Origin of the sequence: Fictibacillus sp. NRS-1165, assembly GCF_050468105.1 — a bacterium.
GTDB classification, from domain to species: domain Bacteria; phylum Bacillota; class Bacilli; order Bacillales; family Fictibacillaceae; genus Fictibacillus_C; species Fictibacillus_C terrinigri.
This window is the reverse complement of record NZ_JBDPNU010000021.1, coordinates 1-57,671: the sequence shown is the minus strand read 5'-3', so window position 1 is coordinate 57,671 and position 57,671 is coordinate 1. Positions and strand designations below refer to the sequence as shown.

The window sequence follows — 57,671 nt, the reverse complement described above, 5'->3', positions numbered from 1 at the left end:
TAGCATTTCTGAAATACTTCCCCTGACCGTCTCTAAATCATTATAATGCATTTCCGGCATTGCAGAGAACATAGACCTTAATTCAGGATTTAATCTTTCTTCCATAACGATTTCCCCCTGGAATCATTCTTGCTTTACAAAGGATAAGGTAGTCATGAACTATGGTAAACGAGTAACACAGAATTGCTCATCATGACCAAGAATTTCTGCTTTGACTTGTTTTCCAGAAGCAACCTCCAAAATTTCTCGGTAGATTTCATTTCCCATTTGTTCAAATGATTTTTCTCCACTTAACACTTGTCCTGCATTTATATCAATATTCTCTTTCATTTTTATATAGGTTTTTGGATTTCCAGTCAATTTTATCACTGGAATCCCTGGAAAACCTGTCGGGGTTCCTCTTCCAGTAGGAAACAGGATGATTTGTGCACCTGCTGCAACTTGTCCAGTTGAAACCTCACCGTCATGTCCAGGAGAATCTAGCAAAAACAATCCTTTTTTATTTTTATCTGGTTGATGGCCATATTGAATTACACCACTAAATGGAGCATTTCCTGATTTTTTCATACTACCCAAAGACTTTTCGACTACACTCGATAATCCGCCTGCATAATTGCCTGTAGAAATTAAATGTGTTCTCTCTTTATTGCTAGAATTTTGTGTTTGTCTTCTAAGTTTTTCTTCCGTTCGATAAATGGTTTCACGAATCTCACTTGCTACTTTTTCATTTACGGCTCTTCTGGCTAATATATCTTCTGTGCCAATCAATTCAGTGATTTCACTTAAAATCGAAGAACCTCCTTGATGTACTAGAATATCTGAAGCAATGCCGAGTGAAGGATTTGCAATTAATCCTGATGTCATATCCGATCCGCCACAGTTTAATCCAATCATAAGCTCACTTACTGAGGCCTCCTCTCTAACCTGCCTTGAAGCCATTTGCTGCATTTCTCTAGCAACCTTTGTACCTTTATGAATGGCTGCCAATGAATCTCCCTCTGTTTGAATAACAACAGTTTCTAGCATTTTATTAGTTGGAGCAATTCCATCTGCTAATTCATAAGGCGAAAATCTTTCACAGCCCAAGCCCACAACGACAACACCTGCAAAATTAGGATTTTTCCCAATCGCAATCAATGTTTTAGCTGTGACTTCAAGGTCTTCACCTACCTGGCTGCATCCAACAGGGTGTCTAAAAAAAACACTACCTGGTACCTGATAGGCAATTCTTTCAGCTACTTTTGCAGAACAAAACACAGAGGGAATAATTGCGATTAGGTTACGAACACCTACATATCCGTCTTTCCTTCTAAACCCCATAAATGTATTAGTCATTTATTTCATCCCCCTTTCACAATACATATTATGGTTATGAATATATTCACCCTTTTTAACAAACAAACTCATTCTTCCGATTTCTTCACCGTATTTTAAAACGCTTTCATCTTTTCCGATGTCAATGAGCGCGAATTTATGACCAAATGTGATATCTTCCATTACCTTGACTGATTCCTCACGATCTTTATACCGTACTAGACAAGCGTCTCCTTTTTTAAGATCCGTGAGAGCGATAGCTACATTATCAGAATCATCGATAACCAGTGCGGCCTTTTGTTGAATCATAATGTTCTCCATTCTTCTTGCTCCTTTCATTAGCAATGTGATTTAACCGTAAATTTATTTTTGCAAGATTCCCATCCTGATTAAACGTTAGTTCATGAGGATCTTTTACAATAATTTCTCTGTTAGTTTTCTCAAGTTCATTTAAAACCGATAAAGAAACTCGAATACGTTTTAAATGAAGAGTATTGGGTATTTGCACTATTTTTATAGATTCTTTTTTAATCTTTGGTCCTAAGCTTTGGATAGCTGTTTCCACAGACTCCTTATCCGTAGCGTATATCATTGGGAGCATTGCTCTTCTTAAAAAAGTAGCTGTAAGAGCATTCGTATAAGTAGATTTTCTATCCATTTTATCTACTAATCTTTGAGTTGTGAAATCTGCTAGTCCTATTCCTTGAGCATTTCCAAATGATTGGTCAGCTATATCTAATACAACTATTTTACTTACGAAAGGACGTTCTGGTTCGGGTACACCATCAATTCTCCATCTGCCGATAATATTTGGATCCATGCCAGTTCCGCTATAACATTTGCCCATTTCCTCAATGATTAAAATATCTATGTTATCTATGGGAAGACTAGGCATCATCGATTTTGAATACTGGAGAAGCTCCGATTCCTTTTCATGCCAATTATCTTTAGAAACACCTACAATATCTGCAGTTTCATCGTAACCATTTTCAATGATCGCCAGCCCCATTAAAATGGGGCTGTTTTGTAAGGCAAATAAAGAAACCTCTTCAATATTTAAAGGCATTTGCAATGCACCATCACTATGGACAAAGGAAGCACCTTTGATCTTTCCAAGTCCAATTGTCACCATTTTACTTAATCCGCTTTCCACTTTTCCTCTAAAAGCTGTATGGGCCTTAATGCGGTTGATTACTAAAATTCCATCGGCATGATAGGCATTTTTATCCATATAGACAGGTTGCCCTTTTTCAGTGTGCCCTAGAAGCTCAACCTCCATTGACGAACGGATTTCTGCCCCCACACTTTCTTCAGTAATTCCCAGATGGTAGAGTACCTCGATTTGTCCTTGTGCTGTCCCAGCTCCATGACTCCCCATTGCAGGCACTAAGAATGGCTTATATCCTGCATCTTTTAAATAACGCACACATTCGTGTAATATTTCAACGATATTAGAAATACCTCTGCTTCCTGCAGTTATGGCTATTTCAGAACCTTTCGGCAAATCGTTTACTGGAAGGTTTTCTTTCATCTCCCTGAATATCTTATTTGGAATATCCACTAACTGGTTAGCGGGGAACTTTTGCTCAATCTCAAACATTTTAAACATTTTTTTCATCCCTCATTTATTGAAAATATCCCAGACACACTCAGTGAATTTTATCCTTATTATTTAATAAATCCATTTTTAGTTAACCACTCTCTAGCAACTTTATTAACATCTTCATGTTTAACATCCACTCTGTAATTCAGTTCAGTCATGGTTGCCTCATTTAATTTTTCACCCATTTTGTTTAAAAGCCCTTTTAATTCAGGATTTTTTTCTAATACTTTTTGGTTAATGACAGGTGCAAGGTTATACGGTGGGAAGAATTGTTTGTTATCTTTTAACACGACTAAATTAAACCCTTTGTTACGTCCGTCTGTGACAGTACCCATTGATACTTGAACTTGTTTCTCTTTTAACGCATTCAAAACAAGACCATTGTCCATTTTCACGATATTTTTCTTCGGAAACTTGAATCCATACTTTTTCTGAAGTCCAATTAGACCATCATTGCGAGAAAAGAATTCAGCGTTAGAAGCAAATTTCAGCTTGCTTGAATCTTTATTTACATAATTGGCAAGGTCTTCAAGAGATGTAATACCTAATTCATTTGCAAGGTCTTTACGCATTAAAACCGCATAAGTGTTATTAACATCCGATTTATTTAACCAGATAAGTCCCTTCTTCCTATCAATTTCTTTTACTGTTTCATAAGCTTTTTCTGGATCTGTTACAACATCCTGCTTTAAATACACCACAAGAGCTGTTCCTGTATATTCCCAATATAAGTCAACTTGGCCATTTTCAAGCGCTTTGCGGACAACTGTACTTCCCATACCGCTAGCCTCTTCGACATCATATCCCTTTTCTTTTAAATAGAGTGAAGTCATTTTTGAGATAATATGCTGTTCTGTAAAATCCTTACCGCCAACAGTAATCTTACCTTTACTGCCACCTGAACCATTTGTAGAATCAGCGCCGCATGCGGCTAGTGTTGTGACAAGAATCGTCGTAAAAATAATTGATAAAAGTTTTTTCATCTCATTTCCCCCTAATTAATTAAATAGTTTCCGTTTGACGTTGCAATCCTTTGGGTATAATTACTTTTTCAAAGATACCAATTACAAAATCTATTAATATAGCTAATAAAATGACAGGTAAAGCACCTGCAAGCATAAGTCCGGTGTCATAAAGGGAAATACCTGAGAAAATAAGATCTCCCAGTCCTCCACCCCCAATTAAAAAGGCAAGAGCAGCTGTCCCAACATTAATTACGATTGCCGTTCGAATTCCCGCTAGAATGGCATAGGATGCATTTGGAAGTTCAAGCTTCCACAGAATATGATTTTGTGTCATCCCCATTCCTTTACCCGCATCAATAATCGCTGGATGAACAGAATCAATACCCGCCATCGTATTTCGTAACATTGGAAGCAAAGAAGTAAACCATAAGCCAAAAACCGCTGTTTGCCAGCCTATTCCCAGGTAGCTCATTACAAGTGCTAAAATAGCAATACTTGGAACCGTTTGCCCGATATTTGCAAAGTTCATCACAATAAATTCAAACTTTCTAAATTGAGGTCTTGTAATAAAAATCCCAAGAGGAAGCGCACAACAGATTGCCGCTAACGAGGAAATGGCAACCAGGGTTAAATGTTGACCAAGTAAGTACATTACAGCATTTTTGTTCTCCGCAATGTAAGTAAAGGACCCGCTTTTTATTGCATATACCAATAGTGCAATTATGACTACATACAGCACGATGCGAATCATCAATTCTGCTTTATTTTTCCCTTTCATTTAACCACCCCCTTAACGAACAATTGTTTGTAACTTCGAAGGATGTACACCTGTTAATGTTTGAAAGTCAGAGAAGCTTAATATTCCATATGGATCATTATTTTGGTCTACCACGAGTGCTTCCCCCGTTGGCGAAGATAATAAAACGGATAGTGCGGTCCGTAAGTCCGTTTCAAGCATTACGACATCCCCAGAATATTCCTGAGTGTTCCCTTTTACTCGTCCTAATTTCGCCACTTTTTTTAATAAATCTTTGACAGTTAAGAGAGAGAGTCGTTTAATTTCGCGGTCACTTCCTATAAAGTCCCGTATAAAATCATTTTTGGGGTTGGATAATATATCGTCGGGTGTTCCAAACTGCATTAAATGCCCTCTATTGAAAATTGCGATCTTGTCACCTAAGCGAATCGCTTCATCAATATCATGGCTCACGAAAAGAACTGTTTTCTTCATATCTTTCTGAATACGTAAAAATTCATTTTGTAAGTGTTCACGAATGACCGGATCAAGTGCACCAAATGGTTCATCCATTAACATGACTGGAGGATCTGCTGCCATGGCACGTGCGACACCAATTCTTTGCTGTTGTCCACCCGATAATTCCCAGGGAAAGCGCTTACGATATTCTTCATGGTTAAGACCCATCATTTCCATTAATTCCTTATATCGGCTCTTCATTTTTTCGGCATCCCAGCCAATCATTTTAGGAACGACATTAATATTTTCTTCTATAGTCATATTTGGAAACAATCCGTTTTGCTGGATCACATATCCAATTGATCTCCGTAATTTAATTGAATCTAACGAATTAATCTCTGTTCCCCCAATTTCAATTGTTCCATCTGTAATTTGAACAAGACGGTTGACCATACGCAGAAGAGTGGTTTTCCCACAACCAGAGGGACCTATTAATACACAAATTTCTCCCTTTTCCACTGTCATATTAACATTATCCACTGCTTTCACTTTTTCCCCTTGTCTTTCATAAACCTTTGTAACACCCTTGAAAGTAATCATTGGACAACATCCCCTTTCCTATTTTGAATGAGCTGTCTTTGGCGCAACCTGCTTTTGTAATAGTCCAAGTAAAAAATCAGCCACAATTGCTAACACAGAAACTGAAACAGCACCAACCTGTACCATCGCCGTGTAGCTCGTTGAGATACCCGTTTGGATGTATTCTCCAAGCCCACCTGCACCTATATAAGCTGCAATAGCCCCAATTCCAATCGTTAACACAACCGCAGTGCGAATACCCGCCATGATTACTGGAAGGGTTATCGGAATTTCAACTTTTATAAGACGCTGCCATGTCGTCATTCCCATTCCAATTGCTGCATCACGCATGTTTGGATCGACATTTTTTACAGCAATAAAGGTATTTCGGATGATTGGAAGTTGCGAATACAAGACAAGGGCAATAAACGCAGGTAAAAATCCTATTCCCTGGTTGATGATAGAAAAGATTGGAATCATAATACCAAAGAGCGCAATACTAGGAATCGTCATCAAAATACCTGCAACAGATAACACTAAATTCGAAAGTGTTTCGTGCTGACTGATATAGATTCCAAACGGTACGCCAATTAGTATGGAAACGCTCACGGAAAGCCCAACTAGTTGAATGTGTTCCCATGCCATTATTAGAATTTCATTCCAATTTGATGAAATAAAGTTAATAAAATCCACTTTATATTTTCCTCCCCTCATTTTCTAAAATTCAAAACATACGATTCATGCTATTAATTACTCTTGCAAGAGTTGTGCCAATTCTAAGAACATTTGGATTATGCATTCTTCAATAAATTTCACGAAGAATAATAGTAAATAAAATGTTTTTGTGTTAAATTTTTTTTACATTTTATAAAATTCTATTTTATCTCGCACGCATCCGCTAGTAGTCGCATTTGTAATAAGCAACCTGGATTTGTCGTCTCAATTCTTCTTGCATTTTTTGTTATGCCTTTTTACGGAATAATCGTTTGAATTTGCTTAATTAGCTGTTCATGTATCATTTTGTGCCCCGCTTTATAAACCAAGAAGTTTCTTTGGATTGTCAACAATCATCTTTTGAATCTCTTGGTTTGTTATTCCTTGTTCTAGCATTTCATTGACAAAATTGCTCAGAGCCTCGATTGGCGGAATGTTATGGTCTTGACCATAATCAGTTACAAGCACGCAGGATTCCACACCAATTTCTCTAATGGTTTCTGCCATCTGAGTAACAGAAAGATCTTTGAAATCTTCACTACAGGCCATATAACATTTCTCAATTATTGCGCCTTTTTTGGCAAACACTTTCTGTAATGCGAGAGGTACCGGTGCAATGCCTAAATCTGCATGCTGGATCAAGATTTTTTCAATATGATGTTCTTTTGCTGCATCAATCAACGCAGAAACCTCTTCTACGGATAAATGGCCTGTTGCCAGGGTTATGTTTGCTTCGCCTATTAATGCTAAGATTTCGTGTACACTCTGTTTTATTTTTTTGTCCTCATCCAGAATGGTTAAACCCTCTTCCACATTCGGCAAAGGACGTTCACTATTAAATAACCGAGTTTTCTTTTTACCGAAATGACAGCAGTGCTCATTTGATGAAATGGTTGGCATCCAGATGATCTTTGCTCCTAACCTGATCGCCATATCCACAGCCTTTGGGGAAAGTCCACCAGTAAACTCATTTAACACAAGTCCACCATACACATGAAGACTAGGCTCTTTTAGCCGTAATACTGTAGCCCGGTCAACTGTCGATGCCTCATGTGCTTTTAGAACAACCCCTGCCATTTTCGCCTTTTTCACATCCTCTATTAGTTCCCAATCGGTTTGCTTTCTTGGAAAAATGCTGGGATAGCTGTGGCAATGAAGTTCAATTGCTCCTTCAAGTAACGAATGATAATCCATCTCTCCATCTCCTCTTCCAGTTTTGCGTTCACATTGATAACTCTTGCAAGAATGATGCCAACCCTAAAGAGCGTCAATTCACCTTACTTTGTTACCATTAATAAAATTTTGTAAAAATTTTTTCACGCCTACCACGTTCATTGATAACAACAACCAGAAATCTATATTTTTCTATACATCATAAAAATGCCATTCGACTAAGCGAATGGCATTTTTAGTGTTCAAGGTATTTATTCATTTTATAAAAAAGCCGTTGCCTAGAAACCCCCAGCTCTCTTGCTGCAGAAGCAATTTGTCCATGATTTTCCTCTATAGCATTTAAGATTAATTGTTTCTCCATATCCTCTAGCTGTTCTGGCAGCGTTTTCGATTTATCGAATGTGGATATGGTTGATGAAACTGGTTGAGTTTGCCTGAACCCCTGAATTTCACGAGGGAAATCCTGGATCGATAAATTTTCTCCATTACATAAAACTACCGCTCTCTCTACTGCATTTTGAAGTTCTCGAACATTACCCGGCCAATCATATCCAATCAATATTTTCATCAATTGGGCGGAAACATGGTAATTTCTCTTCATCTTTTCTCGATGCTTTTCTAAAAACTCCTCAATTAGAAAAGGAATATCCTCGCTGCGGTTACGCAGTGGAGGGATGTGCATATCGACGATATTTAAACGGTAATACAAGTCTTCACGAAAGCTTCCATCTTGGACCATTTGTTTTAAATTCCGGTTTGTTGCTGAAATAATTCGAACATCTACTTGTTTTACCTCGTTGCTCCCAAGGCGCATAAATGATTTATCTTGCACAGCTTGGAGTAGCTTGGCTTGAAGTGATAATGGCACTTCTCCGATTTCATCCAAAAAAATAGTACCGTTTTGTGCTGCTTCAAATTTCCCTCTACGACTCGCTGTAGCACCAGTAAATGCACCCTTTTCATAACCGAAGAGTTCACTTTCCAATAATTGTTCAGGTATCGCAGCACAGTTTACAGCAATAAAAGGACCTAAATTCCGTTCACTTAGGTTATGAACCATCCGGGCAATTAAACTTTTTCCCGTTCCACTCTCGCCATGAAGTAGAATAGTAGCATCTGTGGTAGAAACACGCTCGATTAATTCATAGATCTGCTTCATTTCTACACTTGTACTAATAAAGCCATTTCCGACTTCAAGGTGTTTGAGTCGCTCTTTTAAGTTAATATTTTCTAATTTCATCCCAATAAAGTTGTATGCTTTATTTATGATCAGTTCGATTTCATCCAATTTTGCGGGCTTTACAATATAATCGAATGCACCTGCCTTCATGGCTGAAACGGCACTTTCCACTTCACCATAGGCAGTCATAATAATAAATATCTTTTGGGGATAAAGTGAACTAAATTCCTCCAAAAGCTCTAAACCATTGACATCTGGAAGATTTAAGTCAAGAAAAACCACATCCACGTTATTTTCTTGTATTCTCTTTCTTGCCTCATTTCCATTAGCAGCAATCGTTATTTGATATCCCTTTTTACGAAAAGATAATGACAATGCCCGTAAAAGCCTAATTTCATCATCTACAAACAAGAGGCTCTTTTTCATGTTCATCCTCCCTTTGGTAATTGAAAGTGAAAGGTTGTCCCTTTATTGATTTCACTATCAACCCAAATTTTTCCACCATGTTGCATAATGATTTCATGTACGATGGATAGACCAAGACCCGTCCCTTCAGGTTTTGTTGAATAGAATGGGTTAAAAATCCATTTTAACTTATCAGCTGGTATACCTTCCCCTGTATCGGAAACCGATAGCTGCCAGCAATCAGACTTGTCTGTTATTTTAATAGAGATGATACCACCGTTTTTCATGGCATGAAGGCTGTTTAACAAGAGATTTAATAACAACTGACTAAGTTTATACTTATCACCTACAACGGGTGCATGACTCATTTGATAATCAGTACTCACTTTTACGTTAAAGTCATTAAACTTGTTCCTTAAAAGATTAAGTAACTCATTTACAATGGGAATTAAATCAATTAGTACTGTTTCATTATGGGAATCACCTTTGGTGAGTTTCAAGAAATCTGTTAACAATTTATTCATTCGATTGGAAGATACCAAAATATCATCTGTCAATTCAACAATGATTTCTTTATCTACATGACTATCATCAATTTGTAGTATTAGGGTTTCAGCTGCAACCTGAATGATGCTTAAGGGATTTTTAATCTCATGGGCAATCCCTGCAGTCAGCTGACCAAGCGAGGCCAAACGTTCACTTTGCTTTACATATTCTTCAAGTTTCTTTATCTCACTTACATCTCTAATTACTAGAAGTGAGCCAATGTATTGATCCTGTTCCCCTTTAAATAGTGAAGTATACATCCGAACATCATGTAACTGCTCTTGTTTATCCACAATCTGGCTTTCTACTTCTTGAAATGCTTTACCTTCCTTTAATGTTTTCAAAAGAACGAATTCTTGAACGTCTTGTTTGATTGGCAGATTAAAAATATGCTTACCTAATACTTCATCACGATGATATTGCATCAACTCTTCTGCACCTTTATTAAAGGTCATAATTCGACCATCCTGATCCGTCGTGATAACACAATAAGGAATGGATTCTAATATATAAAACATGCTTTGTTCCTTTTCTCGAAGCTCCGTTGCCATTTCTGATAAAATCAGTGAGAGATCCCCTATTTCATCCTTTGTATGCAGGGGAATAAACTTTGCTCTCATCCCTTCCCTATATTCTTGGACTTGTTTAATAAGTGATATCACAGGGCGAACTACTCTTGATGCACTGAACACTGCTAAGACAAGAGCAATAAAAGTAACAAACATAAATCCTTTTATAAGTAATACAGTAACCGATCTAGCGGGGGTCATGGCCTGTTTTACCGGCTCACCAACTAAGAGACTCGTATTTCCCAATAGAAGCGGCCTAAACGAGATCACCATATTCTTATTAAAAAGAGTTCCATTCCAAATGCCATAACGTTCTTTTTCTATGTTGTTGATGACTTCCTTATTTTTAATTTTTTTCCCAATATAGTGTTTATTTGTATGAGCAATAATGGTACCGTTACGATCAGTAATGGTATTAATACCTTCATTTCCAATTGCGAATTTTTGTAAGTGATCTGAAAGAATGTTTAAATTTAAATAGGCGATTACTGTACCCTGAAAATCTCCCTGGTCATTGAGCGATGGATAGGCAACTGCAATTGTCTTACGGCCATCTGGAAGCTTTATCATATTAGAAACATACCTTGTTTTGCTCCATGACATTCGCTTTAAAATAGAATGAACATAGACAGGACTTGTAAACGGAACATCAGGAATCCTATATTGAAGTTTATTTCCTTGGTAAGCCTCGAATAATAAATAAAGCGAATCCTCGCCCAGAATTGTTTCCACTTCTCGCTCATAGGCGCTTTTATTGTTGTTATCGTCTGATATCTCCACAATTGGTGAAACATGTCTCATATTTCCGATTACGTCCTGAATAATGATTTCAACCTGTGTCCCTAATGTTTTTGCAATAAGTTCATCACGGTATTCCATTTGTGAACGAATCGAGGTATTCAGGGCATTAACTGTAACAAAATATAGCGATGTCAATACAAATAAGATCACAATTATAACGGTAATGACATAACTTTTCGTAAACCTTGAATGGATTAATTTCATTAACAATACCTCAAATTGCTTAATGGTAAATATATGAAATTAGTGGTACTATAAAAACTGTTGTATTCCTATATTTTTTTATTCGCTAAACCAGTAACATTCCCTCTAAATAACAACATTTTCCTCAGTTATTGTCGACTTGTAAATGGTGGGTGTGTTAACGTTACTTGAAATAAGTGGTCGATAGTTATGAATTCGCCGTGTTAATAAAAGTTTTCGTTGATCAAACCACCAATTATGATTGGTCATAGTTAGAGGCACGATAAGGACTTCTTCCTTATTAGAGGAAGCAACAATCGGCGTGTCCCCCCCATATATCGGATCAAGAGTATACAGAGCACTCCCTCCTTTATAGCCAAGGCTTGTTCCTGTAAAGTTAGCAATAAGGGTTTTTGCTTGCGAAAATCTTGCAATCGCATCCCATGTGGTCATGGTGTTTACAGGGAATTTATTTTCCATTATTTTTTCATGAAGGGACATCGTTTGCCCAAATTCACCGGACCAGCTTGAAGGAATGATAATGTAATCTGCTTTATTCACAGCCATAATTCCTGCAATTTCAGGAAATGCGGCATCGTAGCCTACCATTAGACCGACACGTCCAATTCCATTTATGTACCTAACAACAATTTCTTTACCTGACGATGCCCAGCGTTCGTCTGCCTTTGTCAAATGTATATTCCGAGCTTTTGCAACGATTTCACCATTTGGCGCTATGGCATAGACAGTGTTATAAAAAAGATCCTGATCACTCTCAATCATGCCAAAAACAAGATGTATCTGATGCATTACGGCAAGTCTCTTCATTTCGTTTACCGTTTCATCTTGATCGGTTTCTCCAAGCTGTCGAATCGTTAGCATATCAAGTGAATGAACGGTTCCAATTAATGAGAGTTCCGGACAAACTGCCAATGATAACGGGCTTTTCTCACCTTGGCTACTCGAAACTGCTTCAGCGAGAAGTTTCTTTATTTTCTTTAGGTTTGCACCTTTATTTCCAATTTCAGGAGTGTATTGTAAGAGAGCTGCAATTTTTTTTAGACTACTACCCTTTCTATCTAGTAAATCTGATTCTTTGTCGTGTTTACTATCGTTCCAGGGTCCAGAAAATAACATTAATTCACTGTATAGCTCTGGTTTTCGTTCATTAAGCCTACTTTTTGCTGGGTTGTTATATCCCGTAGGATCAATATCTGCGTATAAAATCGTTGATTTATCATTTGCTTGTTCCTCATTTACGTAAGATGTTTCCGCAAGCTTTTCACCAAGTGGTGACCAAATCGTGCTTGCACCAATCATATGATAACCTTTTTCTGTATTCGAACGGTTAGCTCCCAATATGTATATACCATTCATCTCGGCCCAAGACTGAAGCATAGAAAGCGCTCCACCTGTAGAATTTGTAGGATAACAGAGAATATCAGCCCCGTTTAAGGTAGCTATTCTTGCAGATTCAAAAAAATTGGCATCAAAACAAATGATCATCGAAATTTTACCGATTTCTGTTTCAAAAACCGGAACGCCCATTTCACCCCAACTGGACCAGCTATCTTCTGTTGCCCATTGATGTATTTTACGATATTTCCCGATATAGCCCGCAGGACCTATAAGTGTAGCAGAATTATAAAAAAGCCCATCATCCTCATCTACTTCTGCCATTCCAATCACGATATGTGTATGGTAGCGTTTTGTAACTTCTTCAAAAACGGCAGTCGTTTTTCCTGGAATCGAATCCACGAAGGGACTGATTGCCCGGCGATTTTCATAATGATAACCGGTAGTGGACATTTCAGGTGTAACAATTAATTTTGCACCATTTTCTGCAGCTTTTATCACCACTTCTAATAAATTCTTTATATTATCTTCCAAATTGTTTAGGCATGGATTAAATTCGATAACTGCGGCTTTGAATGGTTGTATGTTCTCCACAGTAATCCCCTCCTATTTATTATGTTGAAAAAACAGATGGCAAGCATTTGCCATCTGTTTTCATTAAGCATGCACTTGTACTACTTTTTCTACTTCTTTCTTTCCAGCTAGATTTTCATTAAAAAACGTTTTTAACTGGTCAATCAATTCCTGGAAAACTTCATGCTCGTGGTACATAAAGTCATTGTGTTTACCATCAATTATATAAAGCTGCTTTGGTTCATTCGCTGCCTCATATAAGCTATACGCTTCGTCAACTGGATGCAATAAATTTTCTTTTCCGTGTGCGATAAATAACGGCACCTTAACGTCTTTTGCTGCTGCTTCTGCTTTTAAACTAATCATCGAATCGGTAAACTGAAGAACTACTTGATGTCCGAATGCTGAAAAGACCCTAAGCTCTTTATCTACATAATCAGCGGTTGCCGGGTCAAGCGGATAATGAGCAAACGCATCTACAAGCTTTGATTTTCCAGTTAGGACACGATGATTACGATCTTCCTCAACCACTTTTAATATTTCATTCCACTCAACATAAGAATGAATCGATCGTAACCATCTTTCACCATCATAAAAACCATTTAATGCGGCAACAGCCTTAACCCGCTTGTCGATTGCAGTGACACGGACTACATTGGAAGCACCCATTGCCCATCCAATTAATCCGATTCTTTCAGGGTCCACTTCGTCTTGAAGGGAAAGGAACGTAATGGCATTTTGAATGTCTTCTACCTGCTCATCTAAAATAACACGTCCTTCTTCACCTTCACTTTTTGCAAAACTACGGTAATCGAAGCCCAAGCACACATAACCGGCCTCTGTTAAATTCCGCGCAAATAGCTTCGGATAAAATTCATTAATCCCTTGATAACCAGAGTTTGGGATAATAGCCGGGCGCTTTTCTCCAGGTTTGTAGTCATCTGGAAGATACAGTGTGCCATCAAGTTTAAATCCTTCACTATAAAAATGAATTTGACGCTCAATCATGTCTTATTACCTCCAATTAATTGTTTATACAGAACTCACTAAATAGTTATTGCAAGTTGTGTGCCAATTCTACAATTGTTTAAAAAGAGACGTAGAATTATCTTAATGAGGTAAAAAACAAATAGTAAGGCTTACTAAAATGTAAAAATAACAGAAAATTCGTAAAATAATCTTTACACTCTGCATCATTTTTATGACAACACAAGATTTAAAGTCTTAAGAAAGACTCGTTTCTTTAAAACTTTATAATGATCTCCATATGCTAGTAGATACATATCAAAGAGAATTAATGTTAGTGGATTATCATGAGCATTATTGGTTGCCAGGCTGTCGAGAAACCGACGACAGCCCATTATTTTACATAATAAAGGGACCACTCCACTTTTATGTCCGGAGACTTTTCAAAAGGACTTATTTGGTATGTTAATGACATATGATTTTGCCCGGTAATTGACGGATCCCGTTGTCCTGAACCTGCCGGTTTTTTTTGTCCCTTCGAAAAGGAAAAAGAGAGAACTACGCCAGTTCTCCCTCAATTACTTTTCACCATGCGGTCATCGATGATGCGATGGCTGTTCTGTGCCGCAAACAAAAGACAATGCGTCGCTAATTTATTGATCAGGCGGGCGGCGCCACTCGCATACTGATAAATCTCATCAATGGCTGCTTCTGAGAAAATATCTCGATTCCCCCTGAATATGTAAGATGGCGATCGATGTACTCCGCAGCTTCCGCTCGGTCCAGGTGACCCAATTTATGGCACGTTTCTTTATTTCACAGGAAGATTGTATTAAGTCCACAAGGCGCTGAAAGAGGGATAAAAGAAAGCGAAGCAAAATAGAAAATGATACCGAATTCAAATACCATTTAGCATAGGAAAAGAGCATTCATCTTCAGAAAAAATCTGAACCGAATGCTCTCATTTTTACATTCTTTTGGAATGGGTGTCAGGTATTTATTTTATACCCATTTGTGTTTAAACTTAACAACAACTTTTTATCACTTAAGCTATCCTCCATGCAATGGACGGGTAGTATTTTTTGAAAAATACACAAAAAATATCCACCCTTTCCCATTGCATTACGGATTTTGGCAGGTGCTGGATTGTCGCCAAGCCGACGTACCAAAAACGAGCATTCACATAATCGGCTTGCTCACTCCAATTATACCTGCCAAATCGCCAGTGTTTTCGATCTCCAACATGCTCTTATTCTTAATGTAACAACGCAAAAAAACGCCAAATACCCTCCACCCAAAAACACATGAAAATACCTATTGGAACCTAACTCCACTTATTGAAAGACTTAAATAGAAAATACTACCCTGAAAAACTTTTACTCTCTGACCAATTTTAAGTTTGATTTTTTTAGTTACTTTTTAAGCAAATATAAAATAATTCTGAAAATAATGGATTTCACCTTGAACCTTACGTGACGTAATGATGTATATTGAAGTTACCGGTAAAGAGCTAGCGCCAAAAAAGGGGATGATTATGAAACGACAATGGAAAGTTGGAGAACTTGCAAAGCTAACTGGATTAACCATTCGAAAATTGGGTTTATCGCTAGAAGAGATTAAATCTGTACTAGATGATACCGACTACAATCCATTAGAAGTATTATCCCTTCAAATTGATCGTCTTAAAGAAAATATCAGGATTCAACAAAAGATAAAGAAAGAATTGGAAAATGTATCAAATCTTATGCAAATGGAAGAAACAGTGACTGTTGAAGATGTTACAAAGCTATTAACCATGATGAAAGTGAGTCATGAAAAATATTTTACTGAACGGCAGATGAATATGATGCGCCTCCTGGACCGGCTTGGCCATTTCCTTGCCGGCAAAACAGATGAACCAAATCAAGGGAGGAAGGAATAAATGATGAAAAAGCGATTCGTAACGCACGATACCTTTGTTATTGAACAGACCTATGACGCCTCACCCGCACAGGCCTTTGCGGCGTGGGCGGACCCTGCCGCCAAAGCACGTTGGTTTGCAAAGCCTGATGAATTCGACTTCCGAGTGGGCGGACGAGAGACCAATCAAGGCGGCCCGAACGGGGGACCAGTCTACACCTTTGATGCCCTCTATCAGGACATCGTTCCTGACCAGCGCATTGTCTATTCCTACACCATGGATCTTAATGAAAACCGGATATCAGCTTCAGTAGTAACAGTGGAGTTTAAGCCCACGGACTCTGGTACTCAGCTGACCTTCACCGAGCAGGGCGCCTTCCTCGACGGCCATGATTCCGCAGCCCATCGTGAGCACGGGACGAAAATCATACTGGATAAGCTGGGCGAGCAGCTGCGGAATGAGCCTGCAAACAATAAAGAAGAATCGAACATGTCCTCAGAGGTTTCGGCCAATAATAACTCTGCTGAGGCGATCTCGGGCCGCGAAATCGTCAACACGCGTATATTCAATGCGTCGCGTGAACTCGTGTTCAAAGCGTTCAGCGACCCGGATCATTTGGTACATTGGTGGGGGCCTAAGGACTTTACAAATACATTTCATGAGTTCGATATGCGGCCGAATGGTACCTGGCGCTACGTCATGCACGGACCCAATGGCGTCGATTATGAGAACAAGAGGGTCTTTGTCGAGGTCGTGCAACCCGAAAGAATCGTCCTCCGTAATCTGGATCCGACCCATGCGTTTTTTCTAACCATGACATTTACCGAGCAAGAAGGCAAGACCGAGCTGACCTGGCGTATGCTCTTCGATTCAGCTATCGAATGCGAAAAGGTAAGAAAATTCCTCGTCGAGGCCAACGAACAGAACTTCGATCGCCTTGAGGCGCAGCTGGCTGAAATGGTCAGTTACAGGTGACCCCTCACCGAATTGCCTCCTCTGACAAAGAGTATGCCGTATCTTGGATTTGCGAAAGACTACCATAGGTTACAGTGGGGTTCTGCGCTCGGATTACATTGATTTATGATTAGCGCATAGGAAAGGAGCGGATCTAATGACAAATTATCCAAAAATTGTGTCTCAAGACGAATGGCTTGTTGCTCGCAAGGAGCTTCTAACTTGAGAGAAGGAAGCCACCCGGGCGAGAGATGCATTGAACGCAGAGCGACGCCGGCTCCCAATGGTTAAGATTGATAAGGATTACGTCTTCCAGGGTCCGGACGGCAATGCCAGTCTGCTTGACCTGTTCGACGGTCGTTCTCAGCTCATCGTCGGCCACTTCATGTTCGATCCAAGCTGGGAAAATGGCTGCTCCAGTTGCTCGGCCGGTGCCGACGAATTTTCAGACGGCCATCTTAAGCATCTGCATGCCCGTGACACTTCTTTCGTTTACATCTCCCGTGCTCCAGTGACAAAGATAGAGGCGTACAAGACTCGGAAGGGTTGGAGCTTCCCTTGGTACTCCTCGTACGGCAGTGACTTTAACTATGATTTCCACGTTACACTGGACGAGTCTGTCTCCCCTATCGAATACAACTACCGGACCAAGGCCGAGTACGAGCAATTAGGTACGCCATTACACGTCGAGGTGGGGCAGTCGATCGAGTTGCCTGGACGAAGTTGTTTCCTCCGGGATGGGGACATGTCTTTCACACATATTCTGTATACGCCCGTGGTCTCGAACAAGCTGGCGGAGCATACTACTTCCTCGATGAGACTGCGCTCGGCCGACAAGAGGACTGGGAGGAACCAAAAGGTCGTGCGAGCGCCCCACGCGGTTCGAAACCAAACTTCTCGGAATGAACCGTATTATTCAACACTTTCAAATATAAAATGCCGCCCTGTTGGAAAAGCTTCAAAACAAGTAATATATACTGGGAGTAGGAAAAGCCGTGTTGGCGGCTTTTTCTGTTAACAAGCTCTCCCGACGATTCAGGGTGTTTAGACTGAATCCCGGACGGTGCAAATACTTTAACTTCCAAATCCTATCGAATATACTGGTTCAAAATGATTGGCTGAATGCCGATTCATCCTCATTGTAAAAATCCTGTTGGAGGTGAATCATGGCAATTATTCGAATGGAAGAAGTAAAGTTAAACGACATTGGTTATGATTACAAAATTACCCCTTCCAAATCTACCATGGTTAAAAATACAGGTTAATGACCAATGGACTTACTGGCCCCTTATTAAGTTAGAAAAAGCGAATAACTGCTACTATGTGGTGGGTCATTTTGAATACTTTTTTAGTGGCCTGTACATGGATGCTAACGGGGTATTTACATGCAAAGTATCACACTACGAAAGCACTGATAAAATTGATCGTTTTATTCGAACGCTTAATAACCTGTTAGTAGAAGGAAGCCGATATTGGAGTTTGAAAAATTTCTATTTGAAGAGCATTCTAGCAGCTCCCAACTGGGGAATTTCTTCCTTATCCCATAGGTTAAAGGTGGATCAGGCAGATCTTGAAAAATTAATATTACACCCAACCCTAGGAAAGAATGAAAAGTTAGCCAACTCATTAGGCGAACAGCCGTTATTTAACTACATAAAAAACTCTACTTTAAGCGCGGAAAATAAACATTTCCTTTTTTCTATCGCCAGTAAGAACACGGTAAAACTAACTCAAAAGGATGTTTCTACATTTGTTGATTATCACATGAAACAAGGGAATACCTTTAATTGTTTTCACCCTGGTGCGGAGAACATCTTCTGGGAAATTGTTAAATATATGGACCATGTCAAGAACGTGCATTGGGAAATATTGAGCAACGTTACTTTACGAATCCATTTGTAAAAAAGAGGGATCTCTCAACTGACTTAAAAATAAATACCTATGTTAAATGACAAACTTAAAAATTTGCTTATTTGTTTTTACCATTCAAGTAGGTGGATAACCCGATATAGAGAGTATATGGCTTTGGGATAGAGCGCTTATGAACACCAGAAGGCTTTGGTAAAGGCGAATAAATCTCTAGAATGTGCTTGGCACGTTTTAAAGGCATACTTACTTTGGGATTACGATGATTAGGATCCTCTTCTATAACCTTTAATGTTTTTCGATCTTCTTTCGTGGAGGGGAGATGAAATAAGAAATCATCAATTTTGATTGATACAACCAATTGTTGCAACGTATTTCCCGGGTTTAGCGAATAGGTTAGACCCAATTTCTCAGCCCGGCCTTCTTTCAGCAGTTGCTGGATCGCCCTGTGCTTAATGGAATAGAGTGAAGGTGCATTTTTCGCATGTTTGTTTATAATATGAATCGCTATAGCTATTACTTGGGTTTTCGTTTTCATCAGGCTGCCCTACCTTAGATAATGAAAGCATCAATTCATAGGGAATCGATGCTTTCTCACTATTGTTTAGTCTTTAGGCCATTCATTAACTTTTTAATGGGCTTGTTGCTTTTGTTAAATCGATGACTCATGACTTTGCGTTTTAATTTGCCTCAACAATACATAGACCATAATAATCCCCATGGAATCAATAATGACATCATACAACCTGCCATCCCGTCCGAAATACAGCTGAGCAATTTCTGTAAAGATGGCAAAGCCTATAGAAATTACCAGAGATCGGCTGTGCTTTTTCAACAAGGAAAACAGTAGCAGATCTATAATAGCAAAGCCAGCAAAATGGCCAAACTTCACTAGATAGAAGTATTGATGAATCAAAGTAAGATCCGAGAGATTAAAAAAGGAAAGAAAGTCAGGCGACGGATCCCAAGTAAAATTAACCGTTTGATAGTAAAGCAAGGCTTCCAGGTTGTCTGTGAAGGTGTGTAAGCCTAGAAATAGGGCCCAGACTATGACAACTATTAATTTAATAATATTCATACATTAATTATTGCCTGCCTAACATCACTTAATAACTTCTTCTTTGAAACCATTAATATTATTCTTTTGCCAATTCCACGCATCTCTGCACATATCATCTAAACTCTTTTCTGCTTCCCAATTCAGTTCTCTTTTAGCTTTTAATGGATCTGCATAACTGACCGCCACATCTCCATGTCGTCGATCAACAATTTTATAAGGAATTGTTTTTCCGATTGCCCTTTCAAAAGCACTAAGTACTTCAAGTACACTATACCCTTTACCGGTGCCCAAATTATAAGCTTCAACTCCTGTATTATTCATGACCTTATCTAACGCTTTTAAGTGTCCTTTTGCCAGATCAACCACGTGGATATAGTCTCTAACCCCTGTTCCGTCAATAGTATCATAATCATTTCCAAACACTTTTAATTCAGGCAGTTTTCCTACTGCAACTTGTGTGATATACGGTGTTAAGTTATTGGGGATCCCGTTTGGATCCTCACCTATTAGTCCACTAGAGTGGGCTCCTACAGGATTAAAATACCGAAGAAGAGCAATACTCCACTCATTATCGGAGATATAAAGATCTCGCAGAATTTCTTCAATCATTAGTTTAGTCCGGCCATAAGGATTAGTTGCTACAAGATTTGTTTCTTCTTTGATAGGTACCTGATTCGTTTGACCATAAACTGTTGCAGATGAGCTAAACACCAAGTTCTTTATTCCATATTCCCCCATAACTTCGCATAGAACTATGGTACTAGCTAAATTATTGTGATAATAATACAATGGCTTCCCCACAGATTCAGCAACCGCCTTTAATCCGGCGAAATGAATTACGGCATCAATATTTTGTTCTGCAAATACGATCCTTAATTTGTCCCTATCTAATAAATTAGCATGTTCAAAATCAAAAGAAACATCTGTAATTTCCCGTACTCTGTTCAATGACTCAGTATGACTGTTTAAGAGGTTATCGATTACCACAATATCATGTCCTGCATTTAAAAGTTCCACACATGTATGGCTGCCGATAAAACCAGCCCCCCCTGTAACTAATATCCTCATAATTCTCCTCCACCAATTTTATATTTAGTTTAGATAAAATTATAAAATGCTACTTATTTATCGAAGTTAATAACTTTCTTTAATGGGTTTAAAACTAAAATTTTCTCATAATTATTCATACTTAGTCTCCATACCAATGAAATATAAATAATTAGGTATATTGATATTTTAATTATTAATGATAAAATCTGACTTTCAATAGGAATTTTATCTATAAAAATGCCGATCCCAGTTGCAATAATAATCGGAATACTTATTTTTCCAATTTCATACCAAAATAAAAATATATCAAGCTTTGCTTTTTGATAATAATAAAAGTTCATTATAAAGCCATTGCCTATTAAATAAGCAATACCTGTGGCAAAAGCAGTTCCTATCCCACCATATTTTATGGCTAATGGAATTGAAGCAATTATATTTATTACTGACATTCCTAAAAATACTATTGCTCTAAACGAATGAAGATTTTTGGCTTGGAGTATAGTTAAACCAATATTTTGAATTAAATCAATTGTGAATGGAATTATTAATATTAAAATAATATAGTATGCTTGACTAAAACTGTGTCCAACCCATATGAAAATAAATTCTTTTCCGAATAATATAAAGCCACTTAGAACAGCCCCTAATAAAATAAATTGCAACCGTCCTACTTTAATAAAAGTATTTGTTAACTCCTTATTAGAGTCCTCTTTTGTAACGCTTTTAGTTATGCTTGGAAGAAACACTCCAGACATGGCAGTAGATAGAGTCATATAATACATAACTATTTGAGACCCTATTGAATAAACCGCTACTGAAGAGGTCCCTACTAGAATTCCTAAAATTACTTGATCTGAATTCCAAAATATCTGATCCATTAAAGCTGTTATAAACACAAAAAAAGAATACCGAAGCATTTCTTTAAAAAGATTTTTGTCCCAATGGTGATATCGTATCTTCACATTAAGTTTTCTAAATGAATAGTATATTTTTAAGATAACACCAGAAATATTTATTATAGCTTGTATGATAACTACAATTAAAGCACTTGCTTCAATAGAAAACACAGCATATACAACAAGAGGGCGCATTATTGTTTGTACTATTGATAATCCTTTTAAAAAAACAAATCTTTCATTCGCATTAATAATTGCATTAAAAACAGAAGTTGCAATAGTTACTGCAGCTGTTATTAATATTATTATATACATCTTTTTAGCTGTTAAAATTTCTAATTTCGTTAAGGAGTCATTAAAAATTTGTTCTAAGAAGAAGTAAAAAATAATTCCTACAATGATAAGTACTATAGTTAAGCTTAAGTAAATTACAATCGATAAAGCCAGGAGATTTTCTTTGCCCTTTTCATTATTTAAAGCTAAATACTTTGAATAGTATCTGGTTACAGTATTAGAAAGCCCAAAATCGAATAAACTTAAATAGATCAAAAAAGAACCCATTAATTGGTATAATCCGTATTCGCTTTTCCCCAAAAAATGAATTAAAAGTGGAATGTACACAAATCCGACCAGAGCGTTAATTACAGTTAACGTATATGAAAGCAGTATACCTGCTTTTCTTTGATTGATGTTCAAACTTAAGTACCTCTATTTCTGAATTCTGCTTACCAAGAAATTAGCAGGCCGCTAATCAATTAATTTAAATTGTTTCTTTCTTCTTGTAAGAAGAAAAAGCCCACAAGGAATAGCTAATGGTAATAAATATTTTCTAGGAGCAGAGAATATCCAATTATATTCTTGTTCATACATTTTTAATGAAACATATTGACTTAAATTTATTACTTGCTCTTTTAGTCTTTTAGAATTCTTTGCACGTTGAAAATAATACAATGCAAAGCCGCTAGGGTTATTTTTTAATAGTGAGGTAAAATTGTTTGAGTAACCATCATCCCGATATTCGCATATTGTCAAAATTTGAGGATGAATAATATATTGATATTTTTCATCAATTTGATCGTAAACGTAATTTTCTGGGATGAATTTAACTCCTTTAATGTAGGGGAACATAAAATCTCTAATGATAGATGTTTTAAATACAATAGTTGTATCACCTTTAAATCCATATTTACTATATAATTTATTAAGGCTTGAGAGTTTAACACTAATAGGAAGTTTTTTTCCCGACAGTGGAGTTAAATCATGCTTGCCTTTTTCAGCAATAATCCCAGCTAAATTAAGACTTTGAAGTTTATCATATAGTTTTTTAATTTCGTATACAGCCTCTTTAATCAAATAATCATCTGAGTCTACACATAAAAATAAATCTCCCTCTGCCTCTCTAACACCTCTATTATGAGCCATCATTTTTCCAGAGTTTTCTTGATAAAAATATCGAACCCTAATTTTTTTTTCATTAATCCAATTTTGACATAAACTTCTAGTTCCATCAGTCGATCCATCATCAACAATGACCCATTCAAAGTCCATTATGGTTTGAATACATAAACTTTCGTATAATCTTGATAATAAATGTTCTCGATTAAATGTTGGTGTAAAAACAGTTAGTAACATCTAATTTTGGCTCCTAACATTTTTATTACTAGTTGAATAAATGTATACAAACAGTACTAAAATAAATATATAGTATCTAGGATTTGACAAGGTCTCTATCGTTTGACTTACTATTAGCAACATTAAAAATGGTAAAAAATTCACGACCCCCTGTTTACATCTACCCCTGAATTTTGCAGCAAAACATATTAATACAATAAAGTCTAACGTACCAATTAAACCCCAACTCACTATTGCTTCTAGTGTTATATTGTGTGCTAATATCCCTAGTTGAGTCTGATAATTGTTTATACCTACACCAAACAAAAAATTTTTTGCATTATCTGTCCATATTTTTACTATATCTAAATATATACCTATCCGGCCGTTAGATAGTTCATTAAAATTTGATACATCTTCAAAACGACTAAAGCCATTAGAAACAAAATTCAAAAACTGTTCATTTATTCCACATAGAATTATTACGCAAATCAAACCTATATCTAATAAATTTAGCTTACCGGCATGCTTATATTTAACAAGTCGATATACTATATAGATAATTAAAACTAACAAAAGACAAATTAAAAATGCTCTCGTTTTTGTAAGCAGTCCTAATAAGCAGATTAAAGTAAAGTAAATTATATACTTAAACTTACCTTCTCCATTTTTTCCGAAGGAAAACTTAGTCGTAATTAAGGATAATGCAATTGCACAGCTAAATCCTAATCCATCTGATCCGCCAACCTCTCTATAAGCCTCTCCAAGTCGATAAGTACCTGAAAATAAATATGTAGAAATATAACCAGTGCCATACTCATTTACACCGGCCAAAATACCCATGAGACCAACAATAACAACTGTTATTGTTGTGAAGTCAATTAGCGTAGCTTGATTTTCTCTACTTATTTTTAATTGCTGATTATATATACCTAGAAATAACAACAAAATTGTTAAGTCAAATCGTAGTAGATTTAAAAATGAAAACTTATCGGAATTAAAAAAGTGCACAGTGTCTATCATAAGAAATATAATTACGCCTAGTAACATACTCGTACTATATTTGGATTTCAAACCATGCCCAAAGAAATATTTAGTAAAAAGAAATAAGATTAAAATTCCTTCAAACATTAGTCCACTGTTTAATGCATAGGTTTGACTTTGGAAGCAAAAAGCAAATACTATAATAAGCGAAGTTTCAAACTTAGTAATAGCTATTATAAGTAGGAAGCCAATAAGAATTATTAATGCATAACCATCATAACCATTATTAATATAATTATAATGGTGAATAAAACTCAACAATATATATGTTATATACACCAACGGAGTCATAAAGTTCCTTTTCATCTAATCCCACTCTTACGAACGATAGTATGTTGATAAAAATTTAATTAAACTTGTAATGTCGTAGCCTTTTTCCTTAAAATCATTTATATTGCTTCCCGTTCTTTTATATTGTCTAATGTATCCAACTATGTCTGTTGCCCATTTTTCCGCATCATCATTTAATGAGATTTTTTTTATTAAATTTGTTATTTCAACTTCCTTAGGTAAAGTATCTGAAACTATTGTTAACAATCCAGAGGCCTGAGCTTCTACAGCCACTATACCTAACCCTTCATATTTTGATGGGAATAAGAAAAGGTCCATTGCTTGCAATAACCTGTTGACATCTTTTCTTAATCCTAATAACTCAACGAAAGATTCTAACTGATATTTATTTATGCGACTAATAATATCACTTTTCAATTCGCCATCGCCTACTATATATAATTTAACATTTGGATCTATTTTAATGATCTCTTTAAAAACATCTATTAAAAATAACTGATTCTTTTGTTCGCTAAATCTTCCAATATTGCATATAGCAACCTTATTCCCTACCCCAATCTCTTCTCTCATTTTATTTCTTATTTCCATGTCAAAATCGTAATTTTTTACATCAATTGCATTTGGAATAACCCTAAACCTCGCTTTTTTTCCAAATAACCAGTAACCCGCTTGCTTAGAACATGCAAACAGATCAGTAGCAAATAATAAACTTACTTTTTTTAAAATATTAAATAAAATTTTGCTTCGCACTAAAGTGCTGTTATTATGTGAATGGATTACTCTTTTCGGTATACCTGATTTCCAAGCAAAATATAATTCAATTAAATTCCCAACTCCACAGGTATGTAAATGTATACAATCATAATCCCTGTGATTTTCAAAAAAATTTTTTGATGCCCTAATTCTCTTTACCACTCTTTTAATTCGGTTTTCCTTAGGTTTAGGAGAGATTCTATGAATTTTGCCTCCTAAATTAATTATTTCATCTTCGTAGTATGTTTTTTCCGGAGCACTCAATAAGAATTCAAATTTGAATTTTTTTCTATCAATATTTCTAAAAACATTCATAATAAAGGTCTCTTGACCAGCCATATTCATTGAGCCTGTTATGTGTAATATCTTTGTCATTTTTTTATTCTTCCTATTTAATATAAATACTTTGTAATCTTAGAGTTGTTGTCTTAATATCGTAACCAGAATTTTTAATTTGATCACTAGTATCATCCCTATTAAAATTCTTATATCTTAATATAATATTTGCCCAATTAGCAGCATTTTCATTTAATGAAAAAGAAGTTACAAGGTTTGTAATAGCAACCTCATTTGTTATGTTATCAGAGATAACACATGGTAAACCTGATGCTTGTGCTTCTATTAATGAAACAGGAAGACCTTCAAATAAAGAAGGATACACAAAAACATCAATAGATTGTAATAATTCATTAACATTGTCTCTTTTACCAAGAAATAATACATTATCATTAAGGTCTAATTTATTTACTTTTTCTTTTATACCTTCTTGTTCCTCTCCTACTCCAATTAATAACAGTTTGGAATCTTTCTCTTTTTTTATTACATGTTGAAATATGTCTAATAAGAAATTATGATTTTTAACTTTAGAAAATCTTCCGACATGACCAATTACAAATGAACTATTAATTTTTTCTGCTTTTAAGATTTTATTTTTTATACTTTCGTTATATTTATATAAGTCAGTATCCACTCCGTTATTTATTACTTCAAAATTTGAAGTTCCAAATAACCACTTTCCAGCGGCTGTTGAACAAGCATATTTGTAATCGACTAATTTATTAAGGAATACTTTACTTATGTTATGCAGTACTATATTGCTAGTATCATTTGTATTATGAGAATGAGCTATTAAAATTTGGGCCCCGCCTTGTTTAGCAGCATATAATTCAAGAAATGATGAAGCATTACATGTATGCCTATGGACAATGCTGTAATTATTAACCGTCACTAACTTTTTAATTTCACTAAAGTATTTAAGAGGATTTTTCTTTTTAGGTGGTAACCTATGTAATTTCCCCCCTAATTTATTTATTTCTTCTTCATAGTCGTACTTGCTATTAGAATGTACTACAAAATCAAATTGTATTTTTGAACGGTCAATATTCCTATAGACATTCATTATAAATGTTTCTTGTCCCCCCCTATTCATACCTCCAGTTATATGTAATATCCTTATCATTAAAGTGCCTCCAAATAAAAGTTTTCTAACCAATTAGCATTCTCTTTAACATCGTATCCAGATTCACGAATTTCGTTAGATGTATTTTGCCGTTGCATGTTATTTGCGTTATGAAGAGCTTGATCTGCCCAGTAGCCTGGCGGTTTTTCCAATGAAATAAATTCTATCAACTTAGTGATTTCCACTTCTGTAGTGATATTTTTAGAAACCAAACATGGTAACCCGCTCGCTTGTGCTTCTACTAATGTAACCGGTAAACCTTCATATAAAGATGGAAAAATAAAAACATCCATTGCCTGTAGAAGATCTGAAATATCTGTACGTATTCCAGTAAAAATGACGTTTTTCTCTAACCCTAATTCGTTAACCTTTTTTTCAATATTCCCACGCAAATATCCATCACCAATAATTAATAAGATTGAATTTTTATTTTTTTTATTTATCTCCTTAAAAATATCAATTAATAGATCATGGTTTTTCGGAGGTCCCATACTACCAATGTGACCAACTACTAAATTATCCTCAAGTTTAAGTTCTTTCCTTTTTTCAATCCTTATTTCCGTGTTATATATAAACTTCTTACTATCAATACAGTTATTCAAAATATAAAAATTTTCTTTCTTACAAGCACTTTCCCCATACAGCCATCTACCCGCACGATTAGAGCATGCAAATAAAAAATCCGTATTGTATTTAATTGGAAAGTGCAATAGATTTTTTATAGCAGCTTTTATGCCTGTCCCAGAAGATGTACTATGGCTATGTGAAATAGTTAAAAAGTCATACCTTTTAGCAATATTCAAATAGATAGTAGCAGTAGAATCCATATGACCATGTATAATTTTCCATTCGCCTATATGAGTTTGGAATAATGTATGCCATGACTTTATATAGGAAAAGTGATTTTTTACATTGTACCTAGGGACTCTGAATATTCTCCCACCCAGATTATAAATTTCTTTATCATAATCACATTCCTTCTCGGTATGGACTACAAAATCAAATTGTATTTTATTTCTATCAATATTGCGATAGATATTCATTATAAAAGTTTCTGCGCCGCCTATACCCATACGCCCAAAACAGTGTAGAATACGTATTGGTGAATCCATTCTTAATCCTCCAATTAAATAGTTTGCGTCGTATTCAATTTATAGTATGAATTGAATGGACATTTGGATTAATATTCAACTTCATATTGAAACTAGCAAGAAAAAAATCAAAAGTCATTTACTCTACTCATTTTGCAAATATATGAGAATAAATATCTCTAACTTCATTAAGTACATGGTTAATTGAATAATCCTTTGCTTTTTCAATATTTTTTTTACTGTACTCCTCTTTTAAGTCTTTAAATATAAAAAGGTTTTTAATTGCTTTCGCAAAAGCTTCGTAATCTAAAACATCAATTACAAAACCATTTTCTTCATTTGTTACTAAATCTCTTTGCCCCCTGCAATCAGTTACAACTAGAGGCAATCCAGTCGCCATTGCTTCCATAAGATTAACAGGTAGTCCTTCTCGTCTTGATGACGCAACGGCAACATCGGATAACTTTAATAATTGAGCAATATCATTACGAAACCCTAAAAATTCTACCTTCTCCTGTAAACCTAATTTTTTGACTTCTTCCTCATATTGCTCTTTCATACTTCCAGTTCCAGCAAGCAATAACTTTATATTAGGTATTTCAGATTTTAATAAATTAACTGCGTTTATCAGTAAATCTTGATGTTTATTCCTATTTAGTTCAGCAGCATAGAATAATATAAAATCATTATTTTTATATCTGTACTTCTTTCGTAAGTCGACTTTCTCATTAGAATTTCCTTGTGAAAATTTATCCAAGTCAATTCCAACTCCATGTGTTTTATAAACAGAGTCTTTCATGTTCAATTTAAATTTTTTTGCAGATATAAAGTCCTCTTCATTTATAGTGATTATTGCATCCGTATACCTGGCAAGCACTCTTTCTAATGGATAATATAATAATATATTTATAAGAGGAGCTCCTTTATAAAAATGAAAACCATGTGCAGTATACAATACTTTCGTATTATTTAATTTTCTACAAGCCAATCTGGTCAAAAACGATGCCACTGGTGTATGAGTATGAACTAAATCATAATTTTCCTGGTTTATTATATTCTTAAGATAGTTATACGCAATATAGTTTTTCCTTTTGAAAGGAGATCGTTGGAATTCAATATTATGAACATTGCAACCGAGTTCTAACAGCTTTTCATCTATTGGACGAGTAATATTACATGCAATGTCAACACTATGTCCCTGGTTTATTAACATTTGAATGTGGGGAATCAAAAAAGCGTTAACCGTATTAGATATTGTCGTAACGTATAAAATTTTCATATTTTCATCTCTTTAAAGTTTTTTTACAGGAACTTCAACATAAATCCCCGGGTCAGTTATAACAGCTCCATAACCGAAACTACATTTTCTCCATCCTTATACTATCTTTGCTCCTATACCAATAACCAAATTAGTTTCTAACATCTCTAAACTTCCTTAGTAAGCTGTATATAAGTCTCTATCTTCTATAATTTTTATTCTACCTATAGACATAAACAAAATATTCATTTCAAGTCACACTTCCATTACTCAAGTATGTTAACCTTATATACTTCTAATTTTTTTTGCTGGTATACCAGCATATACACTATTCTCATCGGTATTTTTAAGAACTACCGCACCTGCCCCAATAATTGAGTTGCCACCTATATTCGATAAGCCCGTAACAACGGTAGAACCCATTCCTACAAAAACTTTTTCATTAATATTTATTGATGCTCCAATTGTTGAATTTGAAGAAATAAGACAAGCCTCACCTATCTTTGAATGATGAGCGATTACCACTCCAGGGCTTATAATACAGAAGTTCCCTATAGAGACTTTAGTCCAAAGATAAGCATTTGCTTGTACATAGACTCCAATCCCTATCTTTACTGAAGGACTTATTATTGCTGTAGGATGAATTAAAGTTGGCGTTTCACCCTCTAATTTATTTATTTTTCGCATAATTTCAAACCTTATTTCATTGTTACCAATAGCTACTATAAAATTTTTATTTTTTATTTTATTAGTTGGCAGTTCAGAAAACTTACCTAACACTTTGGTATCCATAATAAAGGTATCGATTTTACTTTTATCTTCATCATAGAAACCCTTAACATTGTAACCCAAAATATTCGCTAGTTCATGCATGGTTTCTCCATAGGTACCAGCACCTATTATATAAATATCTTCTTTTAACACGTTTTTCTCCTTATATTACAAATTGCTTCCTTTAAATTTTTCCATAGTTATATTATCACTGCTATTAATACCTTCACGAATAAACACTTTAAGTATTGTACGTAAAACTAAAACAACATCCATTTTAAAGGATAATTTTTCAACATATTCAACATCAAATTTAAACTTTTCCTCCCAAGTAATTAAGTTTCTTCCATTTACTTGGGCTAATCCAGAAAGTCCTGGTCTTACTAAATGTCTACGAATTTGATAATCGTTATATAAAGGAAGATACTCAACTAATAATGGACGTGGTCCAATAATTGACATATCACCTTTAATCACATTAAATAACTCTGGCAATTCATCTAAAGAAGTGGCCCTTAATAACCTCCCAAACTTAGTAAGCCTTTTATCATTTGGTAACAATCTTCCATTATTATCTCTTTTGTCAGTCATTGTTCTAAACTTATACATGGTAAATATTTCATTATTTAAACCTGGTCTCTGTTGTTTGAATATAATTGGGCTACCAAGTTTTATTTTGACTAAAATGGCCACAAATAAAAAAATTGGACTTAACACAACAATTGCTATAAAAGAAAGAAAAAAATCTAACGGCCTTTTTAAAAACTTCCTGTAAAAATTTGAGATTACCATTTTTATTTACTCCACAGCCTCTTAATAATTTTCACAACTTTATTTAAACCAGCATCCGTCAGTTTTGTATCACTTGGTAAACATAAACCATTTAAAAATAGGCTTTCTGACACATCCGATCCTATATAATCGTATTTTTCAAAGAATGGCTGCATATGCATTGGCTTCCACACCGGACGTGATTCAATGTTTTCCTGTTCCAATGCTTGCATCACATCGAGAGGTCTGATACTTCCAGTTAATGTGGCACAACTTAACCAGTAGTTCGAATTATCCCATTCGTTCTCTGGCATAAAGTTAATGCCTTCTAAATGCGAAAGTTCCCGTTTATAAAACTCATAGATGTATTTCTTCTTTTGTACTCTTTGATCCAATACTTTTAGTTGACCTCTTCCAATGCCCGCTACCACATTACTCATACGATAGTTAAATCCTAATTCACTATGTTGATAGTGCCTAGCAGTATCTCTGGATTGAGTCGCCCAAAATCTTGCTTTACTAATTTTTTCTTCATTGTTAGAAACAAGCATTCCACCACCAGAGGTCGTAATGATCTTGTTTCCATTGAAAGAGAAAATACCATAATCTCCAAAAGTACCTGTGTGTTGGCCTTTATAATAGGTACCTAAGGATTCAGCAGCATCTTCGATAAGAGGAACATTGTGTTTCTTGCATAAATCAACGATCTTTTCCATATCGGCTGACAAACCGTATAAATGGACCACAATAACAGTTTTTACATCAGGGTATTTATTAAAAGCTTCTTCCAATGCTTTAGGACACATATTCCAAGTCTCTACATTACTATCTATAAAAACCGGCGTGGCATTTTGATAAATAATTGGATTAGCTGTGGCAGAAAAGGTAAGAGTTGGACAAAAAACAATATCACCTTCACTTACACCAGCTGCTTTTAAAGCAAGGTGAATGGCTGCAGTGCCCGAAGAAAGAGCTGCTGCAGCTTTAATTTCTACTTTCCTTGCCAATTCCTTTTCAAATTCATTGACGTTCTCACCAAGTGGTGCAATCCAGTTTGTATCAAAAGCTTCCTGCACATATTGCATTTCATATCCTTCATCACTCATATGAGGAGAAGAGAGAAATATTCTGTCATTCATTGTTTGAAGCACCTTTCCAACAACTATGCATTTTTAACAAGTGGTTTATTTGTTTTATTTGCGAGTTCCAACACGTAATTTGCAACGTAATCAGTAGTGAAATTTGAATAGTTTTGAACCAGATTTTGAACTCTATCATAATTAAATTCCACAGTTTTACCAATGAAGATTTTAGGAAAAATAGCTTGGTTATGCACTTCATTTTCCCCTAACAATTCTTCATACATTTTTTCACCTGGACGAATACCAGCATAATGAATTCCTATCTCATCTAGCTTATAACCTGATAGGCGAATTAAATTTTTTGCTAGATCAACGATTTTAACTGGTTCGCCCATATCCAATACAAAAATTTCACCGCCACCCGCCAGTGCACCAGCCTGCATCACCAAACGGGAAGCCTCTGGAATCGTCATAAAGTATCTGGTCATATCAGGATGGGTTACCGTAACTGGACCACCAGCCTGGATTTGCTTTTTAAATAGAGGGATGACACTGCCACGGCTACCCAGTACATTTCCAAATCGTACAGCAACAAAATTTGTACTGCTCTGTCTATTTAAATTTTGAATGGTCATTTCTGCGATTCGCTTGGTCGATCCCATAACATTTGTCGGATTAACCGCTTTATCCGATGAGATTAGTACAAACGTTGTCACTCCAAACATATCCGCGGCTTCCGCTACATTTTTTGTACCAATCACATTGTTTTTCACGGCTTCTTTTGGGTTATACTCCATTAATGGAACATGCTTGTGAGCTGCTGCATGATACACTACATCGGGCACATGAACACTCATCACCTCGAAGATGCGGTCTCGGTCTTGTATGTCTGCAATAATAGGTATAATTTCAAAGTCCTGACCGAATTTGTTTCGAAGTTCCATGTCAATAAGGTAGATGGAGTTTTCACCATGTCCCAGCAATAGCAGTTTCTTTGGCTTAAATTGGCTAACCTGACGACAGATTTCAGATCCGATGGATCCCCCTGCTCCTGTGACAAGGATCGTTTTACCAGTCAGGCTCTTGGAAATGGATTCTGTATTAAGTTCTACAGGATCCCTGCCCAGCAGGTCTTCCACCCGTACATCACGGAATTGGTTAAATGAAACTTTTCCAGATACTATGTCCTCGATCATAGGCATGATTTGTGTTTTTGCATTGGTTTTACTGCATTCCTGGTAAATTTTTTGAACCTCATTTTTATTGAGTGAAGGAATCGCAATAATTATATTTTCCGCATTTAATTCGGCTACTAATCGAGGGATATCCTTCGTTTTCCCAAAGACAGTTACCCCATAGATTTGAAGCTTTTGCTTATTAGGGTCATCATCTACAAATCCTACAGGAATTAAATCGGTGTCACGGCTCTTCATCAATTGGCGAACGAGCATAGAACCAGCAGATCCTGCACCTATAATAAGCGTTCGTTTTTTCTCAATCTGCGGCTGTATGTAATAATCTCTGAACATTCTCCATGAAAAGCGTGATCCCCCAATAAGGATGATATGAAGCATCCAAGTAATTCCCAATACTCGAACGTAAACATTCCCATTTACTAAAAGCTGAATAAGACCTGTTGTTAGTATGGATAATGTTACAGCCCGTATAATGCCTCGCATTTCTCCTATACTCGCATACTCCCATGCCTTTTGATACAAACGAAACTTAAAAGCATAGACGTGATGACTTGCAAGCAGGGCAACGGAGCTAATAACAATGGTTTTTAACGTAAAGATGCTGAAGTAAGGATGTAAGGTAAAATAACCAATATAAATAGCGGTTAACACAATCAGTGAATCAAGAAATATCAACATCGATACTCGCTTTTGATAGCTCAAAATTTATCCCTTCTTTTCCCTGAATTTTGCATAAAGTAAATAATTTAAAGAACCAGGTCTTAAATTATTACTAGTTCTTTACCCCTAACTCATGAACTAGGCGTTGCAGTTCTGGCAGCAACTGTCGACTTATTTCTCTGTCCTTTAATGCAAATTCAATGGTTGTCATGATAAATCCGAGCTTTTCACCAACATCATAACGAGTGCCTTCAAAATCGTATGCAAAAACACGCTGGTACTGATTCAGTTTTTGAATAGCATCTGTCAATTGAATTTCACCGCCAGCTCCTTGTTCCTGTTTATCCAGGTAACTGAAGATCTCAGGTGATAAAATATAACGGCCCATTATTGCCAAGTTAGATGGCGCTGTTCCTAGTGCTGGTTTCTCAACAAAATTTTCTACACCATACAACCTGCCGACTTGGAACGAAGAATCTACAATTCCATAGCGGTTTGTTTCATTTTCTGGAACAGTCTGTACTCCAATTACTGACGATCCAATCTCTTCATATTGCTCAATCAACTGCTTTAAGCAAGGTTTGTCTGCTTGCACAATATCATCACCAAGCAATACAGCGAACGGCTCGTCTCCGATGAATTTGCGTGCGCACCATACCGCATGTCCAAGACCTTTTGGTTCCTTTTGGCGGATGTAATGGATGTCTGCCATCTTGGAGGACCGTTGCACTTTTTGAAGTAAATCGATTTTGCCTTTTTCAAAAAGATTCTGTTCCAGTTCGAAGGCATGGTCGAAGTGATCTTCAATCGCACGCTTTCCTTTCCCCGTTACAATAATGATGTCTTCGATACCGGATTCAATCGCTTCCTCTACTATGTATTGAATGGTCGGCTTGTCCACAATGGGCAACATTTCTTTTGGCATCGCTTTTGTTGCCGGCAAAAAGCGAGTCCCTAATCCCGCTGCCGGTATAATCGCTTTACGTACTTTTTTCAATTCCTATCAACCCTTTACTCATATTATTTTGTCTATCAGTGACCCCTATATGCCGTTGTACGTAAACGAATTTTATGATTAGTCCTGTATAGGTGTGTGTCTTTTAAAAAATACCTAATAACCGTTTTTTAATTGGATGCGGTTGTTCGATCAACGGATTTTGATATCGTACGAGCAATTCCGCATTTTCCTGAAAATAAAACGTGCGATCGATTCCATACTTTCTTGTAACGGTTGCAAAGGCTGCCTGAAGAGAAGATAATCCCCTTGAATTTAGGTTATGGGCATCGGATGCAACAAAATGGGTCAAATGATGTTCAATAATTTTTTCCGAAAACGACTGAATTTTTTTCCCGAACTGCCCTATGATACTGCCAGCTGTCAGTTGGGTTAAAGCACCTTCCGTTACTAATTCATATAGTAGGTTTTGATGCGTTATTAGTTCTCGGTTACGTTCTGGATGCACAATGATGGGTGTTATTCCTTTTAATAACAGTTCGTAGATTAAGCTTTTCGTGTAAGTAGGTACCTCATTTGAAGGAAGTTCCAATAATACATACTTACCTCGATTGTGAAGGGTTAGTATTTCGTCCCTTTCAAGAGCATGAAATAATTCCCGATGAATCCTTAATTCTTGTCCAGGAAGTACGGTAAGAGGAATATTTTCTTGGGTTAGACGTTTGTTCAATTCAGTTACATGTTTAAGAATGTCGGTCTTTGTATTCTCAAATCGTCCATTTCCATGGTGCGGTGTCGCAAAAAGATGTGTAATGCCCTCTTCTACCGCCCTTTTTGCCATGTCTATACTTTCCGCCATAGTTTGCGGGCCATCGTCAACTCCCGGCAGGATATGGCAATGAATATCAATCAAATGGTGTCACCCTCCTCTCTCCAGGAACTAGGATAATAGAATCAGAGATTCTTCAAAAAAATAAAAAACTAGCATATTATTACCAAACCTTTACAACATAAGCCCATAGTACATAGGAGTTTTTTCAGGAAAGAACATATGTTGTCGAATGCATCCAACTATATACCTGTTTTTATCTATTGTTGGTAGTAAGAAGGATTTGTTTTGTTTTCATCACCGTTTAAAACCACACCAAGTATCGGGGCTTTTGCTTTTTCCAGTAATTCTTTGGCCTTGATCGTCGGTTCCTTAGCCGTCTTCCCGCTTGCCACAACCATTACGATTCCATCACACTGATTACCCATGATTTGCGGATCTGTTACCGCTAAAACCGGCGGAGTATCAAATACGATGTAATCATACAGATCATACATTTCTTGAATTGCGGTTTTCATCGCTAAAGAGTTTAGTAGTTCAGAAGGATTTGGCGGTAAAGCTCCACTTGTCAGTAGGTCCAAATTAGCCACTTGAGTTTTAGTTATGGCTTTGTTTAAAGAGCATTGTTTGGTTAGTACGGATGTAAGTCCCTGAATATTGCTTACTCCGAACGTATAGTGAAGGGCCGGTTTTCGTAAATCCGTATCCACCAAAAGGACTGGTGTTCCCTGTTGTGCTAAAACGATCGCAAGATTGGCAGCCGTTGTCGTCTTTCCTTCAGCTGGTCCGGGAGATGTTACCACAATGGACTTCACTTGCCTATCGACAGAAGCAAATTGTATGTTGGTTCTGAGCTGGCGGTATTGCTCAGCTACAGAAGACATCGGATTTAGATCCGCCACTAAGCTTCGTTGAGACCCCTCTTTATTTTTAAATTTGCGACTCAAAGTTCTCACTCCCCACTCGTTGTTGATTGTTCATTTTTAACACTTTCCCATGAGCAAAATCGATTTTTGGAATGGAAGCCAAGACAGGAAGTTCGAGTAACGTTTCAATTTCTTGTTCAGTCTTCAATGTGTTATCTAAGTACTCAAGTAAAAATGCCAGCCCAACACCAGCCATTAATCCGAACACTAGAGCAATCGCAATGTTTAAGAGCGGCCGTGGTTTCACAGGTGTTGGATGTTCTTTCACGGCTGCTTTTGATAAAACGGTAACATTGTCCACATTCATGATATTTTTAATCTCTTTTTGAAAGGTCTCAGCAAGCGTGTTCGCGATGTTTGCTGCTTGAGCAGCACTTGTATCTTGTACGGTTAGTGAAAACACTTGAGAATTCTCCTGGCTGTTAACCGTTATTTTCTGATCCAGTTCATTCACACTTTGAGGTAAATCAAGTTGTGATTTAACTTTTTCTAAAATTGCCGGACTTTTTATAATGACGCTGTACGTATTGATCAGTTCTACATTACTTTGCACTTGATTATAGTCGACTGTTTGTTTAGCACGCTTCTGGTTCACTAAAATCTGTGACGATGCTTCATAAACAGGCGTAAGCACATAAAATGAAATCAACCCGCTTATCACCGTCGCCAAAACGGTAAACAACACAATCAGTTTCCAACGTTTTTTTAATGTTAAAAAAATCTCTTTAAGACTAATTGTCTCCTCCATTTTTTCCTCCGATTAACTATTCAAATAATAAATCCAATGAATTATTTCATATTACTTTTCATAAGTAACAACCAACAAACTTATTTATAGTTGAGTGTGATTTATTCGTTCTTTTAAACTACCCCAACATATAAGCGCAAAGTTGCGAATCATTATGTAAACGTTTCCTATAGGTATGTCCATTTATGTTTCATCGCATTTTTTTCGACTTAAATTATAAAGGAATAACAGGATAGTTTTTTATATTCTTTCTCTTTCTTCGCTTGTTTTCATAATAATGCGCTTTTGGAAATAGATCACTCATTTCCCTCCTTCTCTTTACTACCCTCAGCTAATCCGAGTTCTCTGTGTTTCTCCTCTATCAAACTACAAACGACATCTTTCATCGTTTTTCCAGAAGCAATTGCAATTTCTGCTAACTTTTTCTTAACGATCGGTCTAGCATCTATTACGATTCTCTCAATACCTAGCATTGACATTCTCCTATTTCTACAAATTTTTAACTTACTTTTCCAATATTAATGTACGTACATACATTTAGCAATACTTTTTTACTGAAAATATGTAAATTTTTCTAATCCAATAGTTCATCATTCATATTTCATGAAATAAAAGTAATATAAAGATTGTAAAATTAGCCTATTTAAGAAAAAATAGAAGAAAACAATGTAAATTAATGGCGGTAGTTATAACAGGCTTATAGGCTGGAGGAATCATCGAGTGCGAGATAAATATATTGAGGTGTTACGTAAAGCAGCGGAAGAAAACAATGGAAAGATCAGCTATAAGCAATACGAAGACCAAAAATACTCCCCTTCCATAAAAACCATTTCGTCTTATTTCGGTTCTTGGACAAAAGCGCTGCAAGCAGCTGGACTCAAGACCAATGAGAAGTATGCAACTAGTTATTTCAAAGGACGATATCATTCAAGCTTTGCAAGGCTATGTCAAAGAAAACAACGGGCATTTATCGTTAGAGCTATATAAGAAAAAGAAGTATAAACCGAGTGAAACTACGATTAGGAAGAAGTTTGGCTCTTGGAATCAGGCTCTTCAAGAAGCTGGTATTACGACCAACCGGGAGGGCAATAAGTGGTACAAGGAGGATGTGATAAAAATCCTTCAAAACATTTCTCAGAACGGAAAGGCCATCACAATTGAGGAGTACCAAAAGAAGAGAAAACAACCTTCCTACGATACGATTGTGGCACTTTTTGGTTCCTGGAATCAGGCACTTAAAAAAGCAGGACTAAAGGAGAATAGTGTCATTTAATCCGATGATGAAATGATTCAGGCGATCAAGAATTTCGCTAAAGATAAAGAGACCTTTACATCACTTGATTACGAAAAAGCAAAAATACAGCCGAGCTATCCGGCCATCCAAGAACGGTTTGGAAGCTGGGCAAATGCTGTGAGGAATGCAGGAATCGAACCGGGTTATGTATATTATACCGATCGAGAAATATTAGATGAGATCAAACGATGTTTAGATTTGAAAGAAACTCATTATATCACCATCGCAGATTATAAACGATTGTCCAATCATCATGACCGCTTATAAACGGTTTGGTTCCTGGAAAACAACGGTCCAGTTAGCGAATCGATTATAAAAAGGGTACATATACCTACTTCTTCCTTAATACCAATGCATCGACCATCTTCAATTCTAAAAAGGAGAATCCTTAGTATTTATCATAGTTTAGACAAGATTGTATTGACGTCGAATGGTATTTCAGTAATAATATGGATAATCCGTACCTCATAGAGAATTTATGGGGGTACCTTTTATTTTTGTAGATTGGTAGGAATGAACCATTTAATAAGAATTAGGGAGAGTTTAGAGATTGAGGGGAACAGCTTGAAACAGGATACAATATATGCTCGTATCGAACGTAGCCAGACCGTTTAAGCGGAAGGATACTGTCTATATAACGGGACGAAAAGCATAACTAAGAAAAAGAAAAGCCACAATCTTCTTTCCATGTATCACATTTTTCAAAGCTCGTTGAATGCACAAGCGTTACGAATACCAAGGATACATATGACTACATTCATAACATTATCTTTGAACAAGGTCCTTTCTTACATTGATAAGAAAGAAAGTTTGACAACCCTTTCATCGTTAAGGACCAATAGAAATCTTAACTGCAGTTGAATCCTACATGTTAACTTACCAGTAAAAATACCTTTAATTTGAAAAATAAACCTACCAACATAAAACAGTTCTCACTGTCGTGAAGGAGTTTTTTATGAAAGCAAGCGGGATTATACGAAAAATTGATCAATTGGGACGAGTGGTGGTTCCAAAAGAGCTTCGTAACTTAATGGATATTAAAGAAGTTTGTTTTTTTATCGACAAACACGGATTTTACATCGAAAGCTTCGATCCTAAAGTACATCGTCTTGCGATTCATCGCACCATAGATCCCTTAGGAAGAATTACCATTGCCTCAGAAATCAGAAGACGATTTAACTGGGACATTGGCCAACCCTTAGAAATATTTACAGAACAAAATCGAATTTATTTTGTGGAATACCATAATTTTTGCGCGGTCTGCAGAGAAGGATCAAAACTAATTCCTGTAAAAAGTAAACACCTCTGTTATTCTTGTGTTCAGGAGCTATTAAGAAATAAAGAGGTATTTATTTCTCATTCAAATCGATTCTAGCTGCCTAGAATGTCCCTTGATTCAAAATTACACCGGTTACCATCTCGCTCCATGCACCTGGATAGGAGGACATCATGAAACGTTGCGAAATCAAAGAATGTACGGAACCTGTAGCCGCAAGGAATCTATGTCATAAGCACTATAAGCGTTGGCAACGCCACAAGGATCCCAATGAACTAAAATGGAAACAAACCTGTGAAGCTAACGGCTGTAATGGTTCCCACTTTTCAAAGGGATTTTGCGAAAGCCATTATCGAAGGTGGAAAAAAACAGGGGACCCTATATCTTTGGAAAAACAATGCAGTATGATAGGGTGCGCAGAAAAGCATCTGGCGCGTGGCCTTTGTAAGGTTCACTATCATCAATGGCGATATCAGCTACAAAAGGAAAAACAGAACGGCCAAAAGTAAACCACTATTATTAAATTGGCCAAACGGATTTTTTATGGTAATAAATAACATATTGTGCTATTTTTTTAGAAAGCAACGAATACAAAAGACCTTTTATTGTACCAGAGGGAGTTGGAAACCATGGAAACACTGTCCACTACGTTTAAGACGCGTATTTCAAACACGAAAGATGTTGAAACCTTGAAAGAAGAGTTAGTCGTCATTCAACGCATTTATTCGGAACAACCAAAATATCGAAGAGAAATGTCCTTAAAAATGGATTATATCGAAAATCGAATCAAACAATTAGAAAAATAAACCTCAGTCCTATTCGAAGCCTCTAATTTTAAGAATTAGAGGCTTCTTCACAAAAAGGAGACAAAAAATGGCACCTCATCCATACCGAACGGTGTTACTGTTTGTAATCATCTTATTTTTGAGTATTGTATTAATGATTCCTATAGCTTTCTTTCCAATGGAAATAACAGAAAAATACACACTCGGAACTTCCTTTTTAGGATCTGTGTTAGGCGGTATTATTGGCGGTATATTTACTGTAGTCGGTATCAAATGGACCATTGACCATGAAAAAAGAGAAAAATACATTGACCGGATTCCGGCCCGTATCGTAGACATAGAGCTTTTAGAACGAGATATTTTAGATTTTATATTTAATCAATACAGACCTGCATTAATTCGTATTTTCAATACAATCGAAACTCAAGACACAACTAAAGCCTTTGCAGAGTTAGAAAAACTAAGAAATCACCTCGTTACAGTTCGTTATGATTGGAAAAAAAGAGCCGTAAGTCTTCATAATCAATTATATAAAACCGTGTCAGACGCCAACGAATATATGTTACAAACACACGATGCCATTAAGAAACGAATAAAAACCGACGAAAACCAAGACCTTCTTCATCAAAAATTTGTTCTTATCGGCAGTTCAGCTGACACTAAATTGAGCCAAGAAATCAATGACATACGAACTGTTTTTAAGCAACAGTTGGAACAACTGAAACGCGATTATGATTCATATTTATAAAAGATCCGTTAATCGATTTGAATGTGTAGCATTTTCCAATATTAGACTTTATTTTTAAGATTTTGTCGAAGAAAATTTGTAGGTAAATCCATCCATTTATGATAGAATTTACGTAATAGGTATAAAAGTCCCACTCATAAATGGAAAGGGGTCAACGATTACCGTGCCGTTTGGACTTTTTGATTCTACATACCGAAAGGAATTAAATGTGAATGGGTAATGTATATAATGTGGTTGCGAAGGAACAAGGCTTACATAGGAACTTAAGAGTGGTTGCCGATCGATCCAACCGTCTCCTTTCTATACTGCGAAAAAATCATTCGGCTTTTGGTATCAGAATGACGGCACATAAAGTAAAAGGAACACCGATAAAAGATTATATGGCATCTGCCGATGATGAATGGGTGGAACTTATTGTACAGGCAAAAAAACTCGGTCTCAGCCGAGAAGAAATACAATCCTTCTTACAAAAACCCACCAAATAGAAATCTTCCAAAAGCGAGGTCCTAGGACTCTCGCCTTTGTTCTATTTACAGAACTTTGTACACCCCTGTATAATAAGAGGAAGGGCATAAAGGAGGAGTTCTAATGATCGGAACGTTAGTAAAAAAGTATAGAGAAGAAAAGGGATTATCGCTTTCTAACTTAGCTCAACGCTCTGATATAGCCAAATCGTATCTTAGTATGCTCGAACGTAATATCCAAACCAATCCCTCCGTCCAGGTGCTTGAAAAGATCGCCTACGTACTGGATATTCCCATTGAGAAACTGCTTCATGACACCACCAAAGTCAATATGGATGAACTGGATAATGAATGGGCAGCTCTCGTAAAACAAGCCATGAAGTCCGGTGTCAGCAAATCTCAGTTTAAAGAGTACTTGGAATTTAATAAGTGGCGCAATGCGCAAAAGTGACAAGGAATGGGCGTTAACGCCCACGCCCCCTCTTTCGGGTTTCCTAATAAATAGTTCCTTCCCTTTGATGCTGTTTCCACATTTCATAGTCAAAAAAAGCATGTATTTCTTCTTTTTTTAATCCGATATCCTTAGCATGTAAAACCAACTCCACCCATTCCTCATCTAACGTGACGATTTCAGCTTCCCTATTTACAATATTTTCAACAGGAACTTCTAATGCACTCGCAATTTTCTGAACCACTTGAATGGAAGGATTCGTTTTTAAGTTTTCGATGGCGCTCAGATAACTTTTCGAAATCCCTGCATGTACGGCTAGTTTACATAAACTGATCCCTCGTTGACGCCGTAACTTCTGTATATAAGCCCCTATTTTATGATCCATTTTTTATCCTCTTCCTTATGCAAGTCATAGTTATGATTGTTTTCTAGCTTGGACGATCAAGCGTTTGGTAGTATGTTTCATCGGCTCACACGTAATCAGTGTAATCATTCCTTGATTCCCCTTGGATTGCAAAACAGATGTGTCCGATGGGGCGACTATCCTTTTATCAAACACCGTATAGGTGATTTTTTTGCCTTTAGTATCAATGCTCATTTGATCACCGATGGTTACTTCGTTCAACCGATTAAACTGGCGGCCATACGTATAACTACGGTGAGCAGCAATCGCCGCATTGCCCTTCGTACCGATGGGTTCCGTGCCAGTAAGATGACCCGCTGCAATTTTTAATTGGGATCGTCCAGCTCCTTCTACAATGGGAAGAAGCAAATCGATTTTTGGAATCTGCAAAGTACCGAGCAATTCCCCTTCTACCGGAGTATGCGTGGTTTCCGTTTCCTTCTGCCCAAAGACGTCATCTAATTTTCTGTATTCCTCCTGAGCTGAATCTTTGCCCGTTTCTTGCCAAGTCTTTAGTAATTGTTCTTCTTGATGCGCGTGATACAACGTCATGATTTTGGGGTAACACATGATCACAAGACCAATGCTTATGAGAAAAAAAGAGGCCCACTTCATGTGTGTTAACCTCTTTTAAACGTGCGTCTTAAGGCCGGATATTTGATAAACAATAGCGCCACACCCGCAGCTGTTACGAAGAACCCGGTAACTAAGAACAACAAGGGGCTGGATTCACCCGTCTTCGGAAGTCCTCCAGATGGAAGAGACGGATCTGTTGGATTCCCGGGATCCTCTGGATGCGCCGGCTGAGAAGGGTCATCAGGATTGCCCGGATCAGAAGATTCATGACCAGTGGATTGAAATTGAAAAACGACATTTGTGATCTTCCCTTGAAATTCGTTGCCAGATTCATAAGGAAATTGTAGGGTAACCTGTAACTTCTCTTCGTCAAAATGGGACAGCAGTCTTGGTTCGATTTTTTTAAAGTCCTTCAGGGAACCTTCATAAAGGGTGCCCTTGGAATCACTGACCTTGAGTAGCAGTTGTTGATATAAAGCTCTGGAACCAGACTCACGTTTTGCCGTCATGTCATAGGTGAAATCTTGATTCCCTTTATTTTGAATCGTTAGCGTCCGTTTACCCCAGTCCCCTGGTTTTAAGTTTTGCAGGTCAAAAAGGTAGCTTCCCGGAGATAGAGCGATATCGATCTCTTTTGTCGTTTCATCCGCTCCGGTTTTCCCCATCGGCAGAAAAAGAACGATCGTGAGAACCAGCAAACTGTAAGCCATCAATAATTTGAAACGTTTGGATTGAAAGTTCATACCCGGTACCTCTCATTAGTAGTTTAGAGGTTCAATTTATAAAAAAAGGCGGGAGTTGTTGCTTCCCACCTCTTCACTATCGTGATTCCTTACTTATCTTTCTACACCTTTGGTTTGTTCTGCGTTAAAGGTCCATTTAAGATTTAACGAGTCGCCTTGGAAAACGTTTTGGTCTTTGCCATTATCGACAAATTCAAACTGTACATAAAGATAGTCAGACGAGCCGGCTACAAGACCTTTTGTTCCCCACTCTTGACCAAAGATGGCTTCAAATTTATTTTTGACAACAGCCGGATCCATTTTCTTGAGGTCACCTAGCGTCGTTGACCATACTGGTACATCCAGCTTATCGATGTTGAATAAGAAATTCACGCGAATGTGGTCTCCAAAATCTGCTTTTCCATTGTCACCTTTCGCGTCAGTGACCGTGTACGTAGTGTCCAATAACACTTTCTTAATGTCCAATGTACCTTTGTTTTTAAGCTCAAACCCACGAAGCATGGTGTCCCCAGGCTTGATATTATCCACATCGATGATCGTAGTTGGATCTGCTGCCAAGTCAAGCGTACCCGCTGCAAATGTGTTGTTGGTTACTTCTGAATCACTGAAGTAAGCATAGGTTCCCCCACCCACTAATGATAATCCTAGCGCTGCAGATGCTACACCTAAACCTAATTTCTTTTTTAAACTCATTGTTTATTTCCTCCCTTACCCCATTTATGGGTATGTATGATTTATATTGAAACTGCCAAGGAAGATCCTTAGACAGAATACAATCTCTTTAGCTATTAACAGGTGGCACTTGGTCCTTTTTGATGCCCTCAATTTCCCGTATGGCTTTCCAGATCGTAACGCCTGAATAAATCAAAAGTAGGAGGCCCGGAAGCACCAATAACAATGCAGCTCCCTCTTTGGATTGCGCAAAATTCATGAAATAGCCGATGTATGGGATAGTAAAGCCCTTATACTCCCCTACGACATTCGAGGGCAATACCGGTTCACGGTCTGGCGCATCATTGTTGTCACCTTTGGTCACAAATCGAAGACTTTTTCCTTTACCTTGAACCTCATCAATTCTATGGGTAATTAACTTATCCTCACTTGCCTTGAAGGTAATGACATCACCCTTTTGAAAACGGGTCATGTCTCCACCGGGTTTAATCGCGATAATCGATCCTGTATGAATCCCTGGTTCCATGGATCCTGATAATACGGTTTTCAATTGGTATCCGACGACCGTGGGTTCACCGCCGGACGCTTTCGATGAAATCACGACAAATGCCATAAACAATAAAGTAGCGAGCAGGGTAAAACTTATGATTCTACTAATCCACGCTTTTATTTTGATCAATGGTACTCACCTCAAATTATTTTGTATCGGTTTCTTGTGCCTTTATTGGCTCTGCCTCTGTGTTTTCCTTACCCTGTGGAGGTTCGGTCATTTTTTCAGCTTCCCCTGAAGGTTTTTCTTGGGTAGATGCTGGTGGTTCTTTTACTGGCGGTTCTTTTGTTGTTGGTTCTTTTGTTGTTGGTTCCTTTGCTGCTTCCTCTTTCTTTACTTCTTTACTGGGTGTGGACGATTCTTCTGTTTTAGACGCTGGTTTAGTGGATTGTACTGGTTTGCTGTCGTTTTTGGGAGGATCGTTCGGAACCGTCGGAGGAGCTTGCTTTTGCGCTTCGATTGACAATGGCTTGCTCCATAACGCTCGTTCTTCTTCTGCCTTTTTTTGATTGGGGTCTCCGTGATTTGGTCGTTGATATGATTTAAATATGTAATTTCCGACTTTTTCTGTTTTATATTCTAAGGTTACGAATTGACCACTTTTCAGCGCGGGAACCTTGCCTTCATCCACTTTTTGCCCGTCTTTCGGATTCCCTTTCTCACTCCACCACACTTCGTAGGCGACCGTTCCTGCCATATCTTCTCCCTTGTTGGTGATTTCTGCGGCTATTCTCGTGTTTTCTTGTACGATGTTGCCCGTAAAGGTTAACGAACTTCGATCCCACTGATCTTCGGTCGACCAGTGGCCAGCTTTTATCCTTTGGCTCACAGCGCCGGTGTCAGTAAAGTTCGCGTTGGTTGTTCCTAGACTATGTAGCAGTGTAAATGTCACCGTATAAAAAATAAGGCCAACTTTCATGGTCATGACATACACCCAGTTCTTTTTTCTGAACGTTCTCAATCGCTTTTTTCGAATGTTGACCCCTCCTTCAAAACGTAAAATAAAGGATAAAACAGGACTAATATCACGCTTTCTGCATCCGTTTTCGTTCTATCTGAAGAACACTATATGGCCATTATAGAGCTCCAATAGAATTATAAAAAGAACGAAAATCGATGGTTTTCGTTCTTTTTACCGCACATTATAACCATTATCTTCCTATATCGCGCATTCTCATAGCATTTCGTTTTTTCTGGCGAACAAATTCGTTCTTTAATTAATACCATCCGGTGTTTAAATCCTATGAAATTCCTACGATAAACAAGAGTAAAGAAGGATTAAAATTACATTTAAATCCAAATTTGATGATAAAAGCATTTACTAAGACATATGAATTTCGTATGATGTTTCTTAGTAAGAACGATTTCGTTCTTTATTAAGGAAAAGGAGGTGCCAAATGTAAGATTAATGGACATGGTTCGGCCGTTGCACTCCCTGTATAGGTATTTCCGTGCTTAATGAGGGAGGTTTTCAGCTTTTGAAACGAAAAACCAGTTGACCTCCTTTAGTCACCACAACCAGAGGCATTACACTTCAAGCTTTGTTCCAATAAGGAAGTGTATGTCGCAGCGGGCCGTTGATCGTTAAACAGGGCATACGTTTTTATTGCTTAGTAAGGTAAGTTTGACGATATCACGGTTTTCATTTGCGTACAGTACCACTATTTCAAACAATAGGAGATGGTAAGATGAACGCGAAAAAACTTATAGTTACTGGATTACTGTCAGGGATGCTGTTGGTTCCCACTACGGCTCTTGCTTCAAATGGCGCTGGTTCTGCCACCGATCCAACAGGTGAAAAAAATTCTCTAAGTAAGGTAGAAACAAGAGTGCAAACGACGAATACAGTGAGCGGGGATATTACTCCGATTTCTAAACCAACAGCGGACTATCTCAATTCTACGCGTAAGATTTCTCTTGCCAATCTAACCAATTATGGATCGTATGATTCCATTACTGACGGGACTCAGACGGTCACATTCAGCTCGTCCATGCAAAGACTCAAAGTCAATAATGGGTGGTCCTCTGATTGGGGACCAGATGTTGAAGAAAGAAGTCCGGATGTATTATTCTCTAATTATGCAAATCAATTGACATGGAACCTTGCTCAACCCGCAACCACCTTTGGTTTCGAGCTTGCTGCCAACCTTTATGGCAGTTTTAACTACACAGTGGATTACTTCTCTGGTACGGCATTAGTAGGAAGCTTGACTCAAAGCGGAAGAACTGATTTCTCGAATGGGGATATCAAAGTATTTGGGGCAACATCCAAAACTCCATTTGACCGTGTAGTAATTCGAAGTAACAGTGACACTCAGGGTTTTGCGGTGGCGCAAATTCGTTACAGTGCGGATAATGCAGCACCGGTGACGAATGCTACCCTAACCGTAGTAAAGAATCGCCTTAATGTGAAGCTATCTGCTAGTGATGATCTTTCTGGCGTAGAAAAAACGGAATATCGTATGAATGGTGGTGACTGGAAGACATATGAGGGTTCGATTTCTTTGAATTTTGATCAACAACTGCAGTTTAGGAGTATTGACGGTGCAAACAATACGGAAGCTACACATACTGTAGGCGTAGTAGAACATGGTTACCAATTGGAGAACGTCTATATCAATACGTCAGACGGGACAGTAGGACCATTTAATAGAACGCTAACCACTAAAGAACAGCTCATTAAATTCATCCTCAAGTTAAGTCACTAATTATAACCACTGAAAAACTGTAGTGGAAGATGACTTCTCTTTTACTTTTAAGTGGAGTCATCTTTTATCGTTACCTATGGTAATAAGTGAAAAATGAGATAAAAAATTTGCCGCACGAAATATTTGTTATGGAAGGATCTTAAAATGGAATGGGGAGATCTAGTTTTATATCAAGGGAAGAGCTATACCGTGATTTGGCGGTATGCCAACGGTATGTGTGAGATTCGAAGTACAAATCATGAAAAAGTAGAACTTGTGCATTTTTCCGAATTAACACGTAAGGGTACAATATAGCTATTGTTTTATCACAGTATAATAAGTGATACCTACTTGTGACTTGAGGACAGCTTTTATTAGTTTGTCCTTCTTTTTATTTTCTTTCAGAAGTTGCGATAATAAGATTCTTGAAGTATACCCTTTTGTGAACTACCCACCACTTTACACCCTTACGGGTTGTTTGAAGTGGGGGCTTCTTGGGAAGTAGACACTTTTACTAGCTATCTATATTTACCAAGCTATAAGGACAGTCCCTGCCCCTATGGAAGATACCATTTACATGGCTAGTTTTAGCAAGTTGATACTGGCATTTACATCTCTGTCATGATGGCTGTCACATTCTGAACAAGTCCATTCACGAAGGTTTAGATTTTTTACATCTTTGTTTTTATAACCGCAGCCAGAACATAATTGACTACTTGCATAATTCTTAGGTGCGATGATCAAATCACGACCTTTCCATACTGCTTTATAGTCAAGGTATTCTCTGAATTTAGACCAAGATACTTCACTGATGGCTTTGGCTAACTTATGATTTTTTTGCATATTCTTCACTTTCAAGTCCTCAATCACAATGACTTGGTTTTCGTTTGTGATTTCATTACTTATTTTGTGAAGAAAATCATTTCGTTGATTCGCAATCTTTTCATGGAGTTTAGCGACTTGCCATCTAATCTTATTGCGATTGCTTGAACCTTTCTTTTTGCGTGACAAAGAACGTTGAAAAAACGCTAATCTTTTCTCAACCATTTTGGATTTTCGTATTTCGTACCATTAGACAGTATGGCGAAGTCTTTCAAGCCAACATCAATACCGACCCTAGTATCCATCTTAGGGAATAACTGTTCATTTTCTTCCACCAAAACAGAAACAAAGTATTTACCTGTTGGTGCTTGGGAGATTGTCACTGACTTAATCAAACCTTGGAACAATCTATGCTGCTTGATTCGTACCATTTTTTTTTAACTTCGGTAGTTTGATATAACCATTCTCAATGTAGATTGTCCCTTTTTGGTTATTCGTTTTATAGCTGCAGTAATTATCCTTTTTGCTTTTGAATTTCGGAAACCCAACAGATTGATCACGAAAGAAATTAGCATAAGCCTTGTCTAGATTTAGCTGGGCATTAGCCAAAGCAAGACTATCCACTTCCTTTAGGAATGGAAATTCACTCTTATATTGTGCAGGCGTAGGATACTTGATAGATTTATCAATGCTTTCTTGAGATTCTTTATAAGAATTGATTCTATCAGCAAGCATTTTGTTATACACAAAACGTACACATCCAAAGGTTTTTGCAAAAAATAGGCGTTGTTCTTTATTTGGATAGATACGATATTTGTATGCTTTCAACATCTCCTACACTTCCTTTTTGCCTTGTGTTTCAATATATTGTTTTAGGATTTCTAATGGTGCACCACCCACTGTTAGTAAGAAATAGCTTTGAGACCAGAAGTATTCTTTCCATAGCTTCTGCCTAATCTTGGGGAATTCGTTTTTAATCTTTCGGGAACTAGCACTCTTATAAGCATTGATGAATTTAGATAGTTCTGTATTGGGTTTAGCTGTCATGAGAACGTGAACATGGTCAATATCGTGATTCCATTCTTTCACAGTAATATGATACTTCTCCCCAATATCTTCAAATATGGTTTTCAATCTAGTTGAGATCGTATCGTCAATTACTTTTCTTCGATACTTCACAACCATAATAAGGTGGTAGTTCAGTTTGAATACTGAATGATTATTTGTGTCTAGTTTCACTGTGTCACCTCTTACTATCATTATACGACTGAACAGTGAAAAGTACAAAAAAAGCCTTTAGCTATCGCCTAACCGAAATTCATCCCCTCCCTATCATGGCTTCGCCCACCCTTCACAGGATTGAGGAAGGGGAATTCTTTCGGAAGGCTGTTAAAACATTAACATTGTTTCCAATTTTATTAGATTCCTTTGTTTGTGGCATTCTAAAAATGTAGCGTTTGGCAGTTAATTTATGTAGCCCTTCAGGGCATAAAAAAAGCCTTGCCAACATCCTCATATCAACATACACTCCTTTTTGGGCAATTCAACAACAGGAGGTATGGATGAGGAGATGTTAGCAATGCCAGAAATTGATTATATCAGACACGAGGCAAATAGAAAAGGCAATGCCTATCGAGAGATTGCGAGAAAACTAGCATATGATCCAAGAACCGTAAAGAAGTATGCGGAGATGGAGGATTTTAGTCCGGAAATTAAACCGGTTCAGATACGTAGCGCAAAAGTGATGGATCCGGTGAAATCAATATTAGACACATGGATTCAAGAGGATTTCAAAAAGAAAAAGAAATTCAGACGAACAGCGAAACGCATGTATGAAATGTTGGTGGAGGATTATGAATTTAAAGGTTCTGACCGTTCTGTCCGGCATTATGTATCCAAGCAAAAGAACAAACTGGCAGAGGAAACAGAACAGGCCGCCTTGCCTTTAGAAGCGAAACCGGGTACCGCACAAGTAGACTTCGGAGAAGCACCCTTTCTACATAACGGACAGCAAGTGGTCCTTCCCTTTTTAGTGATGTCCTTCCCGTACAGTAATGCCTTTCTTTTTCAAGTCTTTCCGGCTCAAAATAAAGAGTGCTTCACAGAAGGCATGAAGCGAATGTTCCACTACATAGGCGGAGTGCCAAAAGCCATTCGGTTTGACAACCTTTCAGCCGCCGTCAAAAAGATATTTCCGCATGGAGAGCGTGAGCTAACAGAATCCTTTCAGAACTTCGTCCTTCACTATGGATTCACACCTGAGTTTTGTAATCCCGCCAGTGGCAATGAAAAAGGCCATGTCGAGGCCATGGTCAAATACACACGCAATAACTTCCTCATTCCAGAACTGTCCCTCCAAAATCTAGAGGACTTGAATCAAACCTTCTGGGTGAAGGCAGAGAAAGACCGGAATCGAAATCATTACCAGAAGGAAGAACTCATTGCCAAACTATATATGGCAGACCAAGAACAGTTCTTACAGCTCCCAGCAAAAGAGTTTGACTGTGTGCGTTATGAAGAGGTGAAGGCAGATAAGTACGGCTATGTTCGAATTGAAAACAAGATCTACTCCTCTTCCCCGCGCTTTGCCAAACAGAAGGTTTTGGCAAAGATCTCATACAACCAAGTGGCGTTATTGACCGATGATTTCAACTTGATTGTTAGCCATGAACGTTTGTATGGAGAGCAAAAACAATCGGTAAAATGGCAGCCTTATCTATCGCTGATGGCCAAACGGCCTATGGCAATCAAGTACACCGGGTTTTATGAGCAGCTTCCGAAGGAATGGCAGACGTATCTTGAGCAGTGTACGGTTCATGAGAAACAGCAAGCTCTCCAGCTTCTCTCTGTATTCTTGAAGGAACATGACTTTCAAACGCCTACAGAAGCGTTGCGTCTTGCCTCCGAGCGCGGTCATCCTTCGGTCGACTCCATTAAACAAATCTTCTATCAGCTTCTTAATGGGAGAGGGCAGCGAAAAGAAATTGATGTGCAGAAGTCTCTACCTGATGTTCCTTCTGCCGTTAGAGGGCTGTCCCATTATGATCATTTGATGGAAACAGGCGGTGACGCAGGATGAACCCACACATTCAAGAATACGCCAAACGCTTGAAGTTAAGCTGGACTCGGGAGCATTATCATGAGATTAAGGCGGAGAGTCACGAAGAGTATTTATTGCGGTTAATGGAACATGAAATTCAGCACCGTGAGGAACGAAAAACCAACCTTCTGCTTCAGCAGGCAACGCTGCCGAAGGTGGCCGGAATCCCGTTTGACTGGAAGGACATCAAGCTGGGGCAAGGTTTAACGAAAGATTATATTCTGCATGGCGGTTTTTTGGAGAATCAGGAAAACCTGATATTCTATGGCGGGGTTGGAACAGGAAAGACGTTTTTGGCCAGTCTAATTAGTCTTCACGCCATTCAGCAACAGGGAAAGAAAGTGAAATTCTATACGGCGGCATCCTTAGTGAATCAGCTCTTGGATGCCCACGAGAAAGGCTCGCTGAGCCGATTGTTCAAGCAGATTGAGAAACTGGATGTACTCGTCCTGGATGAATTGGGATATATTCCGCTTCATAAACAAGGAGCAGAACTCCTCTTTCAAGTCATCTCTATGTGTTACGAAGCAAAGAGCATGATCATTACAACCAATCTTCAATTTGGGCAATGGAACCATGTATTTGGCGATCCCATTTTAACAGAAGCTGTCATAGACCGCCTGATTCACCATTCACATCTGGTGGTGTTCAGTGGCGAAAGCCATCGTTACCGGGAATCGTTGCTTCAAACCAAGTAAAAATGGAATATAAGAGCGATGTTGGCAAGACAGCATTTTTAATTGCCATTTGATGCATTTTTATATTGCCAAATACAATTCCTTCAGAATATGTTGAAAAAATGTTGCGGTTGAGGAGTTAAGGGTGATGAATATGATGAAAGACATTCTGGAAATCTTTAAGGAAGAAATACACGAGAGTTACGAACGTTGTCCTGAATGTGACAGTACTGGAGAAATTGATGTCTCTATCACATAAAAAAGGATGCTCATGTTTTGAGCACCCTTTTTTATAAAAACTAAAAATTTTCCGTTTAATATTTAATCTTAGATGGCTTAATATCCCCAACTCCATCACGGTCAATTACAATCATTTCCCAATATTCTAAACTAGGAAGGTTAATGACTAATTCCTTGTCCTCCCATTGGTACTGAATTTCTTTTAATTGTCCTTTGTGCCGATCGGGACTCGCTGAATAAACCTTTAAGTTAGGTAATTCTTTTTCATTCTTGCCAATTGGGTATTTTATTTTTAAATCATTATACTTTTTCGGTTTTGCTGCTGCATTTCTCCAATTCGAATCATTATTTAATAGGTTAACGAGATGAACGACATCGTACTCTTCAAAGCCTTTATTGTTCTTATTATCCCTTACTATAGACCATATTGTGTTCTTCTCTCCATCTCTACTAATCACAAGTGGCTGACCTTCGTCTTCTACTTTAATCATCGTATCAGTCTCTTTACTATCGAATAGAAGATTTTCGTAAGCAGCGAAAAACTTGTAGTAGTCTTTCATTGATTCCTTTAAAGAACCGGTCATTTTTTTGCTTCGATTTGGGTAATATTCATGAGCTAACATATTTGGCCCTTCTTCATACTTCTCGGCTGTACCAATTTCAATATGTGTTGCCCCCATTGCAGCTAATCCAGCATCCATTAAGCGTACGGAAGGTTCGTCAAACAGTCCAATTGTCATGCGACGTAAATGAATGGACCCTTTCTGTCCCTCTTCCTGTTTTAATGTGAACTTATGTTTCCCTGGTTTTAAATGTGGTAAAACGACGTACCCATCTTCACTATATGAGTCAATATTTCCCGTGCGTTTAAATGTAACTGTATAAGGATTGCCTTTCTCATCTAGCAGTGGTTTTCCATCCACATAAATTGTCCGTACTGTATCTGCTCCTGCATTAGCATATGTGAAGATAAAACTAGTTTCTCCTTCGTCTTCTATATCTACATCAAATGTTACCTCGTCACCTACATGACCAAAATGTAATAGTGTATCTTTATAGATGTGCATAGGAGGAATGATACTCGCAGATTCTGAATGATACTTTTTATCTTCAATTTTGAGATAATCAAGCTTTACACCATCATCATCTAAGTTCTCGACTTTGATCGTGATCGTGTTTTTACCTTCTTTTAAAGAAATTCCTCCCATAGTAAGATCCTTCCATCCATCACTAGATGGGAAAATAATATTTTCTATTTTTTCATCATTTACATAGACTGAACGTTTTGCATCACGTTTTGAGGAAGCATCATTATTATATCTCCATGTCAATTCATACTTTCCTGCTTTTTGAGCATTAATATCAAAGGTTAAGAAATCCCCTTCATCATGGAAATCGTAAATGTGGCCAATAGTTGTTGAGATTCCATGACCTTCTGGAGCAAATGCAGCTTCTTCAACCTGATATTCCTCTTCCCCAACAAGTAAGCTATCTAAATTGATATATTCACCATTCGATGCTAATTCAAAAACTACTTCATGTTCACCAACAGGTACAGTAGCTTTTATAGATTTTTCAACCATTGCTCCATCCCAACCACCTGGTGTACTAGCAAATATGTTTTCAGAGATCGTCTTTCCATCAACATATGTGTTGTTTGAAGGAATTAATTCTCCATCAACATATATATTTACTTTAGGATTATTCGCAGTTCTATATTTAAAACGAAGAGTATTAGTCTCTTTTTCATTATTAACATTAAAAATGACTCGTTGACCCGCTTTGCCTAGATTGTTAGTAAATCCAGGAGATACGGAAACCTCGCTTGTTTTTGTTATAACAGGACTCCAGCCGATTTCAGCTTGTTCTCCTTCTATAACAGTATTATTTATTTCAAATTTGTCTACTTCAATTCCTGATTCAGATGTCTGATCTTCCATCTTCATCTGAACCTCATTCAATCCTTTATAAAGATAAATTTTGGTTTCGACTTTACTCCAGTTTTCTCCCTCTGTTTGTGGTAACGTTACTACACCCGCTTTTTTTCCATTAACTAGTAAGCTGCGTTTTGTTTCCTGACCAGAGTTCATATAGAAAATAGAGATCGGTACCTCTTTTGCAGTATCTGAATCCATTTTGAAAGAGATAAAATCTCCCTGTTGTTTAAAGTTGTTAATCTGTTTTGTTGATTTTTCCAATACAGGTTGCTGTGATGGTTCCCAACCAATTCTACCTTTTTCAGCTTGGTATCGTGTATCTCCAACTGTCATGTAATCTATCTTTGCACCAGTATCGTTTACATTTTCTACTTTTAGGACGACTTTATTTACACCTGCTATTAATGGTGTTTGAACGATTTCTGATTTTTCAAATGATTCCCATCCACCTGTTGGTTCGAACTTAATGGAATCACTGACAAGTTCATTATTAACGTACAAATGACGATTTACGGCCGTTCTTTCAACCCCATAGTTGAAGCTGATTGGATAGGTTCCTGCCTGAGCTGCATTTACTGTAAACTCAATAAAGTCTCCATCAGTTTCGAAATTATACACATGTCCATATTTATCAACTTTACAGCTGATTAGCTCAGCATCTTCAGCTTCATATTCTTTCTCAAAGGAGTCCCTTTTAACAACAATACTGTCTACATTTAACCAAAGATTATTAGTATTTAACTGTAGTTTAATTTCATTTGTACCTTTTTCCAAATGTAAGGATAGGTTTTTTACTGCAACTGGATTTCCCCATCCCGTTTTTTCATTAAAAGATATCGTGCTCTCAACGAGTTGATTATTCACTGATATTTTTCCTTCTGGACTACTACCATTATCATGTCCGTATTTGAGAGCTACATCATAAGTTCCTGATTCAGGTACATCAACCGTCCATATGATCTTATCTTCATCTTGTTTTCCAAAATCTCCAACCCAACCAGGAAGCTTTTGAACACGTGAGAAAAATTGCTCTGACTTAGGAACACCTTTTACATCTGCTACCTCATAGTGTTTTCCAGTTGCCTGCTTATAATTCATATAGCCAGCAATGACAACGGCTTTCCCGCCATTCGTTTTACGGGTTTCCTCAACAACATTTAATAGATCACGGTAATTATCTTTATCCTGCCAAATTTCACTATAATCAAAATCTGTTTTTGTTGAGGAAACAGGAACATCTTGATAACCTTCATTTCCACCAACCATATTAAACGTTACAAAATTCTTTTTCTCATTATTTTCTACTAAAGAATCTTTTACGGAATTAATAAGAGAATCATAGTCTTTAGAAAAATGGCGCTTATTACCATTATAATCATATAAATAATCATTATCGTGAAAGCCCCACTGATCAAGATGCATTCCGTCAAATCCAAATTCGTTTACACTTCTAACAAACTCTCTGTTAATATATTTTTGCCATTGTTTATTACCAGGGTCTTGGAGAAATAGACCCGTTGGAGGATTAACCCAATCAAAGTAAAAGCCTTCTTGATTTGCTAGTGACGGATTAGGAAACTGAGCATTCTTCTTATAGAGTCCCCATTCCCTTTTTATTCCGAATGCTTCATAATTTTCTCTAGCTGCATAGTTCATTTGATAGGCCATTGATGCTGCATTATATTTCTTAGCAGCATCAATTTGCTGTTTTACAGTTAAAGGAAAAAGATTGCGTCCTAATAAATCTTTATAGGAAGTATCTTTATTGATTTCTTCTGTAATAAAATTTCCATTTTCATCTAGAATTGGATTCCCATTTCGATCTGTCTTGGAATAAACGGATACATCATGCCGCCACATCCAATCATAGAATTGAAAACCATTTAAGTAGTACTCTTGTGTCAGTTGTTTCATCTTCTTTTCACTTTCGCGAACTGACTCTTGAGGGAATTCTGTTGTATACCCGTAGCGAGGAAACCGTGTCCAATCACTTGAGACATCAATTGCTGCTGTTACAATTTGATCAGAACCCGAAATGGAAGTTTTTACAAGATATCCGCGAAAATCCTGTTTGGGAGGTGTCCATTCTATTTCCAATCCTTTTACATTCTTTCTAACTTGAATATTCTTCTTTCCCTCGGCTACTTTTTCGTTTAAGTGAAAGACTTCTAGGTTAAGCTTCCCTTTCCAATCATTAGAAGAATCAAATAGTATAGACATCTTCACTTTTTCCCCTGGATTATACCTGGATTTATCTACTAAGAAAGCTTGAATCGGTTCAACTGGCAGCTGCTTTTTAATTGGTTGAATTTGTTTACTAGATATCTGCTGTCCTGTCGTTTGGGCTTTTGTTACAGGTGTTTGAGTGATTAATGTCAAGTTCAAGGCTACTAAACAAACAAGTGATAGCTTTCGTTTACTTTTATTAATTTTCATACCTTTCCTCCTCAAAAGATTAATAGTATGGTTGCATTTACAAAATCAATAACACTTCAAATGCGGTTTTATTTTCACATATATTACAATTTTATGTAACCGCTTACATTATAAAAAAGGTGTCTTATATTATGTTTGTTTGAAAGGTCATATAAAAAAGGCGGAAATCCGTATAAGGAGAATGCCATCTTTTCAATGAATAAGAAATATGTAATAGGAACAAATCAGATGAATAGTTCAATCTCTTACCCAAAAAAAACACTTATCTTATAAAAGATAAGCGCCCGGATGTTTATGACTGTCTGTTCTTGTTTTAAGGAGCACTTCTCCTTCTAAAAGAAATGCACCCGATCGTTTAAGAAACTTGTCTTTTTCCCATCTTAAAAAGACTATCAAAATTGTATGATCTCCATTATTAAAGGGTAAGAATAATTCATTTGTTCTTTCATCATAAAAAAACCATTTTATAAGATTGAAAATTCTTATCTGATCGAACCTGTCAAGGCCGGTTATAACT

At 37.1% G+C, this 57,671-nt stretch carries 58 protein-coding genes and 1 pseudogene (1 of these 59 running past the window's edge); 16 read left to right on the top strand and 43 right to left on the bottom strand.

Going from position 1 to position 57,671, the window contains the following annotated elements; translation table 11 throughout:
* The 13 genes from ABHN01_RS09180 to ABHN01_RS09120 all read right to left on the bottom strand — a co-directional run.
* Positions 1 to 111 carry the 5' portion of an alpha/beta hydrolase gene (locus ABHN01_RS09180; RefSeq protein ID WP_429875321.1) on the bottom strand. It extends 846 nt beyond the left edge of the window, so the window shows 111 of its 957 coding nt (coding positions 1-111); its start codon is at positions 109 to 111; the stop codon falls past the left edge of the window.
* Between the two features lie 48 nt (positions 112 to 159).
* A complete protein-coding gene (locus tag ABHN01_RS09175; protein WP_429875282.1) occupies positions 160 to 1,335 on the bottom strand; it encodes a UxaA family hydrolase in 1,176 nt (391 codons plus the stop codon).
* Positions 1,336 to 1,635, bottom strand: coding sequence for a UxaA family hydrolase (locus ABHN01_RS09170; protein ID WP_429875281.1), 300 nt, complete (start codon positions 1,633 to 1,635; stop codon positions 1,336 to 1,338).
* Positions 1,589 to 2,932 carry a DUF2088 domain-containing protein gene (locus tag ABHN01_RS09165; RefSeq protein WP_429875280.1) on the bottom strand — a complete coding sequence of 448 codons (1,344 nt, stop codon included), beginning with the start codon at positions 2,930 to 2,932 and terminating at the stop codon, positions 1,589 to 1,591. Before ABHN01_RS09165 ends, ABHN01_RS09170 begins: the two co-directional genes overlap by 47 nt.
* 50 nt (positions 2,933 to 2,982) lie before the next feature.
* Complete coding sequence (locus ABHN01_RS09160) at positions 2,983 to 3,900, bottom strand: glycine betaine ABC transporter substrate-binding protein (protein ID WP_429875279.1); 918 nt, start codon at positions 3,898 to 3,900, stop codon at positions 2,983 to 2,985.
* 19 nt (positions 3,901 to 3,919) lie between these two features.
* Positions 3,920 to 4,660 (bottom strand): ABC transporter permease, encoded by a 741-nt coding sequence (locus ABHN01_RS09155; RefSeq protein ID WP_429875278.1) that lies wholly within the window; start codon positions 4,658 to 4,660, stop codon positions 3,920 to 3,922.
* A gap of 12 nt (positions 4,661 to 4,672) precedes the next feature.
* A complete protein-coding gene (locus tag ABHN01_RS09150; RefSeq protein WP_429875277.1) occupies positions 4,673 to 5,677 on the bottom strand; it encodes an ABC transporter ATP-binding protein in 1,005 nt (334 codons plus the stop codon).
* 18 nt (positions 5,678 to 5,695) lie between these two features.
* Positions 5,696 to 6,349, bottom strand: coding sequence for an ABC transporter permease (locus ABHN01_RS09145; RefSeq protein WP_429875276.1), 654 nt, complete (start codon positions 6,347 to 6,349; stop codon positions 5,696 to 5,698).
* Between the two features lie 339 nt (positions 6,350 to 6,688).
* Positions 6,689 to 7,564: a DUF6282 family protein gene (locus ABHN01_RS09140; protein ID WP_429875275.1), complete on the bottom strand. Its 876-nt coding sequence runs from the start codon at positions 7,562 to 7,564 to the stop codon at positions 6,689 to 6,691.
* A gap of 214 nt (positions 7,565 to 7,778) precedes the next feature.
* Complete coding sequence (locus tag ABHN01_RS09135; RefSeq protein ID WP_429875274.1) at positions 7,779 to 9,149, bottom strand: sigma-54-dependent transcriptional regulator; 1,371 nt, start codon at positions 9,147 to 9,149, stop codon at positions 7,779 to 7,781.
* A 2-nt stretch (positions 9,150 to 9,151) separates the two neighbouring features.
* Entirely contained in the window at positions 9,152 to 11,248 is a 2,097-nt protein-coding gene (locus tag ABHN01_RS09130) for an ATP-binding protein (protein ID WP_429875273.1), read from the bottom strand.
* Between the two features lie 105 nt (positions 11,249 to 11,353).
* Positions 11,354 to 13,177 (bottom strand): nitrilase-related carbon-nitrogen hydrolase, encoded by a 1,824-nt coding sequence (locus tag ABHN01_RS09125; protein WP_429875272.1) that lies wholly within the window; start codon positions 13,175 to 13,177, stop codon positions 11,354 to 11,356.
* Between the two features lie 63 nt (positions 13,178 to 13,240).
* Positions 13,241 to 14,164 (bottom strand): alpha/beta hydrolase, encoded by a 924-nt coding sequence (locus ABHN01_RS09120; RefSeq protein ID WP_429875271.1) that lies wholly within the window; start codon positions 14,162 to 14,164, stop codon positions 13,241 to 13,243.
* A gap of 1,492 nt (positions 14,165 to 15,656) precedes the next feature.
* Here ABHN01_RS09120 and ABHN01_RS09115 point away from each other — a divergent pair.
* The 4 genes and pseudogenes from ABHN01_RS09115 to ABHN01_RS09100 all read left to right on the top strand — a co-directional run bounded on the left by ABHN01_RS09115 (position 15,657) and on the right by ABHN01_RS09100 (position 18,878).
* Positions 15,657 to 16,043 (top strand): MerR family transcriptional regulator, encoded by a 387-nt coding sequence (locus ABHN01_RS09115; protein ID WP_429875320.1) that lies wholly within the window; start codon positions 15,657 to 15,659, stop codon positions 16,041 to 16,043.
* On the top strand, positions 16,044 to 16,997 hold the full coding sequence (locus ABHN01_RS09110) for an SRPBCC family protein (RefSeq protein WP_429875270.1): 954 nt from the start codon (positions 16,044 to 16,046) through the stop codon (positions 16,995 to 16,997). It abuts the gene before it with no gap.
* Positions 16,998 to 17,214: 217 nt separating this feature from the next.
* Positions 17,215 to 17,882, top strand: a pseudogene (locus ABHN01_RS09105) (DUF899 domain-containing protein); the annotation flags it as partial.
* Between the two features lie 456 nt (positions 17,883 to 18,338).
* Positions 18,339 to 18,878: a hypothetical protein gene (locus tag ABHN01_RS09100; RefSeq protein ID WP_429875269.1), complete on the top strand. Its 540-nt coding sequence runs from the start codon at positions 18,339 to 18,341 to the stop codon at positions 18,876 to 18,878.
* A 67-nt stretch (positions 18,879 to 18,945) separates the two neighbouring features.
* Here ABHN01_RS09100 and ABHN01_RS09095 read toward each other — a convergent pair whose 3' ends face one another.
* The 19 genes from ABHN01_RS09095 to ABHN01_RS09005 all read right to left on the bottom strand — a co-directional run bounded on the left by ABHN01_RS09095 (position 18,946) and on the right by ABHN01_RS09005 (position 37,766).
* Positions 18,946 to 19,380: a YkyB family protein gene (locus ABHN01_RS09095; protein WP_429875268.1), complete on the bottom strand. Its 435-nt coding sequence runs from the start codon at positions 19,378 to 19,380 to the stop codon at positions 18,946 to 18,948.
* Positions 19,381 to 19,494: 114 nt separating this feature from the next.
* The gene (locus tag ABHN01_RS09090; protein ID WP_429875267.1) at positions 19,495 to 19,920 is read right to left on the bottom strand and encodes a VanZ family protein; all 426 of its coding nucleotides are present in this window, start codon (positions 19,918 to 19,920) and stop codon (positions 19,495 to 19,497) included.
* A gap of 24 nt (positions 19,921 to 19,944) precedes the next feature.
* Positions 19,945 to 20,970, bottom strand: coding sequence for a UDP-glucose 4-epimerase GalE (galE, locus tag ABHN01_RS09085; protein WP_429875266.1), 1,026 nt, complete (start codon positions 20,968 to 20,970; stop codon positions 19,945 to 19,947).
* A gap of 53 nt (positions 20,971 to 21,023) precedes the next feature.
* Positions 21,024 to 22,544, bottom strand: coding sequence for a lipopolysaccharide biosynthesis protein (locus ABHN01_RS09080; protein ID WP_429875265.1), 1,521 nt, complete (start codon positions 22,542 to 22,544; stop codon positions 21,024 to 21,026).
* Between the two features lie 51 nt (positions 22,545 to 22,595).
* Positions 22,596 to 23,480, bottom strand: coding sequence for a glycosyltransferase family 2 protein (locus tag ABHN01_RS09075; protein ID WP_429875264.1), 885 nt, complete (start codon positions 23,478 to 23,480; stop codon positions 22,596 to 22,598).
* Entirely contained in the window at positions 23,481 to 24,809 is a 1,329-nt protein-coding gene (locus ABHN01_RS09070; protein WP_429875263.1) for a hypothetical protein, read from the bottom strand.
* 12 nt (positions 24,810 to 24,821) lie between these two features.
* Positions 24,822 to 25,922, bottom strand: coding sequence for a glycosyltransferase family 1 protein (locus tag ABHN01_RS09065; RefSeq protein ID WP_429875262.1), 1,101 nt, complete (start codon positions 25,920 to 25,922; stop codon positions 24,822 to 24,824).
* Positions 25,923 to 25,935: 13 nt separating this feature from the next.
* Positions 25,936 to 27,006 carry a glycosyltransferase family 1 protein gene (locus ABHN01_RS09060; RefSeq protein ID WP_429875261.1) on the bottom strand — a complete coding sequence of 357 codons (1,071 nt, stop codon included), beginning with the start codon at positions 27,004 to 27,006 and terminating at the stop codon, positions 25,936 to 25,938.
* Positions 27,006 to 28,118, bottom strand: coding sequence for a glycosyltransferase family 1 protein (locus tag ABHN01_RS09055; protein WP_429875260.1), 1,113 nt, complete (start codon positions 28,116 to 28,118; stop codon positions 27,006 to 27,008). The genes ABHN01_RS09060 and ABHN01_RS09055 overlap by 1 nt, the downstream gene beginning before the upstream one ends.
* A 127-nt stretch (positions 28,119 to 28,245) precedes the next feature.
* Positions 28,246 to 29,376: a glycosyltransferase family 4 protein gene (locus ABHN01_RS09050; RefSeq protein WP_429875259.1), complete on the bottom strand. Its 1,131-nt coding sequence runs from the start codon at positions 29,374 to 29,376 to the stop codon at positions 28,246 to 28,248.
* Between the two features lie 264 nt (positions 29,377 to 29,640).
* The gene (locus tag ABHN01_RS09045; RefSeq protein ID WP_429875258.1) at positions 29,641 to 30,279 is read right to left on the bottom strand and encodes an acetyltransferase; all 639 of its coding nucleotides are present in this window, start codon (positions 30,277 to 30,279) and stop codon (positions 29,641 to 29,643) included.
* Positions 30,280 to 30,294: 15 nt separating this feature from the next.
* Complete coding sequence (locus tag ABHN01_RS09040) at positions 30,295 to 30,918, bottom strand: sugar transferase (protein ID WP_429875257.1); 624 nt, start codon at positions 30,916 to 30,918, stop codon at positions 30,295 to 30,297.
* A gap of 2 nt (positions 30,919 to 30,920) precedes the next feature.
* On the bottom strand, positions 30,921 to 32,036 hold the full coding sequence (locus ABHN01_RS09035) for a DegT/DnrJ/EryC1/StrS family aminotransferase (protein ID WP_429875256.1): 1,116 nt from the start codon (positions 32,034 to 32,036) through the stop codon (positions 30,921 to 30,923).
* 23 nt (positions 32,037 to 32,059) lie between these two features.
* Positions 32,060 to 33,877, bottom strand: coding sequence for a polysaccharide biosynthesis protein (locus ABHN01_RS09030; RefSeq protein WP_429875255.1), 1,818 nt, complete (start codon positions 33,875 to 33,877; stop codon positions 32,060 to 32,062).
* A 70-nt stretch (positions 33,878 to 33,947) separates the two neighbouring features.
* Entirely contained in the window at positions 33,948 to 34,832 is an 885-nt protein-coding gene (gene galU, locus ABHN01_RS09025; protein ID WP_429875254.1) for a UTP--glucose-1-phosphate uridylyltransferase GalU, read from the bottom strand.
* A gap of 103 nt (positions 34,833 to 34,935) precedes the next feature.
* Positions 34,936 to 35,703 carry a tyrosine-protein phosphatase gene (locus ABHN01_RS09020; RefSeq protein ID WP_429875253.1) on the bottom strand — a complete coding sequence of 256 codons (768 nt, stop codon included), beginning with the start codon at positions 35,701 to 35,703 and terminating at the stop codon, positions 34,936 to 34,938.
* Between the two features lie 176 nt (positions 35,704 to 35,879).
* The gene (locus ABHN01_RS09015; RefSeq protein WP_429875252.1) at positions 35,880 to 36,566 is read right to left on the bottom strand and encodes a CpsD/CapB family tyrosine-protein kinase; all 687 of its coding nucleotides are present in this window, start codon (positions 36,564 to 36,566) and stop codon (positions 35,880 to 35,882) included.
* Positions 36,550 to 37,293, bottom strand: coding sequence for a YveK family protein (locus tag ABHN01_RS09010; RefSeq protein WP_429875251.1), 744 nt, complete (start codon positions 37,291 to 37,293; stop codon positions 36,550 to 36,552). Before ABHN01_RS09010 ends, ABHN01_RS09015 begins: the two co-directional genes overlap by 17 nt.
* Before the next feature lie 296 nt (positions 37,294 to 37,589).
* The gene (locus ABHN01_RS09005) at positions 37,590 to 37,766 is read right to left on the bottom strand and encodes a hypothetical protein (RefSeq protein WP_429875250.1); all 177 of its coding nucleotides are present in this window, start codon (positions 37,764 to 37,766) and stop codon (positions 37,590 to 37,592) included.
* 247 nt (positions 37,767 to 38,013) lie between these two features.
* Between ABHN01_RS09005 and ABHN01_RS09000 the strand changes: the two genes are divergently transcribed.
* The 9 genes from ABHN01_RS09000 (at position 38,014) to ABHN01_RS08960 (ending at position 42,311) form a co-directional block, all read left to right on the top strand.
* A complete protein-coding gene (locus ABHN01_RS09000; RefSeq protein ID WP_429875249.1) occupies positions 38,014 to 38,280 on the top strand; it encodes a homing endonuclease associated repeat-containing protein in 267 nt (88 codons plus the stop codon).
* Positions 38,180 to 38,566 carry a homing endonuclease associated repeat-containing protein gene (locus ABHN01_RS08995; RefSeq protein ID WP_429875248.1) on the top strand — a complete coding sequence of 129 codons (387 nt, stop codon included), beginning with the start codon at positions 38,180 to 38,182 and terminating at the stop codon, positions 38,564 to 38,566. The genes ABHN01_RS09000 and ABHN01_RS08995 overlap by 101 nt, the downstream gene beginning before the upstream one ends.
* Positions 38,567 to 38,578: 12 nt before the next feature.
* Complete coding sequence (locus ABHN01_RS08990) at positions 38,579 to 38,854, top strand: homing endonuclease associated repeat-containing protein (protein ID WP_429875247.1); 276 nt, start codon at positions 38,579 to 38,581, stop codon at positions 38,852 to 38,854.
* 688 nt (positions 38,855 to 39,542) lie between these two features.
* Positions 39,543 to 39,962, top strand: a complete 420-nt coding sequence (locus ABHN01_RS08985; protein ID WP_429875246.1) for a hypothetical protein — start codon at positions 39,543 to 39,545, stop codon at positions 39,960 to 39,962.
* A gap of 74 nt (positions 39,963 to 40,036) precedes the next feature.
* Entirely contained in the window at positions 40,037 to 40,372 is a 336-nt protein-coding gene (locus ABHN01_RS08980) for a hypothetical protein (RefSeq protein ID WP_429875245.1), read from the top strand.
* Positions 40,373 to 40,492: 120 nt separating this feature from the next.
* Positions 40,493 to 40,669 carry a hypothetical protein gene (locus ABHN01_RS08975; RefSeq protein WP_429875244.1) on the top strand — a complete coding sequence of 59 codons (177 nt, stop codon included), beginning with the start codon at positions 40,493 to 40,495 and terminating at the stop codon, positions 40,667 to 40,669.
* A gap of 67 nt (positions 40,670 to 40,736) precedes the next feature.
* Positions 40,737 to 41,396, top strand: coding sequence for a hypothetical protein (locus ABHN01_RS08970; protein ID WP_429875243.1), 660 nt, complete (start codon positions 40,737 to 40,739; stop codon positions 41,394 to 41,396).
* A 212-nt stretch (positions 41,397 to 41,608) separates the two neighbouring features.
* Entirely contained in the window at positions 41,609 to 41,881 is a 273-nt protein-coding gene (locus tag ABHN01_RS08965; RefSeq protein ID WP_429875242.1) for an anti-repressor SinI family protein, read from the top strand.
* Between the two features lie 103 nt (positions 41,882 to 41,984).
* The gene (locus ABHN01_RS08960; RefSeq protein ID WP_429875241.1) at positions 41,985 to 42,311 is read left to right on the top strand and encodes a helix-turn-helix domain-containing protein; all 327 of its coding nucleotides are present in this window, start codon (positions 41,985 to 41,987) and stop codon (positions 42,309 to 42,311) included.
* Between the two features lie 43 nt (positions 42,312 to 42,354).
* Here the strand turns inward: ABHN01_RS08960 and ABHN01_RS08955 are convergent, their stop codons facing one another.
* The 6 genes from ABHN01_RS08955 to tapA all read right to left on the bottom strand — a co-directional run bounded on the left by ABHN01_RS08955 (position 42,355) and on the right by tapA (position 46,216).
* On the bottom strand, positions 42,355 to 42,696 hold the full coding sequence (locus ABHN01_RS08955) for a helix-turn-helix domain-containing protein (RefSeq protein ID WP_429875240.1): 342 nt from the start codon (positions 42,694 to 42,696) through the stop codon (positions 42,355 to 42,357).
* A 30-nt stretch (positions 42,697 to 42,726) separates the two neighbouring features.
* Positions 42,727 to 43,329, bottom strand: a complete 603-nt coding sequence (locus ABHN01_RS08950; protein WP_429875239.1) for a class D sortase — start codon at positions 43,327 to 43,329, stop codon at positions 42,727 to 42,729.
* A 5-nt stretch (positions 43,330 to 43,334) separates the two neighbouring features.
* Positions 43,335 to 44,033 (bottom strand): LPXTG cell wall anchor domain-containing protein, encoded by a 699-nt coding sequence (locus ABHN01_RS08945; RefSeq protein WP_429875238.1) that lies wholly within the window; start codon positions 44,031 to 44,033, stop codon positions 43,335 to 43,337.
* A 93-nt stretch (positions 44,034 to 44,126) separates the two neighbouring features.
* Positions 44,127 to 44,726 (bottom strand): TasA family protein, encoded by a 600-nt coding sequence (locus ABHN01_RS08940; protein WP_429875237.1) that lies wholly within the window; start codon positions 44,724 to 44,726, stop codon positions 44,127 to 44,129.
* Positions 44,727 to 44,814: 88 nt separating this feature from the next.
* Positions 44,815 to 45,384: a signal peptidase I SipW gene (sipW, locus tag ABHN01_RS08935; protein ID WP_429875236.1), complete on the bottom strand. Its 570-nt coding sequence runs from the start codon at positions 45,382 to 45,384 to the stop codon at positions 44,815 to 44,817.
* Positions 45,385 to 45,400: 16 nt separating this feature from the next.
* Positions 45,401 to 46,216 (bottom strand): amyloid fiber anchoring/assembly protein TapA, encoded by an 816-nt coding sequence (tapA, locus tag ABHN01_RS08930; protein WP_429875235.1) that lies wholly within the window; start codon positions 46,214 to 46,216, stop codon positions 45,401 to 45,403.
* A gap of 727 nt (positions 46,217 to 46,943) precedes the next feature.
* Between tapA and ABHN01_RS08925 the strand changes: the two genes are divergently transcribed.
* Positions 46,944 to 47,963: an OmpL47-type beta-barrel domain-containing protein gene (locus ABHN01_RS08925; RefSeq protein WP_429875234.1), complete on the top strand. Its 1,020-nt coding sequence runs from the start codon at positions 46,944 to 46,946 to the stop codon at positions 47,961 to 47,963.
* 552 nt (positions 47,964 to 48,515) lie between these two features.
* Here the strand turns inward: ABHN01_RS08925 and ABHN01_RS08920 are convergent.
* From ABHN01_RS08920 to tnpA, 3 genes are all read right to left on the bottom strand, one after another.
* The gene (locus ABHN01_RS08920) at positions 48,516 to 49,004 is read right to left on the bottom strand and encodes an RNA-guided endonuclease TnpB family protein (RefSeq protein WP_429875319.1); all 489 of its coding nucleotides are present in this window, start codon (positions 49,002 to 49,004) and stop codon (positions 48,516 to 48,518) included.
* Between the two features lie 168 nt (positions 49,005 to 49,172).
* A complete protein-coding gene (locus ABHN01_RS08915) occupies positions 49,173 to 49,595 on the bottom strand; it encodes a helix-turn-helix domain-containing protein (protein ID WP_429875233.1) in 423 nt (140 codons plus the stop codon).
* A gap of 3 nt (positions 49,596 to 49,598) precedes the next feature.
* Positions 49,599 to 50,003: an IS200/IS605 family transposase gene (gene tnpA / locus ABHN01_RS08910; RefSeq protein ID WP_429875232.1), complete on the bottom strand. Its 405-nt coding sequence runs from the start codon at positions 50,001 to 50,003 to the stop codon at positions 49,599 to 49,601.
* Positions 50,004 to 50,334: 331 nt separating this feature from the next.
* On the opposite strand from tnpA, the gene istA reads away from it, so the two are divergent.
* Positions 50,335 to 51,843, top strand: coding sequence for an IS21 family transposase (istA, locus tag ABHN01_RS08905; protein WP_429875318.1), 1,509 nt, complete (start codon positions 50,335 to 50,337; stop codon positions 51,841 to 51,843).
* On the top strand, positions 51,840 to 52,562 hold the full coding sequence (gene istB, locus ABHN01_RS08900) for an IS21-like element helper ATPase IstB (protein WP_429875231.1): 723 nt from the start codon (positions 51,840 to 51,842) through the stop codon (positions 52,560 to 52,562). Before istA ends, istB begins: the two co-directional genes overlap by 4 nt.
* Positions 52,563 to 52,855: 293 nt before the next feature.
* Here istB and ABHN01_RS08895 read toward each other — a convergent pair whose 3' ends face one another.
* Positions 52,856 to 57,154, bottom strand: coding sequence for a glycoside hydrolase family 66 protein (locus ABHN01_RS08895; protein WP_429875230.1), 4,299 nt, complete (start codon positions 57,152 to 57,154; stop codon positions 52,856 to 52,858).
* A 267-nt stretch (positions 57,155 to 57,421) separates the two neighbouring features.
* Positions 57,422 to 57,671: hypothetical protein (locus ABHN01_RS08890; RefSeq protein ID WP_429875229.1), on the bottom strand; the 250-nt coding region annotated here is incomplete at its 5' end.

What these genes read in the sequence shown, in the direction of transcription:
- ABHN01_RS09175 (WP_429875282.1), bottom strand. Translation starts at nt 1,335, where the DNA reads ATGACTAATACATTTATGGGGTTTAGAAGGAAAGACGGATATGTAGGT.
- ABHN01_RS09170 (WP_429875281.1), bottom strand. Translation starts at nt 1,635, where the DNA reads ATGGAGAACATTATGATTCAACAAAAGGCCGCACTGGTTATCGATGAT.
- ABHN01_RS09165 (WP_429875280.1), bottom strand. Translation starts at nt 2,932, where the DNA reads ATGAAAAAAATGTTTAAAATGTTTGAGATTGAGCAAAAGTTCCCCGCT.
- ABHN01_RS09160 (WP_429875279.1), bottom strand. Translation starts at nt 3,900, where the DNA reads ATGAAAAAACTTTTATCAATTATTTTTACGACGATTCTTGTCACAACA.
- ABHN01_RS09155 (WP_429875278.1), bottom strand. Translation starts at nt 4,660, where the DNA reads ATGAAAGGGAAAAATAAAGCAGAATTGATGATTCGCATCGTGCTGTAT.
- ABHN01_RS09150 (WP_429875277.1), bottom strand. Translation starts at nt 5,677, where the DNA reads ATGATTACTTTCAAGGGTGTTACAAAGGTTTATGAAAGACAAGGGGAA.
- ABHN01_RS09140 (WP_429875275.1), bottom strand. Translation starts at nt 7,564, where the DNA reads ATGGATTATCATTCGTTACTTGAAGGAGCAATTGAACTTCATTGCCAC.
- ABHN01_RS09135 (WP_429875274.1), bottom strand. Translation starts at nt 9,149, where the DNA reads ATGAAAAAGAGCCTCTTGTTTGTAGATGATGAAATTAGGCTTTTACGG.
- ABHN01_RS09130 (WP_429875273.1), bottom strand. Translation starts at nt 11,248, where the DNA reads ATGAAATTAATCCATTCAAGGTTTACGAAAAGTTATGTCATTACCGTT.
- ABHN01_RS09120 (WP_429875271.1), bottom strand. Translation starts at nt 14,164, where the DNA reads ATGATTGAGCGTCAAATTCATTTTTATAGTGAAGGATTTAAACTTGAT.
- ABHN01_RS09115 (WP_429875320.1), top strand. Translation starts at nt 15,657, where the DNA reads ATGAAACGACAATGGAAAGTTGGAGAACTTGCAAAGCTAACTGGATTA.
- ABHN01_RS09110 (WP_429875270.1), top strand. Translation starts at nt 16,044, where the DNA reads ATGATGAAAAAGCGATTCGTAACGCACGATACCTTTGTTATTGAACAG.
- ABHN01_RS09100 (WP_429875269.1), top strand. Translation starts at nt 18,339, where the DNA reads ATGGATGCTAACGGGGTATTTACATGCAAAGTATCACACTACGAAAGC.
- ABHN01_RS09095 (WP_429875268.1), bottom strand. Translation starts at nt 19,380, where the DNA reads ATGAAAACGAAAACCCAAGTAATAGCTATAGCGATTCATATTATAAAC.
- ABHN01_RS09090 (WP_429875267.1), bottom strand. Translation starts at nt 19,920, where the DNA reads ATGAATATTATTAAATTAATAGTTGTCATAGTCTGGGCCCTATTTCTA.
- galE (WP_429875266.1), bottom strand. Translation starts at nt 20,970, where the DNA reads ATGAGGATATTAGTTACAGGGGGGGCTGGTTTTATCGGCAGCCATACA.
- ABHN01_RS09075 (WP_429875264.1), bottom strand. Translation starts at nt 23,480, where the DNA reads ATGTTACTAACTGTTTTTACACCAACATTTAATCGAGAACATTTATTA.
- ABHN01_RS09070 (WP_429875263.1), bottom strand. Translation starts at nt 24,809, where the DNA reads ATGAAAAGGAACTTTATGACTCCGTTGGTGTATATAACATATATATTG.
- ABHN01_RS09065 (WP_429875262.1), bottom strand. Translation starts at nt 25,922, where the DNA reads ATGACAAAGATATTACACATAACAGGCTCAATGAATATGGCTGGTCAA.
- ABHN01_RS09060 (WP_429875261.1), bottom strand. Translation starts at nt 27,006, where the DNA reads ATGATAAGGATATTACATATAACTGGAGGTATGAATAGGGGGGGACAA.
- ABHN01_RS09055 (WP_429875260.1), bottom strand. Translation starts at nt 28,118, where the DNA reads ATGGATTCACCAATACGTATTCTACACTGTTTTGGGCGTATGGGTATA.
- ABHN01_RS09050 (WP_429875259.1), bottom strand. Translation starts at nt 29,376, where the DNA reads ATGAAAATTTTATACGTTACGACAATATCTAATACGGTTAACGCTTTT.
- ABHN01_RS09040 (WP_429875257.1), bottom strand. Translation starts at nt 30,918, where the DNA reads ATGGTAATCTCAAATTTTTACAGGAAGTTTTTAAAAAGGCCGTTAGAT.
- ABHN01_RS09035 (WP_429875256.1), bottom strand. Translation starts at nt 32,036, where the DNA reads ATGAATGACAGAATATTTCTCTCTTCTCCTCATATGAGTGATGAAGGA.
- ABHN01_RS09010 (WP_429875251.1), bottom strand. Translation starts at nt 37,293, where the DNA reads ATGGAGGAGACAATTAGTCTTAAAGAGATTTTTTTAACATTAAAAAAA.
- ABHN01_RS09005 (WP_429875250.1), bottom strand. Translation starts at nt 37,766, where the DNA reads ATGCTAGGTATTGAGAGAATCGTAATAGATGCTAGACCGATCGTTAAG.
- ABHN01_RS08995 (WP_429875248.1), top strand. Translation starts at nt 38,180, where the DNA reads ATGAGAAGTATGCAACTAGTTATTTCAAAGGACGATATCATTCAAGCT.
- ABHN01_RS08990 (WP_429875247.1), top strand. Translation starts at nt 38,579, where the DNA reads ATGATTCAGGCGATCAAGAATTTCGCTAAAGATAAAGAGACCTTTACA.
- ABHN01_RS08985 (WP_429875246.1), top strand. Translation starts at nt 39,543, where the DNA reads ATGAAAGCAAGCGGGATTATACGAAAAATTGATCAATTGGGACGAGTG.
- ABHN01_RS08980 (WP_429875245.1), top strand. Translation starts at nt 40,037, where the DNA reads ATGAAACGTTGCGAAATCAAAGAATGTACGGAACCTGTAGCCGCAAGG.
- ABHN01_RS08975 (WP_429875244.1), top strand. Translation starts at nt 40,493, where the DNA reads ATGGAAACACTGTCCACTACGTTTAAGACGCGTATTTCAAACACGAAA.
- ABHN01_RS08970 (WP_429875243.1), top strand. Translation starts at nt 40,737, where the DNA reads ATGGCACCTCATCCATACCGAACGGTGTTACTGTTTGTAATCATCTTA.
- ABHN01_RS08965 (WP_429875242.1), top strand. Translation starts at nt 41,609, where the DNA reads ATGGGTAATGTATATAATGTGGTTGCGAAGGAACAAGGCTTACATAGG.
- ABHN01_RS08960 (WP_429875241.1), top strand. Translation starts at nt 41,985, where the DNA reads ATGATCGGAACGTTAGTAAAAAAGTATAGAGAAGAAAAGGGATTATCG.
- ABHN01_RS08955 (WP_429875240.1), bottom strand. Translation starts at nt 42,696, where the DNA reads ATGGATCATAAAATAGGGGCTTATATACAGAAGTTACGGCGTCAACGA.
- ABHN01_RS08950 (WP_429875239.1), bottom strand. Translation starts at nt 43,329, where the DNA reads ATGAAGTGGGCCTCTTTTTTTCTCATAAGCATTGGTCTTGTGATCATG.
- ABHN01_RS08945 (WP_429875238.1), bottom strand. Translation starts at nt 44,033, where the DNA reads ATGAACTTTCAATCCAAACGTTTCAAATTATTGATGGCTTACAGTTTG.
- ABHN01_RS08940 (WP_429875237.1), bottom strand. Translation starts at nt 44,726, where the DNA reads ATGAGTTTAAAAAAGAAATTAGGTTTAGGTGTAGCATCTGCAGCGCTA.
- ABHN01_RS08925 (WP_429875234.1), top strand. Translation starts at nt 46,944, where the DNA reads ATGAACGCGAAAAAACTTATAGTTACTGGATTACTGTCAGGGATGCTG.
- ABHN01_RS08915 (WP_429875233.1), bottom strand. Translation starts at nt 49,595, where the DNA reads ATGTTGAAAGCATACAAATATCGTATCTATCCAAATAAAGAACAACGC.
- istA (WP_429875318.1), top strand. Translation starts at nt 50,335, where the DNA reads ATGTTAGCAATGCCAGAAATTGATTATATCAGACACGAGGCAAATAGA.
- istB (WP_429875231.1), top strand. Translation starts at nt 51,840, where the DNA reads ATGAACCCACACATTCAAGAATACGCCAAACGCTTGAAGTTAAGCTGG.
- ABHN01_RS08895 (WP_429875230.1), bottom strand. Translation starts at nt 57,154, where the DNA reads ATGAAAATTAATAAAAGTAAACGAAAGCTATCACTTGTTTGTTTAGTA.